The organism is Bacteroides stercorirosoris, assembly GCF_900142015.1.
Lineage (GTDB): Bacteria > Bacteroidota > Bacteroidia > Bacteroidales > Bacteroidaceae > Bacteroides > Bacteroides stercorirosoris.
This window is the reverse complement of the sequence record NZ_FQZN01000040.1, coordinates 1-45,609: the sequence shown is the minus strand read 5'-3', so window position 1 is coordinate 45,609 and position 45,609 is coordinate 1. Positions and strand designations below refer to the sequence as shown.

32 protein-coding genes and 1 riboswitch are annotated in these 45,609 nt (G+C 44.2%); of the genes, 5 read left to right on the top strand and 27 right to left on the bottom strand.

The window, feature by feature from the left end:
* Positions 1–69 precede the first annotated feature (69 nt).
* From BUC01_RS21545 to BUC01_RS21505, 9 genes are all read right to left on the bottom strand, one after another.
* Positions 70–258, bottom strand: coding sequence for a hypothetical protein (locus BUC01_RS21545; protein ID WP_073314863.1), 189 nt, complete (start codon positions 256–258; stop codon positions 70–72).
* Positions 259–462: 204 nt separating this feature from the next.
* Complete coding sequence (locus BUC01_RS21540) at positions 463–957, bottom strand: RDD family protein (RefSeq protein WP_025833645.1); 495 nt, start codon at positions 955–957, stop codon at positions 463–465.
* A gap of 5 nt (positions 958–962) precedes the next feature.
* Positions 963–1,229, bottom strand: coding sequence for a hypothetical protein (locus BUC01_RS21535; protein WP_025833648.1), 267 nt, complete (start codon positions 1,227–1,229; stop codon positions 963–965).
* 161 nt (positions 1,230–1,390) lie between these two features.
* Positions 1,391–1,612 (bottom strand): hypothetical protein, encoded by a 222-nt coding sequence (locus BUC01_RS21530; RefSeq protein ID WP_025833650.1) that lies wholly within the window; start codon positions 1,610–1,612, stop codon positions 1,391–1,393.
* Between the two features lie 392 nt (positions 1,613–2,004).
* A complete protein-coding gene (locus BUC01_RS21520; RefSeq protein WP_025833654.1) occupies positions 2,005–5,199 on the bottom strand; it encodes an RHS repeat domain-containing protein in 3,195 nt (1,064 codons plus the stop codon).
* Positions 5,200–5,213: 14 nt separating this feature from the next.
* Positions 5,214–8,636, bottom strand: a complete 3,423-nt coding sequence (locus tag BUC01_RS21515; RefSeq protein ID WP_073314859.1) for an RHS repeat protein — start codon at positions 8,634–8,636, stop codon at positions 5,214–5,216.
* 84 nt (positions 8,637–8,720) lie between these two features.
* A complete protein-coding gene (locus BUC01_RS25615; protein ID WP_394363936.1) occupies positions 8,721–8,825 on the bottom strand; it encodes a smalltalk protein in 105 nt (34 codons plus the stop codon).
* A 75-nt stretch (positions 8,826–8,900) separates the two neighbouring features.
* Positions 8,901–9,344 carry an N-acetylmuramoyl-L-alanine amidase gene (locus tag BUC01_RS21510; RefSeq protein WP_025833663.1) on the bottom strand — a complete coding sequence of 148 codons (444 nt, stop codon included), beginning with the start codon at positions 9,342–9,344 and terminating at the stop codon, positions 8,901–8,903.
* A 28-nt stretch (positions 9,345–9,372) separates the two neighbouring features.
* The gene (locus BUC01_RS21505) at positions 9,373–9,888 is read right to left on the bottom strand and encodes an HU family DNA-binding protein (protein WP_025833665.1); all 516 of its coding nucleotides are present in this window, start codon (positions 9,886–9,888) and stop codon (positions 9,373–9,375) included.
* 304 nt (positions 9,889–10,192) lie between these two features.
* On the opposite strand from BUC01_RS21505, the gene BUC01_RS21495 reads away from it, so the two are divergent.
* Complete coding sequence (locus BUC01_RS21495) at positions 10,193–11,098, top strand: Rpn family recombination-promoting nuclease/putative transposase (protein ID WP_073314855.1); 906 nt, start codon at positions 10,193–10,195, stop codon at positions 11,096–11,098.
* 90 nt (positions 11,099–11,188) lie between these two features.
* Here the strand turns inward: BUC01_RS21495 and BUC01_RS21490 are convergent, their stop codons facing one another.
* The 14 genes from BUC01_RS21490 to BUC01_RS21425 all read right to left on the bottom strand — a co-directional run bounded on the left by BUC01_RS21490 (position 11,189) and on the right by BUC01_RS21425 (position 34,531).
* Positions 11,189–11,461: a DUF4248 domain-containing protein gene (locus BUC01_RS21490; RefSeq protein WP_025833667.1), complete on the bottom strand. Its 273-nt coding sequence runs from the start codon at positions 11,459–11,461 to the stop codon at positions 11,189–11,191.
* 120 nt (positions 11,462–11,581) lie between these two features.
* Complete coding sequence (locus tag BUC01_RS21485) at positions 11,582–14,056, bottom strand: DUF3987 domain-containing protein (RefSeq protein ID WP_083595486.1); 2,475 nt, start codon at positions 14,054–14,056, stop codon at positions 11,582–11,584.
* Positions 14,057–14,243: 187 nt separating this feature from the next.
* The gene (locus tag BUC01_RS21480) at positions 14,244–14,474 is read right to left on the bottom strand and encodes a hypothetical protein (protein WP_139261903.1); all 231 of its coding nucleotides are present in this window, start codon (positions 14,472–14,474) and stop codon (positions 14,244–14,246) included.
* A 148-nt stretch (positions 14,475–14,622) separates the two neighbouring features.
* A complete protein-coding gene (locus tag BUC01_RS21475; RefSeq protein ID WP_025833669.1) occupies positions 14,623–16,896 on the bottom strand; it encodes a GH92 family glycosyl hydrolase in 2,274 nt (757 codons plus the stop codon).
* 25 nt (positions 16,897–16,921) lie between these two features.
* Complete coding sequence (locus tag BUC01_RS21470) at positions 16,922–18,877, bottom strand: glycoside hydrolase family 97 protein (protein WP_243462622.1); 1,956 nt, start codon at positions 18,875–18,877, stop codon at positions 16,922–16,924.
* Between the two features lie 133 nt (positions 18,878–19,010).
* Entirely contained in the window at positions 19,011–20,969 is a 1,959-nt protein-coding gene (locus tag BUC01_RS21465; protein ID WP_025833671.1) for a BT_3987 domain-containing protein, read from the bottom strand.
* A 35-nt stretch (positions 20,970–21,004) separates the two neighbouring features.
* Positions 21,005–22,150 (bottom strand): DUF1735 and LamG domain-containing protein, encoded by a 1,146-nt coding sequence (locus BUC01_RS21460; protein WP_025833672.1) that lies wholly within the window; start codon positions 22,148–22,150, stop codon positions 21,005–21,007.
* Between the two features lie 12 nt (positions 22,151–22,162).
* The gene (locus BUC01_RS21455) at positions 22,163–23,176 is read right to left on the bottom strand and encodes a glycoside hydrolase family 18 (protein ID WP_073314851.1); all 1,014 of its coding nucleotides are present in this window, start codon (positions 23,174–23,176) and stop codon (positions 22,163–22,165) included.
* Positions 23,177–23,201: 25 nt separating this feature from the next.
* Positions 23,202–24,824, bottom strand: a complete 1,623-nt coding sequence (locus BUC01_RS21450) for a SusD/RagB family nutrient-binding outer membrane lipoprotein (RefSeq protein WP_073314849.1) — start codon at positions 24,822–24,824, stop codon at positions 23,202–23,204.
* 13 nt (positions 24,825–24,837) lie between these two features.
* Positions 24,838–28,167 (bottom strand): SusC/RagA family TonB-linked outer membrane protein, encoded by a 3,330-nt coding sequence (locus BUC01_RS21445; RefSeq protein ID WP_073314847.1) that lies wholly within the window; start codon positions 28,165–28,167, stop codon positions 24,838–24,840.
* Between the two features lie 191 nt (positions 28,168–28,358).
* Positions 28,359–30,638 (bottom strand): GH92 family glycosyl hydrolase, encoded by a 2,280-nt coding sequence (locus tag BUC01_RS21440; protein WP_073314845.1) that lies wholly within the window; start codon positions 30,636–30,638, stop codon positions 28,359–28,361.
* Positions 30,639–30,696: 58 nt separating this feature from the next.
* Positions 30,697–31,701, bottom strand: coding sequence for a FecR family protein (locus BUC01_RS21435; protein ID WP_081795832.1), 1,005 nt, complete (start codon positions 31,699–31,701; stop codon positions 30,697–30,699).
* A 31-nt stretch (positions 31,702–31,732) separates the two neighbouring features.
* A complete protein-coding gene (locus tag BUC01_RS21430; RefSeq protein ID WP_025833674.1) occupies positions 31,733–32,293 on the bottom strand; it encodes an RNA polymerase sigma-70 factor in 561 nt (186 codons plus the stop codon).
* Positions 32,294–32,302: 9 nt separating this feature from the next.
* Positions 32,303–34,531 carry a GH92 family glycosyl hydrolase gene (locus BUC01_RS21425; RefSeq protein WP_073314843.1) on the bottom strand — a complete coding sequence of 743 codons (2,229 nt, stop codon included), beginning with the start codon at positions 34,529–34,531 and terminating at the stop codon, positions 32,303–32,305.
* A gap of 331 nt (positions 34,532–34,862) precedes the next feature.
* On the opposite strand from BUC01_RS21425, the gene BUC01_RS21420 reads away from it, so the two are divergent.
* On the top strand, positions 34,863–37,079 hold the full coding sequence (locus tag BUC01_RS21420) for an HAD-IA family hydrolase (protein WP_025833675.1): 2,217 nt from the start codon (positions 34,863–34,865) through the stop codon (positions 37,077–37,079).
* Between the two features lie 75 nt (positions 37,080–37,154).
* On the opposite strand, the gene BUC01_RS21415 is transcribed toward BUC01_RS21420, so the two are convergent.
* The 4 genes from BUC01_RS21415 to BUC01_RS21400 are packed head-to-tail and all read right to left on the bottom strand — an operon-like array spanning position 37,155 to position 42,719.
* Positions 37,155–38,135 (bottom strand): PKD-like domain-containing protein, encoded by a 981-nt coding sequence (locus BUC01_RS21415; protein WP_073314841.1) that lies wholly within the window; start codon positions 38,133–38,135, stop codon positions 37,155–37,157.
* 2 nt (positions 38,136–38,137) lie between these two features.
* Positions 38,138–39,493 carry a DUF5074 domain-containing protein gene (locus tag BUC01_RS21410; RefSeq protein ID WP_073314839.1) on the bottom strand — a complete coding sequence of 452 codons (1,356 nt, stop codon included), beginning with the start codon at positions 39,491–39,493 and terminating at the stop codon, positions 38,138–38,140.
* Positions 39,494–39,524: 31 nt separating this feature from the next.
* Complete coding sequence (locus BUC01_RS21405) at positions 39,525–41,537, bottom strand: TonB-dependent receptor (protein WP_073314837.1); 2,013 nt, start codon at positions 41,535–41,537, stop codon at positions 39,525–39,527.
* A gap of 9 nt (positions 41,538–41,546) precedes the next feature.
* Positions 41,547–42,719 carry a DUF5074 domain-containing protein gene (locus BUC01_RS21400; RefSeq protein WP_025833676.1) on the bottom strand — a complete coding sequence of 391 codons (1,173 nt, stop codon included), beginning with the start codon at positions 42,717–42,719 and terminating at the stop codon, positions 41,547–41,549.
* 117 nt (positions 42,720–42,836) lie between these two features.
* Positions 42,837–43,044, bottom strand: a riboswitch (cobalamin riboswitch).
* Positions 43,045–43,323: 279 nt separating this feature from the next.
* On the opposite strand from BUC01_RS21400, the gene rplU reads away from it, so the two are divergent.
* The 3 genes from rplU to serS all read left to right on the top strand — a co-directional run bounded on the left by rplU (position 43,324) and on the right by serS (position 45,422).
* Positions 43,324–43,641, top strand: coding sequence for a 50S ribosomal protein L21 (rplU, locus tag BUC01_RS21395; RefSeq protein ID WP_009129115.1), 318 nt, complete (start codon positions 43,324–43,326; stop codon positions 43,639–43,641).
* Positions 43,642–43,664: 23 nt separating this feature from the next.
* The gene (gene rpmA / locus BUC01_RS21390) at positions 43,665–43,934 is read left to right on the top strand and encodes a 50S ribosomal protein L27 (RefSeq protein ID WP_025833678.1); all 270 of its coding nucleotides are present in this window, start codon (positions 43,665–43,667) and stop codon (positions 43,932–43,934) included.
* A 213-nt stretch (positions 43,935–44,147) separates the two neighbouring features.
* Positions 44,148–45,422 carry a serine--tRNA ligase gene (gene serS / locus BUC01_RS21385; protein ID WP_025833679.1) on the top strand — a complete coding sequence of 425 codons (1,275 nt, stop codon included), beginning with the start codon at positions 44,148–44,150 and terminating at the stop codon, positions 45,420–45,422.
* Positions 45,423–45,609: the final 187 nt, after the last annotated feature.

Sequence of the window (45,609 nt, the reverse complement as noted above, 5' to 3'; positions counted from 1 at the left end):
TTTAACCAATTTATTACTATATTTGAAAACAGGATTCAAGTATAAAACCCGAATCCTGAAGTTTTCTATTTACACAAAATTGTGGACAGTGCCCACCTTGGCACCATCCCTGAACTCAAAGCCATTGTTACAAGTAGAAGTCGGAACTGCGTCATTCACAGCTTTTAGCTGGTTGCCGTTCAAAGTCAAGGCAAGATTATCAATCAAACCATAAGACGAAGCACCTTTCAACTTCATTAGGAATTTTCTCAATAACATGCGATGTTCCATTTGTCACATTTTCCTTGCTTTCTTTTATATCTTGTTCTCTTGTTCTCTTCTTCTCTTTCTCCTTTAGATGAGTATTCTTGGTTGCCCATTTCTTCTTTTTTCTTCACTATATTTATCAAATCCGATAGTATTCGTATACGCAGAACAGCCGGATAAATATATCCGGCTGAACGGGTGAACGAAAAGCAATTTCTACCGATATAAAAGCCCCCATAAACCCAATGAAAGAGCATAATGCGCTAATAACATATTTACAAAAACTATACTAGCAAATACGCATATTATCGCCAGCAATGCCTCAATCCACCGAACTTCATACAAATTATTATCACATTTTTTCACCTTTGAATGAACTACATAATCTCCTATTCGTCGCCCTTTGGAATGATAAAACATCGCAATTACATCAATTATACCAAGCATATAAAATAAGTTTCTCGCAACGCATTTAAAAGGATGAACTACCTGACCGTTTTCGCTATCAACAACTTGATAACCTAAGATACGTTTGCCAATACTTCTTCCGCCAAAGCAATCTTTACAGAACAATGCCCCCCAAACCAACCAAGGCAACATGAAATTCTGCATATCAATTTTCAAAAGGGCAATACATACCGCAATTGGTATGAAAAAGACAACAGACATAAAAGCATCTATCCAAAATGCCCAAAATCTTCGTAATTCCATTTTATCTATTTAAATAGTTCAACAACAAATTCTAAAAATTCCTCAAGGTTAACTTTTAAATCGACTCCAACCCCCAAAGCAGCGGATGCTCCAACAGTATAACCAACTTCACCTTTTGTTTCATTATCAACTTCTTCATAATACTGACCTGTAGAATCATAAATTGTGGTTTCGTCACACCCAGCGGTAAAACCTAAAAAATTAACAGAAGCTCCTTTCTCTTTAGCACTATGTTTATTATCGATATCATACGCCTCTTCATGAAATTCCACTCCAGCAACGCAACATCAAGACCAACACCTTGAGTCAACCTAAGACCTTTATTTCCGAGTTTTACACTTCCTGCATCAATATTAGCACCCACTACCATTCCCGAAATATTAGCTTTAGCAGCAATTCTAAATCCAACACTGACACAACCTCGAACGGAACATCATTTTAAAGACCTTATCCATTCAAGAGGAATACTAAAAAAGTGATCATAACCAACAATATGATTATTCGATGCCACTACAATAAATATAAATAACATGGCGGCAGCAAGGATAATCCATATCGCTATCTTAAGCATCCTATCCTCAGGTTCTCCTTCCTTTTTTTTCTCCTTTTTAAGATGGGTATTCTTGGTTGTCCACTTTTTCTTTCTTTTCCCCATACTTAATAATTATTAGTGTTGTCTGAATTCTGGTAATACTCTTCTATTAGTTTCTGCCGTTTGAAACGCTTTAGGACTCATAAGAAGAGACAGCCGGATAAATGTATCCGGCTGAATAGAGCTACCATTATCTTAGTTTTTTCAAATGATATCCAAAATATAGAATCATAAATGCTAAATATAAAATTCCTCCCTTTAGATACCACATAACAGTATCAAGTTCATCTTTTCGTGAAGAATAAGTATAATATAAATTCCCTTGATCAAAATTTTCATCAATATTATATTTATACTCAATCATACAATTAAGTAAGAAAAGAGAATCAAAGACCAATAGTATAAGAGAAATTATTACTATTATCACAAAAAAAAGCTTTCTGTTTGGCATATTCTTAATATAATTTATATTCCTCATTTAATCTTTGGATATCAATTCTTTCAACTTGACCATCCTTTTTTTTATTTTGATAATACAATTTTGTATCAATATTACTTGGTGAACTTGAATTCAAATCTAATTTTCCATCAGTACCAATTTTTACAGCTTCTACACTCTTTGTTGTACAATTGTTATCCCACAGATCATAGGTATCTATTACTTTAGCATTATCTGTATTCTCATATTTACCTTCAGAAGGTTTTACATCAGACGAATTAAACATCTCATTAAAATGAGCATCAATCTTTTCATCATTACCATTTGTTATTTCATAGGTACGTGCTTCCTTACCCATTACCTCATTTTTAATATAATTAATTGCATCGTTACCTTTCATAATTATAAGAACGCCCTCACCTTTACGAGACAAACTACGGAAACTCGATTTATCAGTATTTAAACCTCCATATCTTCCATATGTATATACAGTCGTATATTTTCCTTCACCAGTTGTAATAAAAGTATGTCCTACTCCTTTCATTTCAACATATACTCTTGGTTTCTTACCATCAGGATCAATATACTTGATAGGATTATCAAAGCAATAATTATATGGAGTTATGCCATAAAATTTCTCCGCCAACGGATCCACCGTATGCCACCTTCCCAACGTCGGGTCATACATCCTCGCCCCATAATCATACCAGTTCAACCCTTTCTTCGCATCCAGTTCCTTGCCGTTATACTTATAAGGTTGTACATTACCGGTACTTGCAAATACACCTCCGAAAGGATAATAATGGTTCGTTTCCTCAACATTCCCATCTTTGTCAACCACTACCCTGTTGTTTCCCAGAAGATCCTGCAAATAATAGTGATACTTTTTATCACTCAAAGAGACATATCCTTCTCCTGTCAACAGCAGTTTGGCAATATTGTTTTCATAGATCACATTACCACAGTAATCAGTAGTAGTGGTGGTACTTCCTATCTTATGAACCGTACGAAGCTTCGTGCTGTCCGCACTGTAAGTATAAGTAACAGTACTGCCGTCACTGAATGTTACTACATTGGGCAAATTTAAACAATTATATGTAATTCCTGTTATTCCCTTGTTTAAATCTTTAGTTAAATTACCGTTGGCATCATAAGTGTACTCGTTCGCCTGCTTCACGATATCCTTAAAGTCCGTTTCATCATTACCTGCACCAGTAGGCACCTGGTCGTCCACGCGGGTCACCTGGTTGCCGTTCAGCGTGTAGGTCAGGGCATCACACATACCGTAGGAAAAATAACCGCTACGGCCATAACGTTCCAGACCAGTGATATTGCCGTTCTTGTCGTAACCGGTCACCTTTTCAGAATATCGGTTGGGATTGCTATTGAGTTGGTCACCCTCTCCATAAGTACCATTCAGCAGGCGATCCAGACCATCGTAAGTGAACTTGTAACCTCTTACCGTACTTTCATTACCTGCCTTCCACGTCATGCTGCTGATGTTACCGTTATACTTCGCTGTACCGACACCTGTATTGTAGTACAGATTCTGAATGAGGCGAGTACCTGTGATCCCTGTTAGCCAACCGCGCAGATTGTAGGTATAAGTCAGCATATTCGTTGCAGAACCATGCAAAGACTTGGTTTTTAAACGATCAAGATCGTCATACATGGCATTATACAAAGTAATTGTCGTTCCCCCAAGCGTGTGCTGTACTTTGCTTATTCTGTCCGCATAGTCATAAGTATAGGTATATACTTCAGTCCATGTATTCTTTCCAGTTGACGTATGCACATGCGTCACTGTAGAGGACTTGCCCGTAAACGTATAGACGGTAGTAGTCTTGTCATACCCTCCCAAGTGATTGGAAGATACCGTTTTCTCCAATCGTCCCTTTTCATCATAATAGTAAACAGTATAGAGCTTTCCCCCACTGCCATCCAGCAGAGCTGTGACCGTGCCGGTGAGCAGGCCATTGCCAGAAAAGCGGGAACCATCTGTGGGTAAATTGGTAAAACCTGTTAATTTCATAAAGGAATAATTGTCATAGTAGTTCACTGTATGTGCCACAGGTGAATATAGGGACATATTGGGGCTATAGCCACTGTCATCAATTCCTTGGGCAGCAATGTATCCGTCAGTAGAATAAGCCAGTGAGGTGATCATCTTCGAAAAACCTAAATGACAAATAGGACCATTGAAATCGCAAAGGCCTTGAACTACCGGGCGATTAAAGTTATCATACAGATAGAACGTGCATTGCGAGGGAGTTTTTGCTGCCTGCTCCGCATCCTGACTACAAATCATCCGGTCAATATTATCATACTCGTATCTCATCCAGCCAATACCAGGCAGCTTTTTACCGGTGCAACGGCTACGGTCGTCATACTTATACAAGTAGGCATAGCGGGATAATATGTCTGTATTGTTTGTAGCCATTGTCCACGAACCGGTAATCGTAAGGGCATCTGCCGCTGCGGGTGGAAGCACGGCACGCAGATTACCATAAGTATCATACACATAGTAAGTGTCGCAATATCCTGTCCCGTTCTTCCGGCGGGCAAGAAGCACCTGCCCTAGTTTGTTCCTGAATTCAAGGCTCACTCCCGCTGCATCTTCATACGTTGTACGCGTGATATATAGTTCGGATGTAGGGTAATACACTTTATCGGATGAAATGCTTATTTCAATTTTGTCAGGGATGTCTGTCGTATGGTACCATCTGCATGACAGTTCACCACTAGCCGTATTGGTCAGAAATTCAGTTTTCACACTCTTTCCGTTCATATGCCAGTCCTGTCCTGCCCCATACTGTTGAAGAATACGTTGTAATGGCGAAGTTTCGTACACGGGGGTACTATAGGGACATGAATCATTGTCATACTTCCCCGGTGCAGTACTTTTGAAGTCAACTGGAGTTATGTAATCTGAAGCAATAACGATAGGCAGCCATGAATTCGCTGTACGGCTAACAGCATCATACTCTTGTAATGTGGCAAGAATGGAACCGGCAACCTCGCCTTTTTGAATTGGTTTGCGTACCGTCTGGAACGGGCGGCCAAGACCATCATAATAAGATATATCATCCACATAGCAAATCCCCTCTTCATTCTGCATCGTACGGGTACGAATATAATTTTGGTTAGCGACTTGCGCCTTTACCAAACAAGAGAGGCAAAGCAATAATAAAAAAAGTTTCAATCGTTTCATATAAATTTGTCATTTTAGGGTCTGTATTTATAATCATATTCTTTGATCACTTTATTGTTGCCATCCTTTACTCTGAACAAACGACCAAAGGAGTCGTACTCATAATTAGTAACCGTACCGTTGGGGGTAACCATGCTCGTGATTCCCACCAAAGGGCTATAAGTATAGGTAGTGACAAGCACCTTCTTTCCTGAAAGAAGGTTGCGGATAGTACTCAGAGCGCCACTCACGGTGGTACTGTTGGAAGCCAGACTGCTGATGGTAGTAATAGAAAGCCAGTTTTGTATTTCCGCATATGTGGCACCCTCTATCTTTGCCACCGGATACTGATTGTTGTAAGCCCACAGATAAACTGTATTCACGTCGGCAGTATTCATTTCCAGACAATTACCATACTTGTCGCGTTTATTCCACACCACGTTTGCGCAAGGATAAAAAGAAGCTGAAACACCTGCGGCTGACCATGTGGATGGACTGCCTGTAACACCGGATTTGCTGGATTCATATTGGCACTTCGGGAATATCTTGCCTGATTTGGAGTCATATTGCACCAGTACACCTCCTTGCAGATTCCCCTTTTTAAGCAAACGACTTTCGATGACTGGTTTTATCCGATTCTGTTGCGTCATCTCCACATAAGGAGTAAAGTTGAAATGGTTAGGATAAGAATAGACATAGGTAAGACTGTCATTGTCCGACAAACGGATAATTCTACTGAGCCTTTGCAGCGTAATGGGGTCATAAGTATATTTCTCTGTTGTACTTATTCCATCCTGCATACTCAATTTATTTATCAGAGTGACATCATAAGAATTAAGCTGATGCAAAATAATCCGTAACCTGCCAGGAAGATATCCCTCATTTTCATCGTAAGGAATAGTATGTAAAGAACTACCATTGCCATAGATGCCTGTAAACATGTTCATGTAGTCCAGTATATTAACGCCGAAATAAAAGTGGGAATTATCGCTTCGGTAAGTATAGGTGTCACTTTTGAGCAATCTGTTGCTGTTGTTGTATTCCTTTACACTAAGCAATTTCCCGTTTAGTGGATGGTCAAGCCGGATACTACCTAGAGTGTAATCAGGCACTTCATTTTTAAATTGGTAGACCGTGTAACCTGCCAGGGAGCCAATGGACTTTCGGGTTTTCTTTACATAGCTGTAACCCACCGAACCAATTGTGGAATAAGGATTAGCAATAGCATTGTCTCCTGTCACTTCCGCAACATTCTGTTGAATCAGATATCTGTCCGGCATTTGTCCTGGAGGGTTAGATCCCTGTAACAAGTTATATACGCCGTAATATGGTTTTATGAACTGAAGCTGTTCGTGCAGGACACCGCTGCACTTGTCAGTATGAGGATCTTGGTATTCATATTCAGTTTCTATAAGAGGTAGTCGGGAGCTGGTACTTTCATAGTGCCTGACAGACTTCACACGGAGACCACAACCTTGTATTTCCGCATCCACCAGGGCAGTGCTCAACTTGTACTTCACCTGTGCCCGTGTAGAACCATGCTTGGTACTGGCGCCATATTGTAAACCTAGTGAGTTAGGAAAATCCGCTGAAAGTATATACGTATATGTATAACCTTCGTTGTCTTGAATAGGCAAATTTATGGATGTCTTATATATGATTTCCGTTGCATCAGGATAATGGTTGGCATAATACAAGCACTCTTCCTTAAAGGAATGAGAACATATAGCTCCCGGAGTACCGGATGATATATGTAGCAATGTAAATGAGCCACCTCCGGCCTCCCATACATCTTGCCAGCTATTAAGACCTCTGCTCAATCGCACTTCTACATCCGCCTGGCTGTCAGCCGGCACATTGAAGTTGGTTGGTGGACTTTTAGGCATATTCCAGTCCTCATTTACGATTGTTTCCGATGTCTCGTCCGGTACTTTTTTGTCCATAAAGGAGTTCGGTTCATACTCATACTTCACATATCCGCCCGTAGGATAATTGATTTGTCGAAGAATCCCCGCCTGACAGTCAGTAAAAGAATAAGAACGGTTAGTATAAGTAGCATACTTCTGAAATTTAGAATAAAAATCACTTCCAAATTGCATATTTAGAAAACGCCCCCATGTTATTCGGCTTATATCGGGTAGATAAGTATTCCTTCTGATTCCATCCACTCCATTATAATATCCCCAGTAGTCCATATTGTAAGTGAACTTAGGAGAAACTACATTATTATAGTAGAATGTGTGGCAAGCATCCTTACGCTTCCCTTGCTGCTGATAGACAGAATCAAGGCGCAGGCGGTGGGTGTTATACTCATCCCTCCAATTATCAATAGGTAAAGAATAACTGTAGCCAGTGGAAGATACAAAATAAGTATATGCAAAACGAATGTCTTTCAAAACCGACGAAGCAATGTTTAAAGGAGTGACTTGTATGGAAGTCAATTGTTTACCGCCATAAATATCATTCCTGTCTGCCAGATTGAAAGTCATTTGATATCGGGTAGTACACACTTTGTCCAGGTAGAATTCTGTTCCATTCATCACTGTTTCCGTATTGTTAGAATAATGATCGCCTATATTTTGCCCTTGCGAAGCAAAAGGAACCTGGAAAAAATAATTCTTTCGGGGATACTTCACTGGAGTTGTCGTATAGGAGTAAAGCACACGCTGTCCATTAGGGTAAAGACTGGAAGTCAAGGCATAGGACACGGACACAGGACGATGCACCAAATCATTGGAATAGAGACTGGAAATATAGTTAAACGTATGGACTATTCCTTCAGTAGTCGTGATTTGAAAGCTTCTGTTTTTTATTGCATAGGAATTGTCGGTTTCACTGATCTGTATCTTTAGGTTCTCTTCACGAGCCAGTTGATGAATGGAGTTGTCACGATAGTCGATAATAAACTTTCCGCTTCCACCCGGATAAGAGAAATAATACACATCGGGATTCAACTTACCGGAATGATAGTTCTGGTTAGGGCTATTTAGGTAGTTTTGGAGTGCCGTATGCAGGGCTGACGTATAATTCACTGTACTATACCCATTGTATATTTTTTTATCAAAAAGTCCGAGGTTGTTCAGCAAATAGCCATATTCCGTGTCATTATAGTCAGACTCACCGACTACGCTTTGAGTTATGACACCTCCCACATTCAGATTCCAACCCAGCCCCACCCAACTGGCTTCTTCATTGGCACGTATACCCGAACTATTGTAGCGTAGCATTACAGGAATATCCAGTTCGCCATCCTTCAGTTCAAAAAGAGGGATGGATATATCAGGTGTTCCATTATACAGGTTTATCGGATTATCTATGTATTTTTGGAACGATGCGGCCATAGGGGTCGATATGTTCGGGAAATCGGGTAATTTATTAATGAAACCATCCTCCTGCTGCTGCGCGTCAAGAGAAGAAGCAAAAAACAAAATGATAAAGATAGATAGATATGTTTTCATATTTTTTTTATTGGGGTATTAATAAGAACATTCTGTAGGCATCCTTCTGGAAAGGAGGTATGCCTACAAAACAGTTTTCTACGGCTATGTAGTCGTCATTGCATTCGCTCCCAGCACTCCGGCCACAGTCGAAACCACAGCGATGATCACTTTAAAGATCATGCTCCATACTGATTTTTTAATTGCCATTATTTTCCACACCTCCTTTCGACAACTGATAATTGATTGATTTCTTAAGACTTCACAACTCTCACAGACTGAGAATCAAAGCTCCTTCCTCACCTCAAAGCACGGGCATTCCTTCACCCACTCCTCCGGTTCTATCACCCCGTCCCCGTTCAGGTCCGGACTGAGGTCACGATGCCCGCAAATGCAGACATTGTTTTTGAACCGTTTCAGCAATTGCGCCACCAGCAGATGCATGGCGCTGCGCTGTTCCGGTGTGCGGGTATCTTTCGGATTCCCGCGGGCATCCAAACCACCTTCATAGCAGATGCCGACACTATGAGCGTTGTTTCCCTTACAATGCGCACCGATAACTTCCAGCGGACGCGTATTCACCACCGTACCGTCACGGCGGATGTAATAGTGATAGCCGATACCACGGAAGCCGCGACGACGGTGCATTTTTTCCAACTCTTCCACCGAAAGGCTGCTACCTTCGCAAGTGGCGGAACAGTGGATAATGATATGATCGATTGTTCTCATACGATGATTTATTAGTTATTTAGTGAATTCACCCCAGCGGATTTTCATCCACGCCGCCGCCGCCACTGCCGCCATCATCTTTGCCATCATCTCCCTCTTCGCCGGAGCCCTGCATGTTCAGCCTCTTGAGCTGAGTCTCAAGGTCGACGAAGTCGATGCGGTCTTCGGCACGGGTAGTGGCGGCATCCAGGTTAGGCCGGATAGCACTCGAAGCGCGGAAATTGATGCGGACAGCCCTGATTTTCTCCGGCAGACACTCCTTCTTGAGCACAGAACCCACGGTGGAGGCCGAAAGGCTGAAAACGCCGAAGCCGTCGATGTTGACCGAGCGACCGTTGAAAAGCTCGCCGCGCATGGCTTTCACAAAATTGGTGAGTACACTCTGGATGTCGCCCAGGGTGAGCGAACTACTATCCTTCATCTGAACGGCAATGCTGTTCAGGGTGGCAGACTTGCCCCAAACCACAAGTTGGGGATAGAATTTGCCCGAACCGTCCTTCTTGAACGGATTCTTACGAAACTGTTTTTTGTACGTTACTGACATATTAATGATTTTTTCTGAAGACTGATAACTCCGGCCGTTAACCGGAATCTATCTCTGTATCGAACGAAGAAGTGGCAGAGGCGACGTCATACCCCGGAAGCAACTTCGCAGGGTCCCCGCTTTGAGGACATGACAAAGGTACGGGAAGACGGCGGCAGGAAGGGACATACATGGCCATACCGGTACGTACCGGGCTGTACTTTGCCGGACTTTGTTCCAGTGCCGGCAGAAATTACCTGCTCTATCTTTTTCAAATCCGCTTTTTTTTCGTTCCTTTGCATAAAACAATAAATGCCAAAGGATTATGTGCAGTGAAGGATTACGCGAGAGGTATGTGAACCCCTATACCGATTTTGCATTCAAGTTGTTGTTCGGAACCGACCTGAACAAGGAAGTTCTTATCGGATTTCTCAATGCCCTGTTCAACGGTGAACAGGTCATAGAAGATGTCACCTACCTGAACACCGAACATCTGGGCAGCAGGGAACCCGAACGCCGTGCCGTCTTCGATGTCTATTGCCAGAACGAGAAAGGAGAGAAAATCCTGATTGAGATGCAGAAAGGGGAACAGCAGTTCTTCAAGGACAGAAGCATCTATTACTCCACTTACCCCATCAGGGAGCAAGCCATCAAGGGAGAAATATGGGACTATGAACTCAAAGCGGTATACATAATAGGCATACTGAACTTCACCCTCGATGACGTGAAGTCGCCCCAATTCTACCATGAAGTGAAGCTGATGGAAACAAGCACCCACGAAGTGTTTTATGACAAACTCACCTTTGTCTACCTGGAGATGCCCAAATTCCACAAGACCGAACAGGAGCTGGAAACCTTGTTCGACAAATGGATGTTCGTCCTCAAAAACCTATCCCGCCTCATGGAACGTCCCACAGCCTTGCAGGAGCGTGTGTTCAACCGCCTCTTCGAAGCCGCGGAAATCGCGCAATTCTCCCCCGACAAACTCTATGCATACGAGGAGAGTTTGAAAGTGTACAGAGACTGGAACAATGTGATTAACACAGCTATCCAAAAGGGAGAAGCAATGGGAGAAGCAAGAGGAGAAGCAAGAGGAAGAGCGGAAGGAAGAGTGGAAGGAGAATTGATAAAGGCCAGAAACATCGCCCGGAATTTAAAGAATATCGGACTTCCCACTAGCGAAATCGCTACGGTCACCGGACTTCCCATCGATGAAATAAACTCCCTCTAAACTCAAGCAATGTTATCATGCAAAACAAGCAATGCCGTGGTGCGGAACATTGCTTGTTCAGCATCATAACATTGCTTGTTGTCATCCTGGTCAGGGTTCATCCAGATACTTCACCAGCACCGCTACCTGACGCTTGCTGAATATCTGATCGTTCTTCCCTTCAGGACCTTCGTAAAGTTCATGGTGAAGGGACGGATTGAAGTTGACCCAGCGACGGAGTTTCCTGAAAGCCGCCTCGGCCGAAAGACAGGGAAAGTAAAGCAGTGCCAGATCGGACTTCAGATATGCCTTGATTTCAAACCGGCAGGCTGCGGATTCAGAGTCCTCAGAAGAGGCTGCTTCGGAACTTGTGTACTTTTTCATAATCACAATGTTTTTTCTTTATTTTCGTTTATCTATGTTTCATTCAAAAAAAATCCTGACACATCCAAGACTTCGGAAAGGTTTTTCCAAAGCCTTGGAGGGTTCACTTTAGGTTCAGGGTCACTTATACCCCCGTCCAGAGGAAGGTTTGCGTTTCTTCCGATAGCCATTCTCCTCTTTTACAACATATTGCAGTTTCAATGCCTTTTGCAAAAGCCGTTTGCCCGTAGATTCGGACAAACCGGTATTTTGTACGCTTTGGACAAAATCCGTATAGGTGAATTCTTTGGACAAAGACGACAGAATCTCATCCAAACGATGAAAACGGTGCATACTGACGGGAGGCTGGTTAGTGTCGGGCAACGAAGTACTAAGCAACAAACTATGCTCCACAAGTGTACGGACAATATCCATAGCCGTGCGGAAATCAGCGTCCGTGCAGCAATATTCCTTCGCATAGCGATAATCTTCCCACTTGCGGAAGATAGTGAGGATGGCAGCCAGGCGCATCCCCAACAATCCGGCGCGACGGATGAGGCTGCCCGAAGAATCACGCCCCTCCAACAGCACCCGACGCAGCAGCTCGCTGAAAAGTGCCGTATGCTGTTGCCATTGTGCGGGACTGAAGGTGACCAGCGTGGGCGACTCCAACAATACTTTGTGCATCTCAAGCAATTCCTTCCCCAAACTCCGGAAGTAACTGCGCAAGTCCACTTGCTCATCATCCGGGGCACACGATTCCCATTTCTGGCTTTGCTGCCGGGTATAGAACGCGAAACGGGAAAAAAGCCCCACTTCGAGCGAACGGAAAAAGATGGAGAACTGCTCTTGCGTACCGGCAATGTTGAGTGCCAGATGCGGATGTTTCACCACTATCGGATCCCCGTCTACCTTGTATGACGAGGAGACCTCCTCGTGATGGGCAGCCTTGCACAGAATATCTTCATACTTGCCGCAATCTTGCCCCAGTGACGAAACCATTGTATTGATTTCGGTAGTAGCCATGCAGCAACCTACTTCACCGGCAGTAGCCAGATGCTCAATAAGACGGCTCTTACTGGTGGTAGCCGATATTTTGAGGTACTGGGCTTTCGGTTCTTCCGGTTTCAGATTGATGTCCGGCAGACGTTTCTCCCGCCGTGCCTGCTGCTGCTCCGCATCCCAACCCAGCAAGGCCTGTTCATAAGCTTTCTTGTTCGCATGGCGTATCTGATCGTAATACTCCTGCGTGGGATCCAGCAAAATAGCGGTGAAAGCCATGATGCCTTTACCCGCACCGGCAGATGCCACGGAAGCCAGAAAAAAATGCGGTGAATACAGCGACTTCTTATAGAGGAAACTAACATAAGGAAAAATGGCACTGCAACTGTTCAGGCAGCCCAGCAACGCCATATCACGTTCACGCTTGTCGCTTGTATAGCGGCAGCAACGTGTCAGGAAATCGGGCAGACTGGCGAAAACAGTATCGGGAATATAGGGTGCATCGGCACGCAATTCATCATTTTTCTCCAACACCGCCTCCGGTGTTTCCTCCTCATTCGAGGCGTAAACGGGGTTATAAGTGACCCTGACCCCTTTTTGACCCCTATCCGGCTCTTTTTGCGCTTTCGGTAAGCCCTCAACAAATTGATATCCAGCCACTACGCGCTGACGAATATCTTCAGCCGTGAAATCACCCGATGCGTAGCGACCGGAGAAAAGGGAGATCAATTTTTCCAGTTCATCCGGAGAAAAACCTTTACTTCCCGCCACACGCCCCAGTTTCAAGGCAAGGTCGTTGCGGTTGCCGCGGCGAAAGGGATTGTTACGCTCAAAATCGTCGAGCAACCGGAGAATGAAACCACGGGCGGAAGTCGGGACAGAGCCACAGACAGCACTCGGAATTGCTTCAGCGACAGACAGCGATATCTTCCGATTTTCCACCACCGGGACAGCAGATGCAGAGGAAGCCGATGCAGGGACAGACGATGACTGAAAAGCCGATGCAGGCACAACGTCCGGCATTTCAAACGCCACAGCTTCTGCATTATAGTATGCCCCGGGATGATAGCTATAAAAACAGGGCTGGGTCAGAATCTTGCACTTCTCGTCGTAAGGATGCCCTACATGGGTGCTCACCGCATTACCTACCGCCGCATAGAGGCGTGCATAGTCTTGCCGCACATCTTCCGTGTGTACGCGGACCAGCACCTTGATGCCCTCGCCGGATATACTGACAATCGAGGCGCAAGTAAAGGGCAAGGCACAGGCCAGCGCAAACACTTCCTGCGTGCGTCGGTCGGTGTGGTCGAGGTCAATACACAACAGCCCGCTGTGAGCCGACAAATCTTTCACCGCATGTCCGTTCGGGCATACGCCGGCCGGCACAATGCACGGCATCTTTTCCTTTATCGCCTGCGCTTCAGCTTCATGCCCGGGCAGAGACTTCAGCCGACGATACTCCAATACACGCTGACGATAGCGGTCGCTACGCACCGTGTCTATAAATTCCCGGATAGTGATGGTGCGTGATGTTTTACTCCGCACGCCCGGAAACTCAGAAACGAAACCGGGAAGAGCCGGATCTGAGATTGTTTTTTGATCTGTATCTTTCATTTTTGCAATGTTACAGTATCAGGCGCAGGCACTATTGCTTCCGCCACTGTAAAGCAAAGCATAATAAAATAAATCAAAAGTTATTTTTGTACACTTGTTTTCTGTATTGCATTTACAACCAATGACATACAAAAAAGAAGTGTACATTTTTCATTTTAGAATTTCTTAATATTTCTCTTTCAAACTGTCATGATCCATATTTCTCTATTTCCCTCTCCCGTATTCTCCGTTCCTTCTCCTTTTCATACTCATCAATGAGTTTAGTTCCTTTTTTTACAATACGTTTGGTCACACGTTCTTCTTCGTCAGTCAGCCCCCCACTTTTTATTATGTCAATAAAAAGTTTATCCACCTTCTCCAGTAAAATCAGATTATCACTATGATGTTGTCTCTTTACCCTATTTTTATCTCTACACATAGAACAGAAATTTTGTGCCCGGAAAGCCACTTTATGCATTCGGGCGAATGATTATTCGCCCCTACAAGCACTGTAATGATGCGTGTAGGGGCGAACAACCATTCGCCCGAATAGGCAAAGCGGCCTTTGAGACCTCTTTTCGTTCTATCTATTTTTCAATCAACGGCTGATCTCCCATCATCAGTTCCAACGTCCCACCGTCTGCAATGTCCTGATGGTTGAAGAATGGAGTTGCCAGCTCCCGGCCGTTCAGGAGCATCTTCTGCACATATTTGTTTTCACGGCTGTTGCCAGGCGCCACAATGGTGAATGTCTTGCCATCCTTCAAATGGATGGTCGCCTTATTGAACAGCGGACGACCGATGGAATATACCGGTTTACCGGGACATACCTGATAGAATCCCATTGAATTGAGTATGAACCATGCCGACATCTGACCACAGTCTTCATTGCCCGACAAGCCGTCAGGATCATTGAAGTAGAGGGTATGGAGCACTTCGTCCACCAATTCCTGCGTTCGCCAAGGCTGACCGACATAGTTATATAGATGGGCTATGTGGTGGCTCGGCTCATTGCCGTGCGCATACTGCCCTATCAGACCCGAAATATCAACGGACACCGATTCACCTTCCATCGCCGAAGGGGCGATGAACAAAGAGTCCAGCTTGCCGATAAAAGCCTCACGGCCTCCCATCAGTTTCACCAATCCGTCCACATCATGGGGCACGAACCAGGTCCACTGCCAGGCAGTGCCTTCGCAATAATCATCGTTACGATGGTTAGAAGAGCGGGGATTGAAGGGTGTACGCCAGTTACCTTCACTGTCCAGTCCGCGCATGAAGCGGGTGGAAGCGTCGAAATAAACCTGGTATCCTTTGGCAAACGCGGCATATTTCTCCTGATTAGGTCTATCGCCCAGAGCTTCCGCCAATACCGAGATGCACCAGTCGTCATAAGCATATTCCAATGCTTTGGCCACCGATTCGTTATCTTTGTCGCAGGGCACATAGCCTATCTTGTTCTTCCAGAATTTGGCTTGCGGCATCAGATGAGGCAATACCAGCGGAGGACACTGGATGCCGGTGGTGTCATATTCCGCAGCACGGATGCAGGCCTTGTAAGCGTCTTCCACATCAAAATCGCGATAACCCTTTGTGTAGGCATCGGCAATGATGGATGCGGCATGATAACCAATCATAGTCCCGGTGTAATTGCCCGCAAGCTCCCACATGGGGAAGATTCCGCCTTCGCGCTGTTTCAGAATGAGCGAACGGATGAAAGCCTGGTTCAAATCCGGGTCGATAATCGTCATCAAGGGATGATAGGCACGGAAAGTGTCCCACAAAGAAAAGACTGTGTAGACAGGATTTTCCACACTGCCCTGATGGGGTTTCAGATCCATACCCAGATAACGGCCGTCAGCATCTGTAAACAGATTGGGTTGCACGCCCGTATGGTAGAGTGCCGTATAGAACATAGTCCGCTGGTCGGCATCCGTTGTCTCGATCTCTATCTTTGAGAGATAATCGTTCCATGACTCACGGGCGGCACTGCGCACACCGTCGAAATCCCAGGCGGGAATCTCGGCTTCCACATTCTTGCGTGCCCCATCCATATCGACGGCAGAAACACCGACTTTGACAAAGACTTGCTCATTATCTGTGGTCTGGAATTGCAACAATGCTTTGGCAGTCGGCAACAAAGGGCCACCTTCGTCAAGTGCCATAGAATCGGTCACCAGTGTATAAGTGAACGGTTTTGAGAACTTGGCGTAGAAGTTGATATACTGGTCGAAAGCCCAATACACCGTCTTTTTACGACCCCGTATCTCTGTATCGCTGATGACTTCCAGCTCCATCTCTTCGTTGGTCTGGCGTTGCAGGCTATAATCCAGGTCAAGGATAAACCCGGCATCTTCCGCTTTCGGGAAAGTGTAACGGTGGATAGCCGCACGCCGGGTAGCCGTCAGTTCGGCTTTCACCTTGTAGCGATCCAAGAACACCGAATAATAGCCGGGCTGGGCCGTCTCATTGTCGTGAGAGAAAGCGGAAGCGTATGCCATCTGCTGACTCTCCTCTCCCATCGGATGGTAATCCTGCCTGCCCACGGTAGGCATCAGCAATACATCACCGTAATCACCGCAACCCGTACCGCTGAGATGCGTATGTGAAAACCCGTTGATGGTAGAGTCGGCATAATAATAACCGGAACAAGCGTCCCATTGATAAATGCGTGTGTCGGGGCTGGGTTGAATCATTCCGTTAGGCACCACCGCCCCTGGATAAGTGTGCCCATGCCCTCCCGTACCGATGAAGGGATTGACGTAGGATGAGTAATCCTGCACCTCCGGTGTACAACCGTACAGCCCCAGCGCAAGAAGACCGCCCATCAGCATAGAATTGATTTTCATGTTCTTCTTCATATTTTGATCGTATTACGTTTTCATGTCAGGCAGGCATAAAGCTGATGGCTTGTCCGCCGCCTCTTGCCATAGAGACTGTCAGGGTGTCATCGGCAGTCACCAGTTTCTCAATGATTTCATAAGCCGTAGGATTAAGTTCCCAGTCGGCTCCCTCTCCATCGGCATAGATCAAGGCACGATATACCCTGCCCTTTTCCAGAAAGTCTAACTTAACATCCACTCTACGCGCTTCTTCGTTTGTTGCGGCTCCCAGGAAGTATTTATCTTTTGCCTTACGGACAATGACCACAAACTCTCCCGGTTCGCCTGCCAGCGCTTCCGACCAGTCACAGTCGGCATCAAAATCGCGGAAGAACTGGAAAGCGGGATGTCCTTCGTAGTTCTCGATCATGTCCGCCGCCATCTGCAAGGGGGAATAAAGTATCACCCAATTAGCTATCTGCTTTGCCAGTGTGGTGTTGATGCGGCAGTCTTTGCTGTCTTTCATATTCCACTGCTTGCGGTGTGGGGACTTCTTGGCCCGCTCGTACATGATGTCGAATATGCCGGGCGTATAATCCATAGGACCTGCCAGCAAACGGGTGAAAGGCAGCATCACGTGATGCTCGGGCGGATTACCTTCACTCCAGGCATTCCATTCCATGCCACGGGCGCCCTCACGGGTCATCATGTTGGGATAGGTGCGACGGATGCCCGTATCTTTGATAGGTTCGTGCACGTCGAGCGTAGTATGATATTTAGCGGCGGTTTCCACTACTTTGCGGTAATGGAGCACGTTGTATTGCCCATGATGATTGTGTCCGTTGGGGAGTCCGCCGGCATAACCGGTCTTCACGCTATGGACGCCCAGGTCGGCATACCATTTGTAGGCTTTATCCAGCTGCTTCTCGTAGTTGAGGATGTTGCCGCCGGTTTCATGGTGTCCGATGATCTCAACGCCTTTTTCACGGGCGTAGCGGGCTATCTCTTTTATATCGAAATCAGCATACGGCTTCGTGTAGTCGAATGTCTGCGTTCCGCCCCAGTTTTCCCAACCTTCATTCCAGCCTTCGTACATCACTGCTTCTATGTTGTTGGCGGCGGCAAAGTCGATATATCGTTTGGCATTCCCGGTGGTAGCGCCGTGACGGTCGTTGATCACCCAGCTTTCCACGCCCAGATGCATTCCCCACCAGATGCCCACATATTTCATCGGACGTATCCAGTCCGTGGTTTCCAGTGCACACGGTTCGTTCAGGTTGAGGATGAGTCCTGAGTTAATCAGTCCCACTGCTTTCGAGGCAATCTGCAAGGTGCGCCAGGGAGTTTTGAAACTTCCTCCGGCTATGCGGGCTTTTATGCCGTCGGGCCAGGGAGCCAGTTCGGCTTTGAAGTGGCAACCTCCGGTATTCTTCAGTGTCATTTCGGGGAAGTCCGTCAACGCGGCTTCGTGGATGCTGGCGTACAGGCCGCCTGTCTTGAAGGTCATGGGAGTATTGGCATTGTCTATCTGACTGACAGGCTGTGTACGATATAGCAATTCGTATGTTTCTGAATTGGCAGGTATGGACCACGAAGTGCCATCCTGTGCTATATTGAACGCAGTCAGTTCGTCTGTCACCAGAATACTGTCAGCTCCGGGAACTTCATATTCATAGCGAAATCCTAATCCATCATCGAAAATGCGGAAACGCAAAGTCAGTTTCGTGTTTGCCGCATCGGACAAGTGAACAACCATTTCGTTGTAATGGTTGCGGATGGTTTTGTTTTCTCCCCAAGGTTGGGTCCAGGTTTCGTCATGGGTGGTGAAGTCGGTGTTTATGACCTTGAAACCTTCGGCAAGATTCACTCCGTCCTTGGCTGTGAAACCTAATAAAGAAGGGGTGATGAAGACGGTGTCTCCTACACTGACTTGATAAGTCATGCTATTATTACCGTCCAAAGCAAAGGCTAAACGGATGTGCCCATCGGGAGAAGTGACCTCTGCCTGTTTGAGAGGCATACAACCGCTCAACAGAAAAGAGAAAAATAGGACTAATGATATAAGATGCTGTTTCATGCTGCTGATTATATTACGAGCCTCATCCTGAGGTCAAGACAAGGCTCGTATTGACAAAGGTTAAACACTAATCTTATCAGTTCTTCACCAATGTGTAATTTTCTGTAATATGATATTTCACATCCATATGGGGCGGAACAAATGTTCCATCCACATCATGACATGGATCAATACCCCAGCGGTTGCCAGGTCCGGTCATATTAATAACTGTTCCGCCTACAGTGACGTATCCGCTGATCGGGTTCGTATAATCATAGAAACTCCAGACATTTACCTTTCCATATGTTCCCAAACGCATTTCCCATGTGATGGGATCCGCTTCGTCTGCTTCATGAATTGTTTGCGGACAAGAGATATAGATAAACCCGTCATAATCATTGTACTCCATTACCAACGGATATTTATTGGTAATTTCAGGATAAGTACCCCAGCCATATACATAATAACTCTTTCCTGCTTCCTTTTCCTCAATACGGATGTTGAACTTTTGCGAACCACCCCAATCCCACCAACGTGGATTATTCTCTTCATCTACATATACATACAAAGAATTGCTGGAAGTAACTGACCATTCACCCAGATAGGATTCGTAAATAGCCCTCGTAGCGTTAATGGTACTGAAACCGGTTCTTTCATAATACTTACCAGTCCACTCTACTTCGTCATCATACAGCACTTTAGATACTGCTGTGAAGTAATGGTCGTAACTAAAAATTCCAGGTTCAGGATTATAGAACACCTGCAAACCATATCCGGCATCTTTCAAATCCTGAATAGTTTCTTGATTAAAGTTATCCCAACCACCAGTATATTCTTTGTTAATCTTCAATGAATAAGGACCATACTTAGACTTAGGTAGCCCTGCAAAGTTTTCCTCACGCCCTTTCGCATATCTCTGATAAGTTCCATAGCACATATAATCCACCAATTCACCTGCACTTTTGCCCTCCACAGAACCGTTAGGAGCATCATATAGCAGATATTCATAAATACCTAATAATTTGTCAGGCATAATCTTACGGCACTCATACATCAGGCGGCAATAATTTGCACTGGAACGCTCTTCAAACCCCGGACTTGGATTCTCCGAATAATTTGAATACTCATCGTCAAAATCGAAACCATCCAAACCATAAATATCAGCATAAGCTTTCAATTCCTTAGCAAAATCTTCGGCAGCTTCCTTAGATAAACTACTCATACCGGATTCATCGTGATTGCCCAGTATAGTCATATTCACCTTAATACCTTTTGCCTGCAAAGGACGAATAATCTGATCAGCATTCTTCAACAAGAAAGAAACTTGATCATTACAAAATATATGCGCACGTCCCGTTTTACTATCCACGTTGATATTAGCGGCAAAAATGCTGACTACATCAAAGAAAGGAGTCCCATCCTTAGCCATCGTATATTCACCGCAGTTCAGAATATTTTCATTATTCACCTCTACAAAACAAAGTGTTTTAACATCACGAGCAGTTCCACGCACAGGATATGTAGGTTGTGGCTTTACCAAATAAATGTATGTCTGATTGTTGGTAGAAACAGTTGCACCACCGTCTGCTGTAGCTGAAATAGCTACAGCGTAAGTTGTACCTATCGTGCCTCCCGCACTGATATTCAATTCCATCGAAGCAGACTTCTTTTCACCGGCCTTCACTGTAATCTTACCACCATTAGCTAAACTCAATTTATCAACCGGATACATTTCGTAAGATGTATTATTGGCCTCATTATATGCTTCCAAAGCATCTTTGTCTATTTTGAAAGTCACCGCAACATCCTGCTCTGCTACCTTAGTCAGCTCAAAGAAAAGATGTCCTGTTCCCGCTTTATCTCCAAATAGAGTAATTGGAGTGAGTTCACGCGCTCCGGCTGCAGACCTTACATAGCCATATACACCGTCCACAGTCTCTAACTTGTCAGTAGACCCACTTATTGTAAGATCATCTTCACAGCCAGTAAAGACTGTTCCGGTGCATACAAATACGGCAGCCACCAAACTTAATTTTATATTATTCAGATATTTCATAATAAGCATCTGTTTTTTTATTTAAAGAAAATGATTTATTTCTCAGGCAATGCCACTTCAACCCAGGAAATCGGGTCTAGAGCTATCCCATTATTTCCGTTACCTGTATAATCAGTAACTGTCTGACCTGTTCCTTCATCAAACTTCCAGTAAGCCACCAGTCCTTCCGAATCCGGTTCCACCAAATAAAAATGGTTTTTAGCATTGATTTCGTCCGCAGTCAATACCTTGTTCCAGATGCGACATTCTGAAATTTCACCTTCCAACCAACGGTCACGGTTATAAGAATGACCAATCCAAAAACCATTGCCTTCATCTGTCATGGTTTGCCCCCAGTTTACAGCACCAGCATCTACCGTATCTTCCAGTTTATTCTTACCATTAATATAAACTATCATCTTCTTGGCATCCGCATCATATGTTACAGCAATATGTACCCACTCTCCCGTAGGAATAGACAGGTCGGCAGAGGTTACGTTGTGATCCGGGTTAGCAATCTGCAACTGATTCTGCGGAATGCCGGCATCTCCAATACGTATCAGGAATTTTCCTTCAATGCCCATAATCGTCGTAAGCATCTTGTCGAACTTGCTGACACGAATCAGTGCTTCAGCTGTCATTTGTCTCAGATTATTAGCCACTTCCGGCCTCTTCCAATCTACATGAATAGAATTTTTGGTAATATTACCCACCACATTTATCAATGCGGCACCCTTCAAGACATAATACATGGTACGTGCACTTTGTAAAACATCAATGCCTGCCTGTTCAATGGTTACGGGCAATACATATACCTGTTCACTATCCAAACTTAACAGATTCTTGAATTTTACCATTACAGCCTCCGAGGTAACAGTACCTGCCGGAATAACAAGTTCTGTATTCTCTAAAGAATAGTATTCCACCGGCAGACTCTGAGCCTTATCATAATAAACGGCATTATACATTTCAACTAAAGACATATCGGCCTTTAAAGACACGTTTATATCTTTTTCTTCAGGTTTAGCCAAAGCCAATTGGAATTGACCTTCCGCTGTTTCTGTCTTCAGCAATACAGTGCTGGCCTTGACAGAAGTGCTTATATACACACGGTTATCGAAATTCTCAGTATCATCGCTGCAAGCTGCAAACATCCCAGCCAATAATGCTATTGATACTAAATATAAATTTTTCAGTTTCATAATATTATTCTTTTATTTACGAGGAGAAGGATTCATAATATTAATAGCCTCTTTCACACATGGATATATAGCATCAGCATTATAATAATCATTCTGAATGTTGTATATCGCAATACCAGCTCTGGTATAGTCAGCAGAGGGTTCCGTAATCCAATAAGCAGCTTCTTTAATAGCTCTTGCCTTTTCATAAAATCCAGTTTTGGTGTCGGCAGCATCCATAGAGATAGTCGAAACCGCCACAACAAAACGATCTGTCGGGGTACCAGCCGAAAGCATAGCCTTACGTGCAACTACCGATAATTCCTCAACAGCATCTACGTCATCCGTTGCCAGAATGATATGACGGCATTCTGACAGTACAGATTGCCCTATCAGATTCTCCGGATAGCCCTGAAAAGTTAACAACTTATTTGTATTGGCTTGTTTCCAGGCCATAACAGTTCCCCAAAAAATATCCTGATTCGCCTTGGCCTCTTCCTTATCAGCCGCAGACATATAAATAGGATTTTTTCCTTTGTATTCTGCAATTATACCGTCAAAAGAAGATTCATAACTTATCAGCCTATCTACTTCTGCCTTCAAATAAACACTAAAAGTACCTGTCTCTACCCCCTCTTTCACTTTATCTGTATATTCTTTCTGTATGCGGTCAAAACTGATTGTAAAAACCACTTTTGTACCTTTTCTACGTACAGTAGCCATATCCGCTAACTCAAATTCAGCCAAATCCGCCGGATACATCATCGAAACAACATCCAAGCTGTCGGGAATATCCGAAATGTGATGAGCACGACTGTAAGGTGCTTTTACACTATTGTCAAACCAAGCGTATGCCACCTTATGGTCGTCAGAACTTTTATATGCATTCAAGTTCTCCAAATATTTGGCATAAAGTTCCGGACTCTGTTCTTCGAGTCCCGGGCGATTGATATCGATACTTTCAACATCAGTACATGATACCAACAAAGCCATGGTCAATATGGGAAGCAACGCTCCAAATATCTTATTACTTTTATTTCTTTTCATACTATTCAATGATTATTTTGAGTAATTATTTAGCAGGCTTACAATCCCACCAGATTCGGGTTGCCATTGTATCACCTTTCTTATTACTTGATTCCTTAGTAAGTGCAGAAACAGCGGCATCCAGATTTTCGCCATTCTCACGATACTCATCAGCAGGATAAGGCAAACGACGTGCACCTTCTACATCATCCACTACTCCATCACTTAGATTGTGCATCGCAGGCATCAACTTAGGATATCCTGTACGACGATATTCCGACCATGCTTCCATAGTGCTTGGAAAGATAGCAATCCATTTCTGAGTGATGATTCTTTCCAACTTCGTTTCAAAATCTGCCGCTTCATCCCAAGCAACAGTTATCGTAGAATTAGTAGAACCAGAGTAATCATATTTCTGTCCATCTTCTCCCTTCAACGGATCTTTGTAGACAGTTGGTAATCCTGTAGAATTAGTCAGATAAGTAGAAGCACCGGACACACCACGTTCTTCAAAAGAAAGACTAACAGCTTCTTCGTAGAGGGCTTTAGCCGTTCCGCCCATATTCCACCCACGGAGCGCACCTTCTGCCCGCAAGAAAGTGACTTCTGAAGTCGGGAAGATGAGCATATTATCAGTCACTGTCACCTTCATGCAAGAGTAACCTTGAGACCATGCATTATACTGTCCCTGTCTGATACCACGACGCAGACCGACATAATCTTCCGTACCTTTATAAGCCCCTTTTGTAGCAAACGTAGACTTATCATAATAAACTTCACGACGAGGATCACCATAACCATTCATGTAGCAGACCAAATCGGCAGAAATACGAGCATCACCCCAGTTCGGCATAAAGCGTTCCCATGGATTGTGATCCACAACTTTATGATAAGCACCATCCGTGCTTGCAGTCATTACACCAATTTCCGAATTAACAGCTTCTTCAGCTTTTTGCTTTGCCAAACTCTCATTGACATATACAATACGCATAGCCATACGAAGTTTCACAGAATTAGCAAACTTTGCCCATGCCTTGGTATTACCACCATAGATACGATCGCCACTGGAATTGAAATTCTGGGCAGAATAAGTGGTAAGTACTTCTATAATACTATCCAAATCTTCAAACATTTTCTTATAAACCTGCTCCTGAGAATCGTAGGCTGATTTCAAAGCATTGTTCACACCCACCTGAGAATAGGGAATTGGTCCATACGTATCAGTCACTCGCAACATAGTGCAAATGCGATATAATTCTGCCAATGAAAGATATACTTCATCCTCACATTGGTCTTTCAACTGAAAGTAATTTGGATAGAACTTATCGTAAAAGTCAGCAAAAGGTATTCTTAACCAAGCCTCAGACGGATTGTAAGTAGCAAAACGTCCCGACCAGCCGGTACCTAAGTTAGAATCTGCCACATAACCGGAAAATCCACCTGGCATCAAACAATCTACATACTGAGAGAAATTTTCCTGTTCAGGCATCATCACATCCTGCATATTCAGTAAAAGTGCACTAAACAAGTAATCGTCCGGCAGCATCTCATCCAAATTCGGTTCATGAGGATTCTTATTATAATCTATATAATCTCCGGTACAAGCCACGCTACCGAACAATATTGCTCCCGCAGCTACGAATTTCGCTATTGTACTATTTATTTTCATACTTTTCAAGCTTTTAGAATTTAAGTTTCAAATTGAATCCCACGCTACGCAAACTCGGCATCATGAAATAGTCAACTCCTTGATAATAGTTATTACTTGTAGAAGCTACAGCTTCCGGATCAAAAGGAGCCTTGCTATAAATCATCCACAAATTGCGCCCTACCAATGAGAGAGTAATGTCCATTACATTCTTCAATTTCGCTCTGGGAATAGTATAACTAATGGATGCTTCTTGCAAACGTAAATTGGTTGCACTATAGGTATACATTTGCGGAATACCACTGTCGCCACCTACCGCTGTGTACCACTTTTCCGCATCAACTACGTCACCACCATTGATGACCACGCCACCATTGTCACGTGCCAGGGCTGAAGCTTCAGATACACCATTAGCATCAAGAGTAGCTTGTGTGGCCGAGTAAACGATACCACCCAGACGAGCTGTCAGCAAAAAGCCCAAGCCAAAGTTCTTATATTGAAAATCATTACGCCATGCCATATTAGCTTTCGGAAATACAGAGCCAAGCTTAATTCCATCTTTTTGACTTTCAGTCTTAACAGAGCCGTTGGCGTCCACATAGATATTATTGTTCGCATCACGCTTCAAATCAGACATAGAATATAGATCACCCAAAGAACCACCTTCTTTTAATATAAAGTGAGCATTTGACAATCCTTTCATATCCAATTGTGTCTTAGAAATAATCTCACCAGTCACCGGATGTACATATCCGTCAATCAAGCTAAGGATTTTATTCTTATTGGCACTGAATGTATAATTCGAGTTCCAAGTAAATTTATTCCAGGTATTTTTATAACCTAAAGAAAGTTCGACACCACGGTTACGCACATTACCAGTCTGTGCATAAAAAGTGCTATAACCTCCGGTAGGTAGTTCCTGTGTATCCATAGTCTGATTATAAGTCTTGGTACTGTAGAATGAAATATCCAAGTTGAAGTGTCCTAAGAAACGAGCCGTAAGACCTACCTCCCAAGAATCGGTACGTTCAGGTTTCAAGTCATACAAAGGATAAGCAGATTTTGTACTATACTCGCCTGTAGAACTATCCCATTCGAAAGTAGGATAAGCCAGGAAACGTTTGAATGGCAAACCTACAGATGCCCATGAAGCACGCAATTTAAGATAAGAAATACTTTCCGGTAAAGTGAATATCTCAGATAAGAGAACAGAAGCACCCACTGAAGGATAAAAGAAAGACTTCTGTACTGACTTGGGACCTGCTAATTGTGAAGGCCAGTCATTACGTCCAGTCAATGTCAGATAGTAAGCATTTTTATAGCCGACTTCCGCAGAAGCAAAAATAGACTGCGTTTGTTCACGATAACCAGTTTCTTCACGCTTGGTAGTCTGTTTGTCCAACTGAGTTATTGAGAAATAGTTAGCCAAACCATCAGCAGGAATAGGACCTTTTACTCCCATTGCTTCAGAACGGGTGTCTGAGTAGGAAGCACCAATATTAGCGGTCACCCCCCAATCTTCACCAAAACGTTTATTAATATTAATCAGAAAATCGGCATACGCTTGCTTGTCACGCGTATTAGTCACACCATAATAACCGTTATCAGAACCTTCGGCAATAGTCGGTTCTGTTGAAGCATAATATTTCTGAGTGTAAGTATTCATAGAATTGTCAATACGTACACGCCCGGCTACGTTCAACCAATCCAGGATATCATAAGACAGAGAAGCACTCAACATATAACGGTCTTTATCGTTTTCACGCAAGTTGCGGTAATTAATCCAGTAAGGATTTTGCAAACGATATGAGCCACCACCTTGCGGCCAATATTGCGTATATAATTTACGAACAGGATCATACCGTTCAAACATTTTATATTCTTCCCAATCATTACCACGTGGGAACAAATAAGCTGAAGCTACCGGATTTGCATAAATACCTTGGTTAGTCATATTACGGTCTTTCTGCATAATATACTGCGCACCTACATCCAATTTCATCTTATCGTTCAAGAACTGGGTAGTATTACGGAACGTAAAATTGTAACGTTCATATTTGTTATTGGGCACAATTCCACGAGAGTTAACCGCAGCAGCCGACAAGTAGGTTTGATTGTGTTCCGAACCCGTAGAAAGTGAAACTGTTTCCGTACCGATAATACCTGTCTGGAAATAATCATCCTTGGGATTATAACCATAACGATTACTTGAGTTTAAACGGGAACCCCAACTTCCATCAGTACCAGACGTACCATACCAATCCTGAAACTTAGGCATCACAAAAGGATTCAGCACCTCTGTGTTACTGGACACAGATAAAGATACACGTCCTGCAGCACCCTTCTTAGTAGTGATAACAATAGCACCATTGGATGCATTACTACCATACAAAGCCGCAGCAGCAGCACCAGATAACACAGACATCGATTCTATATCATCCGGGTTGATATCAGCAATAGCTTCAGTAGTTCCTTGTGAGTCGAATTCACTACTACCACCGGCAGAGCTTAAACTATACATAGGAATACCATCAATAACATAAAGTGCATTAGAAGACTGTTCAATACCTCTTGATCCACGCATAACAACTTTACTGGCACCACCAACGCCCGAAGAAGAAGCATTAATGTTCAAACCAGCTACCTTACCATTCAACGAGTTGATAAAGTTAGCGTCTTTCACCGCCAAAGCGGTCTCTGCATCTACCTGAGTTACATTATAACTCAATGCTTTCTCCGCACGTTTGATACCGAGTGCCGTTACCACCACCTCTTCTATCAACTGTGAGTCGGTCTGCATCATAACATTGATGGCTCCCTGTCCTTTCGCTGCAATCTCCTGTGACTTGTAGCCAATGTAAGAGAACTGAATCACAGGATTCGCCACAGTAGTAGTCAGCGTAAAGTTACCGTCGATATCAGTGATACAGCCGTCAGTAGTGCCTTTCACCAGCACATTCACACCAATCAGAGGTCCCATATCATCAGATACCACTCCGGTGATGGTGCGTTCTTTTCCTTGTTGGTTACCCTCTTGCGGTGCAGCCGATTTCTCAGAAAGATAAACGATGTTATCTTCTACTTTAAAAGAAATGTCTTTTCCTTTAAGAATAGCATTCAAAGCATCTTCAATAGATGCATTCTTCACCTTGACACTTTCAACCGTCACAGTGGCAAGTTTGTCGTCATAGAAAAATTGATACTTAGATTGAGATTTAATCTGTTCGATGACCGTCCCTAATGTTGTGCGGGACACGTTCAAATTCAGCTGGGCGAAAGTCCACTGAACTGATACAGCCATGAAGAACAAAACTAATAAAGTCCGCAGAAATTTCGAACTTTGAAAAGCATGATTGTTGTTCATAAACAAAGTTTAAAGGTTACACATTGGTTAATTTTAATTCGTCAGAAGAACGTTTCTTCCGACTCACGTATATAAAACAACGGGCACTCAAAATACACTTACTACAAAATGATATTTTTTTTCCTTAAAATGAAAGAAGGGGATAGTTTTATTTGCTATCCCCTTCTTCAACACATTATTAACGTTTTCTCTTACTTCTTTTTCAGTTCATTGGAGAAAGAGTAAGGATAATCTTCCGGCTGTGTTCCTCTTTGCAGATTAGGCTTGCTGCCCATATCAAATTTCAAGACACCACCCTTTATCAGATCTCCATGCTTCAAATAATTCCTGCTATACTCATTTCCATCCAGACGGAGCGAGTTGATATATATATTTTCAGAATTATTATTCGCAGCATCAATCACCAACGAATTACCATTTTCAAAATGCAGGGTAGCTTTCTTGAATAAAGGAGCTCCCAAAACATATTCGTCAGTTCCCGGACAAACAGGATAGAAACCCAATGCGGAGAATACATACCAGGCGGAAGTCTGACCGTTATCTTCATCACCGCAATAGCCGTCGGGGCCGGGAGTGTACATACGGTTCATCACCTGGCGCAGCCAGTATTGTGCCTTCCAGGGTTGTCCGGCATAGTTATACATATAAATCATATGCTGTATCGGCTGATTGCCATGAGCATAGTTACCCATGTTCATCACCGTCATCTCGCGTATTTCATGAATTACCTGGCCATAGTAACTGTCATCGAATACGGGAGGAACCGTAAATACAGAGTCAAGCATTCCAATAAACACTTTTTCACCCCCCATCAAGTCAATCAATCCTTGCGGATCGTGGAATACGGACCAGGAATAATGCCAACTGTTTCCTTCCGTAAAGGCATCGCCCCACTTCAACGGTGAGAAAGGAGACTGGAACTGACCGTCTTTATTGCGGCCACGCATCAACAGACTTTCTTTGTCGAATACATTCTTATAGTTCATGGCGCGGTTAGCAAAGAGTTTCAATTCTTTCTTCGGACGGTCCAGAGCTTTAGCCATCTGATAAATACACCAGTCATCATAAGCATACTCCAGCGTACGAGCAGTATTTTCATTGATTTTCACATCGTAAGGAACATAGCCCAGCTTATTATAATACTCATGACCGAGGCGACCGGTAGAAGAGACTTCGGGATGCACATTCTTAGTCCCGTGGATAAGACCTTCATATAAAGTGGTTACATCATCCACTTTGACACCTTTCAGATAAGCGTCGGCAAGCACGGAAGCCGAGTTATTGCCAATCATGCAACCGCGATGTCCCGGACTAGCCCATTCGGGGAAGAAACCACTTTCCTTATAAGTATTGATAAGTCCTTCCTGAATCTGCTTGTTCACCGACGGATACATCAGGTTAAGGAAGGGGAACAGACAACGGAAAGTATCCCAGAAACCGGTATCAGTATACATATACCCAGGAAGAGCCTGCCCGTTGTAAGGGCTGTAATGCACGGGAGCACCGGCTTCGTCGAACTCATAGAAAGAACGGGGAAACAGGACGGAACGGTACAGACAAGAATAGAATGTACGATACTGGTCGAGGTTACCACCGTCCACCTCTATTTTTCCCAACACCTGGTTCCAGGCATCCTGCCCTTTCTGAACCAAAGACTCAAAACTGTCATTACCCAGTTCTTTGAGGTTCCGGTCAGCTTGTTCAAAACTGATAAAAGAAGAAGCTACACGGGCATGTACGATTTCTCCTTTGCGGGTTTTGAAACCGATGATTGCACCCGTATGTCCGGCAGTCTGTTCTTGTTGGTTTTCAAGCACATTGCCATCGGCAACGGAAGCCTGATAAGTGAAAGGTTTGTCGAATTCTACGACGAAATAGTTTTTGAAGTTATCAGGAACGCCGCCACTGTTGCGGGTAGTGTATCCGATGATTTTGTTTTGTTCGGGAATAATCTTAATGTAGGAGCCTTTATCAAAAGCATCTACCACAACATACGAATGTTCATTCTCGGGGAAAGTGAAACGGAACAGGACGGCACGCTCGGTGGGAGTAAACTCCGTCACTACATCGTGTTCCGCCAGATATACCTTATAATAGTGGGGTAATGCCACTTCTCCCTTATGAGAGAACCAGCTGGCACGCTTGTCTTCGTCAAACTCCGGTTTGCCCACTACCGGCATGATGGAGAACTGGCCGTAATCGTTTATCCAGGGACTGGGCTGGTGAGTCTGCTTGAAACCACGGATTTTATTGGCGGTATACACATATTGCCAGCCGTCTCCCATTTTCCCCGTCTGCGGAGTCCAGAAGTTCATTCCCCAAGGACGCGCAATGGCCGGATAGGTGTTACCCGTGGAGAGTTCAAAAGAAGACTGTGTACCCATCAATGGATTGACGTATTGCGTAAAATCTTTAGCCTGCCCCCCAAGAGCGCAGCACAAAAAGCAAATCGATAAAAAAAGGTTCTTCATGATATTACAATAATTATTGGGTTGTCAGGTTTTATATATAATGCCGTCTTAAAACGATCTATTTCCTTGAAGACAAGAACACACTGTTCCCCACGATCTTATATTCAATAGGTATTACGTTCTTAACAGAATTCAGCACTTCCTCCACGGTGTTTTTCTTTTTCAGTGCACCGGTATACGTCTTCGTCGAGTTCATATCAGGAGCCAGAATAATCTTCACTCCATAAGAGCTTTCCAGTGTGCGGGCAATCGTGAATATGTCTGCCTTCTCAAACACAAACTGATTATTATGCCAGTTTTCAATACCTGTATCCACTTGCTTCACAACCAAGCGACGGGTCATACCATTCAGTTCAGCCTTTTGTCCCGGAGACAGAACAATCATTCCTTCATCATGGTTGCCTTTTACTTCAATCTCTCCCTTCACCAGCGTGGCTACCGCCAAAGGGTTAGCCTTGTCACTCTTCAGATTAAAGACCGTTCCCAGTACTCTGACTTGCATTGCCTCACTCCGCACAATGAAAGGTTTTTCCGTATCTCTCTTCACTTCAAAATAGGCTTCTCCTTCCATATACACATTCCTTCCCTTCTCGGAAAATTCACGCGGATACTTCAAAGTAGTATACTTGTTCAACCAGACTTTAGTGCCATCGGGCAACATCAGTTCTTTCACCTTATCCGTAGCGGTGACAGCCACCAGGTCATCCGTCTCACTCTGCGACTGATAAATATGGTAACTCAGACCGGAAATGAAAAAGATGCCTATAAACATAGCGGCATACCGCATCCAGGTGTTCATTCTCCGCATCTTATACCGCTTTGCCTCTTCTTGTTTCAAGCGTTTAAACAACTGTTTCTCCGCTCTTTCTATCCTCTTCTCATCCGCGAATTCCTCACTTCTTCCCAGATGATATATCTGCTCTATCCTGAACAATTCACGCGCGTTCTCGCCTGATTCGTCCAGCCATGTATTTACCTTATGGAGTTCTTCTTCAGAACATTCTCCCATAAGGAATTTGACCATCAATTCCTCATCCAACTTATTTATTCCTTCTTTCATCATACTAATTAAACAACCGTTTCGATAAAAACACTTATACCCTACCTAATAAAAACAGAACTAACATGAAATTCATGTAGCCCAACCTTTCACGCAAAAACTTCAAAGCCTTATACATATGAGCTTCCACAGTTCGCAACGATATCCCCATCGTTTCCGCAATATCCTTATTCTTCATATCATGCAGATAACTGAGCTTAAAGACCATCTTACACTTATCCGGCAATTCATTAATCGCCTCAGAGAGTTTTTTCCTGAGTTCCTGGTCTTCTATCCGCTTCACCACGTCATTGCTATCCGGCTGATAGAATTCAATCCTCTTTTTGTGAATTTCCGTCACGACAGCTTCGTAACTATTCTTAATATCCCGATGCTTCAGTACATTCAAAGCACGGGTATACACCGCCCGATACAGGAATGCCTGTATCTGCTCTCCCACCGTCACTGTATCTTTCCGTCGCCACAATTCTACAAATACATCCTGCACTACGTCCTCCGCTTCTTCTTCGCCTACAATGCGTGTAGCGTAGAAAAGCAGATTGGCGTAATACTTACGGAAAAGGAGTTTATAAGTCTGGTCAAAATTTTCGCTCATAATCTCACGTCAATTACAATACCACACCTTCCCCGGCTTGTCCCCCATTTCAAATTCAAGGACACTGCCGTTTATTATCTGTTCATGTGTGATATAGCTTTTATCATAAGGTTTTCCGTCGATTTTCACCGACTGGATATAAATATTCTCTTTGCTGACAGCCGGCGCCAGCACTGTAAATATCTTGCCGTTAGCCAAGTGCATCTTCATTTCAGGATACATGGGAGTGCCGATCTCATATCTGCCGCCAACCGGATTTACCGGGTAGAATCCCATTGCACTGAACACATACCAAGCGGACATCTGACCGCAGTCTTCATTTCCACACAAACCGTCAGGGGTATTCCTGTAAAGTTCATGCATCACTTCGGCTGCATATTTCTGAGTCTTCCAGGGCTGTCCCACAGCATTGAAGAGATAAATGACATGATGGCTCGGTTCGTTTCCATGCGCATACTGTCCGATCATTCCCGTACTGAAAATGGGCAATTCCTCATCGGCAGAGGGATTATAGGTAAACATGCTATCCAGCTTCTGCGCAAATCTTTCCTTGCCTCCCGCCAACTCAATCAGACCGTCAATATCCTGCTGCACCGACCAGAAGTATTGCCAGCCGTTGCTTTCGCAAATATGCGGAGTATAATCGTCCGGGCTGAACCCTTCGATGAAATTCCCTTTATTATTGCGAGGCTGCATAAAAGAAGTTTGAGGATTATACACATTCCTGTAATTCTGAGAACGTTTATAAAATTCATCCGCCGTCTCTTTCTCGCCTAATTTCTCGGCCATACGGGCTATGCAATAATCATCATAAGCATATTCCAGCGTTTTAGATAGCGACCAGTTTTCTGAATTATAATGGTCCGTCACATCATAAGGCACATAACCATACTTCTTATACAACCCGATCCCACGATATTCGTCAATATTGGCGGTAGCCACACAAGCAGCCAACGCTTTTACGGGATCAAAATCCCCTATTCCTTTTAAATAGGCGTCTACAATAACGGGCACGGCATGATATCCTATCATCATATCCGTCTCACTGCCATAGAAATTCCATACCGGAAGGCGACCGTTCTGTTCATAGAAAGCGATGAAGGATTTCACCATGTCGTCAACGCGGTCCGGTTCTATATACGTGTAAAGAGGATGGGCTGCGCGATAGGTATCCCACAATGAGAATGTACTGTAGTTCGTCCACCCGTCCGCCTGGTGTACTTTCTTGTCAGGACCGTAGTAAGCACCATCCACATCACTATAAATAGTAGGAGCCAGCATAGAATGGTAAAGGGCTGTATAGAATTTTACTTTCTCGTCATGGTTATCGCACTTGATTTCCACCCTGGAGAGTTGCTCGTTCCAGTTTTTCCGGGCAGCCGACAGATATTTATCAAAATCATCATCCGGTGCTTCGGCGGCAAGATTACGTGCCGCACCTTCCATGCTCACGCCGGAGATGGCTGTGGTAACAAGAATCTGCTCGTTGGCATCCGTATGGAAATCAAAACGGGCAATGGCAGATGTACCAATCCGCTTGCCATCTTTAATAACGGCAGCAGTATCCAGTTGCACGGCTGCAAACGGTTTAGAGAAACGGGTGCGGAAATAGATATGCTGATCGCGTGCCCAGCCGTCGGAGAAACGATATCCCTGAATGGTTACAGAGTCAATAACTTCTATATGCGTATCATTCGTAAAGTCCCAGTTCATGGCTTTCCGCAGATTGAGGAATATAGCGGCATCCGCTTCGGGGAAAGTGTAACGCTGAATACCGCAACGTTCGGTAGCCGTCAGTTCCACATGAATATCATAGTCTTTCAGCCGGACCTGATAATATCCGGCACTCGCCGATTCTTCGGAATGGGAAAACAGGGAATGAATGCCCAACGGAGCCTCCGATTCTTTATAAGGTAAAGTCACAGGCATAAAAGATATGTCATATAAATCACCGGCTCCCGTGCCCGAGAGATGGGTATGGCTGAAACCGGCAATAGTGCTGTCCGGATAAAAATAACCGGAGATACGGTCCCATCCCGGAAGACCGTTATCGGGACTTAGCTGTACCATACCGAACGGAGCCTGCGCACCGGGATACGTATTACCGGTGAAATCAGTACCAATAAAAGGATTGACATACTCTGCATAGGATTCACTGCTGACATTAGCCTGCCGAGATACACACGCTGAAAGAGAGAAAAGAGCTGCAAATAAACAACAAGATTTCAATAATTTCATAATATCATATAGTTAACGTGCTTATTAAACAACCCAATACAAGAAAACACTTAGTCTTCTTCGATAAAAGAGTGGTTCTGATAAACAAAAATAATACAAATATCCGATAAAGCCATAACTTTATTGGTGAAAATCCATATAAACGGGGAAGTTGACCGATTACTCACGTCCGTATCATGTCCACGTTTCCTCCACTCCTATACGGGGACGAGAATAGTGGAGCAGGTGTGGAGCAGATATGGAGCGGGTGTGGAGCGGGTGTGGACAACCTTCTTGCGTTTATCGGCTCTCATTCTCATTTTTATCCTTATCTTTGCCACAAAAAGCGACAATGAGTTACACAACTTATCTCTTTGACTTTGATTACACGCTCGCAGACTCTTCTCGCGGCATCGTCACTTGCTTCCGCAATGTGCTCAATCAACACGGCTATAACGACGTGACCGATGAAGCCATCAAACGCACCATCGGAAAGACCTTGGAAGAATCTTTTTCTATCCTGACCGGTGTGACAGATGCCGACCAGCTGGAAAGTTTCAAAAACGAATACAGAAAAGAGGCGGATACACACATGACGATAAATACGGTGCTCTTCCTTGAAACCAAGTCCGTACTGCTCGCACTGAAAGATGCAGGCGCCTTCATCGGCATCATCTCCACCAAATACCGTTTCCGGATCAAAGAACTGGTCGACCAGCATTTCCCCGGCAACTTCTTCAACATCATTGTCGGCGGAGAGGACGTAAAGGCAGCGAAACCTTCACCAGAGGGTTTGCTACTTGCCATAAAAGAACTGCACATCACCAAAGCGGAAACTCTCTATATAGGTGACAGCACCATAGATGCCGCCACAGCCAAAGCTGCCGGAGTAAACTTTGCCGGAGTGACGCATGGAGTGACCACCGCCGAGGAATTAAGTAAATATCCGCACTGGAAAATAATGAGCTCACTGGAAGAATTACTGGAAAGCGACGATCAGCCGACTAATAACAAACCGTCAGCTGACGAGAAATATCCGGTTACCGACAAAGCAATATCTCCTGTTCCGGCTTCTTCCACGTCTTCCGCATCAGCTTCCGGCACTCCTTCCGGCCCACGCAGAAGAAAGATGATAAATATCTGGCAGATATTAATCCTGGCAGTATTGCTATGGCTATCCTTTGAAGAGGGTGAAAACAGTAATGTCTTTATGTGGGCTTTTCTGTTGGTTCTCTGGTATATCCTTACAACACGCCGGATTGTTCCCGACCGTGTGTTAGATTTCATCTCCCCCTGGTGGACTCCCTGCAAAGTGCGTCTTCGCGCTCTCCGCATCAAGATGATACGCGGAAAGCAAGTACCGGTTGCCAGCAAAGAAAGCAACACCTGCCTGAATTGCGGAACCGTCTATACCGGCAGCTACTGTAACCGCTGCGGACAAAGCTGCAATACCCCCCGTTATCGTTTAAGCAACGCTTTCAGAAACATTTTGGGAGGTTTCACCAACATTGATAACGGCTTCGGCCGCACTTTGCTGGACTTGCTCTATCGTCCGGGATATATGATGAAGGATTTCATTGCCGGAAAACGGATACTTTACTTCCGTCCCTTCCAGACGTTATTCGTACTGGCCGCCCTCTACATCATGGCCGTGCAATTGGTGGATCCAGATGCGTTGAAAGAGAAAAAGAAGGCTTCCCCGGAAACCCAGCGACAGGAAATTATGGCCGCGCGTGAGCAATTGCAACAACGAATAGAAATAGCAGAAGATTCCACAACAAAGGAAATGCTCAGCATAGCCATAGAAAAGCTGAATAACAAGTTAGAGGATATAGAAGTGGAAGACTCTACGGAAATCCAGAAAAAAGGTCTTCTAATTGCCCGCGAGCAACTACAAAAACAACTGCAAAAACAACTGAAAAAAGCCAAGAACCCCACGCAAAAGGAAGCCCTGGAACAGACCATAGAAGGTATAGATCAGAGTCTGGATAAGCGGAAAGCGGAAAGTAATACAAAGAAACCTAATATCGTCATCAAGACAGGCGACGATGACAATGAAGACCTCATTGACGAATTCGTGGAAAGCAGCCTGTCAGTGAGCAATAAACTTGAAAAAGTCGTTCAGAACACCCCTTTCCTTCAGAAAGTGTGGAATCTGTTGCACAGCTGGGGACACGGTAATAAGGCATTTCGCATCATAGCCACTTTACCTCTCTTTGCCCTGGCAACGCTTATGGCTTTCCGGCGCAAGAAGAATAAAATACGTTATAACCTTACGGAGCATGTATTCATGCAGGCCTATATCGCTTGCCAGATACTTTTGCTCAGTATCATCGTGCTTCCTTTCAACGGCAGCGCGGCAGTTAATAATTTATATGAATTACCGATATTAGTGATCTTTGCGCTCTTCTGCTTAGACTATAAACAATTGTATGGTTACAGTTGGTGGAGAAGTTTCTGGACTACGTTGCTCATGTTCTTATACAGTTTGATACTGGTTATACTCTTTGCCATCGTAGTAGTAGGTTTGCTGATTGCGGCAGTTTATATATTGGAAACAATCCTGTAAGATAGAGAGGCTCAAGACCTCATCTTTCAAGACGATAAAAAAATAAGGGGGGGGTATGAATCACCCCCTCATTTATTAATTTGGATTTGCGACTGCACTTACCATCCATTCGGCAATAGGAATCGTATTTACCATTCCTCCATTGATTGAAGAATACGTCCAGGCATCCCAACTGTTTTGAGTCAACTGTCGCAGGCCGGCCATAACCATAGAATATTCGAATGATTCGGGAACATTCTTTCCATCATCTCCTAAATAGTATGTGCAATAACCTTCATACCAGCCACCTGCCCAATAATCGGCAGGATCGGTCGGCGCATATCCGTCTCCTGAATCATCACCGCTCAACGTAATTACTCCGTCCACAAAATCAGCTGCATCATACGTCACGGACGTCGTTCCATTCTTTATTGAAAAACTCCCATCGCCATTGGCATCATAACCGAAGCCACGGATAGACTGGCTATCAGAACTAAATCCAGGTCCTACCAATACGAAAAAGCGAGGATCTGCTTTAGCTATTGCCAATATCATCTGATGTCCGGTGGGCTCGTCACTCGCTTTCCAGCGATATCCCCAACTCAGCAAATGAACATTATCCTTTGCCGGACTCTCCCATTCATCGCCACTTATCCATTGCACAGCCAATGCCGACTGGCATTCACCTTCTCCTGTCCAGAACTGAATATCATCCATAGACTTCACTGCCGGATAAGCCATATACACATTCACCGTAACAGAAGCAGAGGCTTCGTCTTTATCCGTATAAGCTGTGAACTTTATTTCATAAGTCCCCGCCTTCTCTGGAGCAAAAGTATATTTCAGTTCGGTCGACACTTTTTCATTATTCAATACCCATTCATTACGGGCATTCTCACCATTTTCCACTTTCGCTTCCAAAGCTAAAGTATTTCCAAGCGCAATATCCTGCTTGTCACCATTCACAATAGATACCGACAATGGCAAAACATTGTCATCGGAATCATCATCACTACAAGATGCCAGTCCTGTTATAAGGACTATGTATGACAATAAATAAACAAATCTCTTTTTCATTATTACTTAAAATTAGAAGTAAAGAATGTCCCGGCCGGGTATTTCGTACAATCATTATAGGTAGCCTTAAATGTGGGCGTATCGCCGCTAAAGTCAAATATACTGATCTGATTGATGCCTACATCACCATACCCCTTTATGGTATTAAGATATACTCCTTCCGTCACAGGGTCAACCGCAACTGTATTGTAAACGATATTAGCATTTTCTACCATTTCTTTAGCATCTACCATCAGTTTAGTTTCATTCGTACTGAAGATATGGCGATAGATTTTAGTAGAAAGGGCACTCATGTACAACGTATCTCCCTTAGCCGTTATGCTGGGAGCAGCGGCAAACGAAGCCGACAGTGTCTTCGCAGCGTCTGCATTGGTAGCTGCCAAATCATTCTCTTTCATTATTGAATAATCCTTAGCATTAACTTTAGCTATTTTGCCGGATGATACTGATACCCACACATTGTTATCCGATGACTTCACTACACCCGATATGTTACTGTCAAATTCAACCGTTGCCGACACTTCATTTTTACCGGCTTCTATCACAAGAAGATTCTTGCTCTGGGAAGCAAATACTTTTCCTTCAACAACCGCCATCGTATTCTTTCTGGCACCGTTCGTACCTTCTATAAGCGTGGCCTCCCCAGTAGAAGGATGAAACAACTTGATTCCTGCATTATCACGCAGATAAATATTATCATCACCCAATACGGCTACATGCGTAGGCCAATCAATCTTACCTTTCAACTCGTCGCCATATGCAGTTTCCAGTTTCAACGTTTCCGCGTTGACAATCGTCAGAAAACCACCTTCGTTACCTCCATTTTGAGAGACAATGTACATTTTCTTGTTAGCAATAAACAGATCCTGCGGAACACTGCCCAACCATGCTCCGTTATTCTCCTCCTGAAAAGCCTTATTCACAAGTTCACCTTCGGGACTTATAAATATCAGATATCCACCCTTATCGCCTCCCCAGGCAGATCCTTCGTTCAGGATAAAGGTTCCGTATTTATACTTCCCATATACATCGACAGTCACTTTAGCCGAAGCCTCACCCTGTTCCGCATTCGAAACAGTCAGCTGAACGTCATAACTTCCAAGTTCGGTAGCAGTGAAATCGTAAGTAGAAGTAGTAGCTACGTCCTTCCCGTTCAGCTTCCAGACATATTCCACTTCTGAACTTCCTTCGACTTCAGCTTTCAGGTTAAGGGTACCTCCCTGCACAATCTCCTGAGTCTCACCACCCTCTATCAAAACCGACAGCGGCAGTAACGGCTCTTTATTGTCATCACTACAAGACACCAGTCCTACAGCGAGGACCAAACACGACAAAAAATAAATAATGTTCTTCTTCATTGTTGTTATATAAAAAATTAAAAAATAGGGATTAAAACTCAAACATCAACGAGCACAACACGTTGCGCAAAGGCATCGGATAGTATTGTGTCGATTCATAATAAGTATTCAGAATGTTATCCACACGCACTTGGAAAGTAACCTGCCTGCCATCCTTCAGTTTCCACAGATATCCCGCCAGCAGGTTGTGAACCGTATAAGGGCGGGTCGAATAGGATTCGTCGGTAGTGACATAGCGCTTACCTATATAAGTGGTCTGCCACGAGCAGAAAGCATTCTTATAATCGAATGCCAGACGCGCATTCCATTTCAATTCGGGCACATAAGGTATCTGCCGCATATAGGAGTTATCATCTTCATGTTGCTTTTTCCGGGTACGCGAACGCGCCCAACTGAAATTACCGGAAAGCGTAGTCTTGAAATCACCGAAACTCAACAGCATCTTACCCGTAAACTCCGCCCCCGTAGAAAGCACGTTACGCTTGTTCTGAGGCGTCCATATCCACTGGTTACCGTCTTTGGGAAGCCACAAAATCCAGTTGTCGATATGCATCAGATACCCGGACACTTCGGCATTCAGTGTCATCCAGGAAGTCAGTTCATTCTTATACCCGATGGCCGCATCATAGGAATAACCGTCTTCGGGTTTCACATCCGGATTACCGCCAGGACGCCAATAGAGGTCGTTCATACTGGGAAAGCGATAATTATAAGACATACTCCCCTTTACGTAGAAAGTCTTATCAAAGAAATTGGTGGCAAAACCTGCCGACCAGGTGGAAACGTTCCGGCTATTGTTTTGCTCGAACATATACTGGGCATGCAATTGCAGCCACGACAACGGGGTCCAGTTGGCCGAAGCCTGCCACGACAGCACATTACGGTGATGCTTCAACGGCGGTTCGGCCACCGGTATACTATAATACGTACCGTCTATCAGATACTTTGCCGAATCCACATCAATATAACTGCTCACATTGACCAAATCGTGCGTATAAGTAAGTGTGGTATTCAGCACCAGTTCGTCAACAGGCGCACACGAATAATCGGCAACGCCCTGCCAGGTATGCGAAGAGTTGATGTTTCCTTCCGGATCGAACAGACCACCGTCGAACCATTTGTCGTACTTCAAACGATAATAAAGCCACGCACCCTTTACGTGCAGTTCGTGTATGCCACGCACATAGTCGAAACCCACATACCCGCGAACGTTCGTCTCGTGCTGCCGCTCGTGCGTCTTGCTCACAATGCCCAACGGCTGGGGCAACATGCGCTTTCCCTGTTGCAACCAGCCGATAGCAACCAGTTGAGCATGCCGGTTCAACTTGAAATAACCTTCCTGCATAGCTCCCCATTGCAAATAGTCGGCATCCTGGCGTCTCTCCTTGAAAGCCTCGTTAGTGAGCACTTTATTTATATAAGTATAGTCGTTATCGGAATGTTGATAAAACAAACGTGTTTTCGAAACCACACGCTTACCTCCTACATTAATCTGCGCCCCTCCGGTATAAGTGTTGTAAGAGCCATACTCACCGAAGAACTTTCCTGTGAGTCCTTTGCCCCACTCCGGGTCATTGAAGATGTTTACACTGCCCCCCACGGCTCCCGTACCACTTTTCACATGGCTACTCCCATAATAGAGATTCACGTTGTCGGCAAAAAAGACCGGAAATTGCGAAAAGTCGAATACTCCGGACATGGGCGGCGTGATGTTGACTCCGTTCCAGTTAACCCGTGTCTGTGCGGCACTTCCTCCACGAAAAGAAGCCGTAGACAATGCTCCCGTACCCAAACTCTTGATATAGGTGGCGGAGTTATCAGTCAGCAGTTCGGAGAATGAACGCGTTTTATTGACTTGCAGCATTTCAGGGTCGATGCGCGCTACCTTGGCACCGGCATTCGCTTCGTTGGCATGGCTTATCCGGCGGGCCACAATCTCCACCTCATTCAGATTCAGATCATAAGCCACTGTATCCTTTTTCTGGGCTACTATATTGGTAGCCGGCAGACATAAGGCAATCATCAGGAGAAGCAGTTTTCTCATATATATAGATTATTGAATTTCAACGGATTCCGGAAAATAAACCTGACTGGGGTATACACCGACACGATAGCTTTCGATATTCCCGCTCTCTTTATAATGGCGGATATAACCGCGCTGTGCCGAGTAATCCAGACAATCGCAGATATAGACCTCGCCCTGCGGACTTACCCCACAACCATACATCATGTCCACTCCCGGCACATGACGGTGCAGTCTGAACGTGCCGTCGTCCGTATTCAGTGTATAAATACTTTGCTGTGAATTGTTCGGGCGCCCCGGTTTGCAGGTCCGTACACTAAAGTAAATCAATGATTTAGTAGCATCCATATCCATACGGTTATAGCCGACCGTTCCTACAACATCTCCCTCTTCCGCCTCATCTTTACCGACAAAAGGAAGCCGATAAGTAGCCAGCACCTTTTCCGTTTCCGGATCAATGCACTTCAGCAGAACGGCAGTGAGTTTTCCTTTATCCCGCTCGTTCATCAAAGCCCATAGCCTGCCGTTCTTATCTTTCAGTATCTTACAAGTCTTGGTAGTTTCCTCATTATAAACGTCTTCTATCATGCGGCTTCCTTCCTGGTTTATATTGTCCAGGTCGAACACGTACAGCCCCTTTGCCGTCATACCAAACAGTTTATGGTCCGCCACTTCCATATATTCCACCCATTTCCTGATGACAATATACTCCAACGGAGTACCGTAGGGCGGCACAGTACGGATTCGTACCAGCTGGCTGGGCAAATCCGTACCGGACACGTTATTACTCAAAAGGTCGGAAACAATGGCTGTAGTATCCGATACAGGTACTATCTGACGCGGCAATCCTGCCTGTGTATAAAGTATCGTACCTTCGGATTTGAATGTCTGCGGATTTACAATCTCGATTTTCTTAGAATTATTCAAGGTGACGAAGTACTTCCCGTTAATCATCGTGATGGATTGCGCCACATCCCCCAACGGGCGATTGTTCACAACACGGAAAACGTCGGGACTCACCATTCCGTTACGATACAACACGGATATAGCCCCCATATTGGTACCTATCCGTCCTTCGTTCAACACAATCGCTTCAATATTACCTTCACCCACACCGGCCGGAAAATCATCTTCATATTCGCAAGCGGACAGTGACAACACCAATAGTGCACAAAACAACCTCAGAACACATTTTCTCTGCATACACAATATTATTTTTATGTTTCGAGGAGTAAAGTCCGAACAGTGACCACCACCCATATTGGTAGCAATATGAATTGAAGTAATGTTAATCCCCACGTTTCTTTTCCCCCGAAACTGTAGATTGCAGACTTTGCAGGCAGGTCTTCTGACTCGCTTCCTTTTCGGAAGTCCTTCCCATCCCATACGGACAGTGGACGATTGTAGAATTTATCCGAAAAGTTCAATGAAGCTCACAGCAGTGGGTCTGTTCAGGATTTACACCTGATTCCCTTTTCACTTCGTTCGATAAGACATATCGTGAAGCACCCGAAAGCCGGATTCTTGAATCCGGGGACAAAGATAGATATTATTAATCAGACAAAACAAGGATATTCCTAAAAAAGCAAAATGAAATTTATGATTGATTGGGCTGAGGAAGCCTGCAATCTATTTCTTGCATCTTCGAGATTAGTTCACTGCATACAAAAAAAGAAGAAGAAACATTTGCCTGTTCCGAAGAAAAGAAGTACTTTTGTGCCCGATTATTCCGCACCGGGTTCGACAAAGTGTATTCTAAGTGATTAGAGACCACCCGACGGAGCTAACTTATACATTATTATAAGAAATGTACGCAATTGTAGAAATCAACGGCCAGCAATTTAAAGCAGAAGCTGGTAAAAAGCTGTTTGTACACCACATTCAGAATGCAGAAAACGGTACAACAGTAGAATTTGACAAGGTTCTTTTGGTAGACAAAGACGGTGCTATCACTGTAGGTGTTCCTACTGTAGAAGGTGCAAAGGTAGTTTGCCAGATTGTATCAAGCATGGTAAAAGGTGACAAAGTTCTCGTTTTCCACAAGAAAAGAAGAAAAGGTCATCGCAAGTTGAACGGTCACCGTCAACAATTCACAGAGTTAACAATTACAGAAGTAGTAGCTTAATCAATTTAAAACAGTAAGAAGAAATGGCACATAAAAAAGGTGTCGGTAGTTCTAAGAACGGCCGCGAATCACAGAGCAAGAGATTAGGCGTTAAGATATTTGGTGGTGAAGCTTGCAAAGCAGGTAATATCATCATTCGTCAAAGAGGTACTGAATTCCACCCGGGTAACAACATCGGTATGGGTAAAGACCACACTCTTTTCGCTTTAGTAGACGGAACTGTACAGTTCAAAGTAACCAAGGAAGACAGACGTTATGTATCTGTAATCCCCGCTGAAAGCGCAGAAGCGTAAGTATCCGAACAAGAAATAAAGAAGAGGGATGTGATCCGCAAGGATTACATCCCTCTTCTTTTCAGAACAAACTCTGCTTTTACACATCTTTCAGAACAAGAAACACATCCCGGCAATATTAAAAATAAGCAAGTTTCTTTTTTGTATTACTTCTGATTTACACTATCTTTGTGCTCTCAAATCAAGATTTTAATCAAAACGAAGTATCAAGATATGCTTACCATCAAACAAATTACAGAAAACACCGACGCGGTGATCCGCGGACTGGAGAAAAAGCATTTCAAAAATGCGAAAGAAACAATAGACCAAGTAATTGCCTTCAACGACAAAAGACGTAGCACACAGTCTGTATTAGATAACAACCTCTCCGAAGTGAACTCAATCTCCAAATCCATCGGACAACTGATGAAAGAAGGAAAGAAAGAGGAAGCCGAGGTTGCCAAAAGCCGTGTAGCCGAGCTGAAGGAAATCAACAAAACGTTGCAAGCCGAAATGGACCAGGCAGCCGAAGATATGCAGACTCTGCTTTATACCATTCCGAACGTGCCATACGATGAAGTACCCGAAGGTGTAGGCGCCGAAGACAATGTGGTTGAGAAAATGGGAGGCATGGAAACCGAACTTCCCAAAGACGCACTGCCTCACTGGGAACTGACAAAGAAATATGATTTGATTGATTTCGACCTGGGCGTGAAGATTACAGGAGCCGGCTTCCCGGTTTACAAAGGAAAAGGCGCACAATTGCAGCGCGCTCTGATTAACTTCTTTCTGGATGAAGCCCGCAAAGCAGGTTATCTGGAAATTATGCCTCCGACAGTGGTAAATGCCGCTTCCGGTTACGGAACAGGCCAGTTACCCGACAAAGAAGGTCAGATGTACCATTGCGAAGTGGACGATTTATATCTTATCCCGACTGCCGAAGTACCTGTTACGAATATCTATCGCGACGTGATTCTGGAAGAGAAACAACTTCCCATCAAGAACTGCGCATATACGCAATGTTTCCGTCGTGAGGCAGGATCTTACGGTAAGGATGTGCGCGGTCTGAACCGTCTGCATGAGTTCTCTAAAGTGGAACTGGTGCGCATAGACAAGCCGGAACACTCCAGACAATCCCACAAAGAGATGTTGGATCACGTGGAAGGACTGTTGCAGAAACTGGAACTGCCGTATCGTATTCTTCGCCTCTGTGGTGGTGACATGAGCTTTACAGCCGCACTTTGCTTCGACTTCGAAGTGTATTCCGAAGCACAGAAACGCTGGTTGGAAGTAAGTTCCGTATCCAACTTCGATACATATCAGGCTAACCGTCTGAAATGCCGCTATCGTAGTGGAGAAAAGAAAACAGAGCTTTGCCATACCTTGAATGGTTCTGCCCTGGCATTGCCGCGCATCGTTGCCGCCCTGCTGGAAAACAACCAGACACCGGAAGGAATCCGCATCCCGAAAGCATTGGTACCGTATACGGGATTTGAGATGATTGACTAATCTTCAATGATAGTCTAACTTTATATAAATACAATGCTTTATAATACAATGTTTTATTACACAATACCTTATAATACAACGCTTTATAATACGAGACTATCCATCTGATTGTGTAAATAGAAAACTACGGTGTTTCTCTCGTAGTTTTTTTATTTATGTATTAACTTTGTAAAAATCAGATTTTATG

Excerpts from the sequence above, each read along its gene's own strand:
- BUC01_RS21545 (WP_073314863.1), bottom strand. The coding sequence starts at position 258 with ATGTTATTGAGAAAATTCCTAATGAAGTTGAAAGGTGCTTCGTCTTAT.
- BUC01_RS21540 (WP_025833645.1), bottom strand. The coding sequence starts at position 957 with ATGGAATTACGAAGATTTTGGGCATTTTGGATAGATGCTTTTATGTCT.
- BUC01_RS21530 (WP_025833650.1), bottom strand. The coding sequence starts at position 1,612 with ATGGGGAAAAGAAAGAAAAAGTGGACAACCAAGAATACCCATCTTAAA.
- BUC01_RS21520 (WP_025833654.1), bottom strand. The coding sequence starts at position 5,199 with ATGAAACGATTGAAACTTTTTTTATTATTGCTTTGCCTCTCTTGTTTG.
- BUC01_RS21515 (WP_073314859.1), bottom strand. The coding sequence starts at position 8,636 with ATGAAAACATATCTATCTATCTTTATCATTTTGTTTTTTGCTTCTTCT.
- BUC01_RS25615 (WP_394363936.1), bottom strand. The coding sequence starts at position 8,825 with ATGGCAATTAAAAAATCAGTATGGAGCATGATCTTTAAAGTGATCATC.
- BUC01_RS21510 (WP_025833663.1), bottom strand. The coding sequence starts at position 9,344 with ATGAGAACAATCGATCATATCATTATCCACTGTTCCGCCACTTGCGAA.
- BUC01_RS21505 (WP_025833665.1), bottom strand. The coding sequence starts at position 9,888 with ATGTCAGTAACGTACAAAAAACAGTTTCGTAAGAATCCGTTCAAGAAG.
- BUC01_RS21495 (WP_073314855.1), top strand. The coding sequence starts at position 10,193 with ATGTGCAGTGAAGGATTACGCGAGAGGTATGTGAACCCCTATACCGAT.
- BUC01_RS21490 (WP_025833667.1), bottom strand. The coding sequence starts at position 11,461 with ATGAAAAAGTACACAAGTTCCGAAGCAGCCTCTTCTGAGGACTCTGAA.
- BUC01_RS21485 (WP_083595486.1), bottom strand. The coding sequence starts at position 14,056 with ATGAAAGATACAGATCAAAAAACAATCTCAGATCCGGCTCTTCCCGGT.
- BUC01_RS21480 (WP_139261903.1), bottom strand. The coding sequence starts at position 14,474 with ATGTGTAGAGATAAAAATAGGGTAAAGAGACAACATCATAGTGATAAT.
- BUC01_RS21475 (WP_025833669.1), bottom strand. The coding sequence starts at position 16,896 with ATGAAGAAGAACATGAAAATCAATTCTATGCTGATGGGCGGTCTTCTT.
- BUC01_RS21470 (WP_243462622.1), bottom strand. The coding sequence starts at position 18,877 with ATGCCTCTCAAACAGGCAGAGGTCACTTCTCCCGATGGGCACATCCGT.
- BUC01_RS21465 (WP_025833671.1), bottom strand. The coding sequence starts at position 20,969 with ATGAAATATCTGAATAATATAAAATTAAGTTTGGTGGCTGCCGTATTT.
- BUC01_RS21460 (WP_025833672.1), bottom strand. The coding sequence starts at position 22,150 with ATGAAACTGAAAAATTTATATTTAGTATCAATAGCATTATTGGCTGGG.
- BUC01_RS21455 (WP_073314851.1), bottom strand. The coding sequence starts at position 23,176 with ATGAAAAGAAATAAAAGTAATAAGATATTTGGAGCGTTGCTTCCCATA.
- BUC01_RS21450 (WP_073314849.1), bottom strand. The coding sequence starts at position 24,824 with ATGAAAATAAATAGTACAATAGCGAAATTCGTAGCTGCGGGAGCAATA.
- BUC01_RS21445 (WP_073314847.1), bottom strand. The coding sequence starts at position 28,167 with ATGAACAACAATCATGCTTTTCAAAGTTCGAAATTTCTGCGGACTTTA.
- BUC01_RS21440 (WP_073314845.1), bottom strand. The coding sequence starts at position 30,638 with ATGAAGAACCTTTTTTTATCGATTTGCTTTTTGTGCTGCGCTCTTGGG.
- BUC01_RS21435 (WP_081795832.1), bottom strand. The coding sequence starts at position 31,701 with ATGATGAAAGAAGGAATAAATAAGTTGGATGAGGAATTGATGGTCAAA.
- BUC01_RS21430 (WP_025833674.1), bottom strand. The coding sequence starts at position 32,293 with ATGAGCGAAAATTTTGACCAGACTTATAAACTCCTTTTCCGTAAGTAT.
- BUC01_RS21425 (WP_073314843.1), bottom strand. The coding sequence starts at position 34,531 with ATGAAATTATTGAAATCTTGTTGTTTATTTGCAGCTCTTTTCTCTCTT.
- BUC01_RS21420 (WP_025833675.1), top strand. The coding sequence starts at position 34,863 with ATGAGTTACACAACTTATCTCTTTGACTTTGATTACACGCTCGCAGAC.
- BUC01_RS21415 (WP_073314841.1), bottom strand. The coding sequence starts at position 38,135 with ATGAAAAAGAGATTTGTTTATTTATTGTCATACATAGTCCTTATAACA.
- BUC01_RS21410 (WP_073314839.1), bottom strand. The coding sequence starts at position 39,493 with ATGAAGAAGAACATTATTTATTTTTTGTCGTGTTTGGTCCTCGCTGTA.
- BUC01_RS21405 (WP_073314837.1), bottom strand. The coding sequence starts at position 41,537 with ATGAGAAAACTGCTTCTCCTGATGATTGCCTTATGTCTGCCGGCTACC.
- BUC01_RS21400 (WP_025833676.1), bottom strand. The coding sequence starts at position 42,719 with ATGCAGAGAAAATGTGTTCTGAGGTTGTTTTGTGCACTATTGGTGTTG.
- rplU (WP_009129115.1), top strand. The coding sequence starts at position 43,324 with ATGTACGCAATTGTAGAAATCAACGGCCAGCAATTTAAAGCAGAAGCT.
- rpmA (WP_025833678.1), top strand. The coding sequence starts at position 43,665 with ATGGCACATAAAAAAGGTGTCGGTAGTTCTAAGAACGGCCGCGAATCA.
- serS (WP_025833679.1), top strand. The coding sequence starts at position 44,148 with ATGCTTACCATCAAACAAATTACAGAAAACACCGACGCGGTGATCCGC.